Below are 55,595 nucleotides of genomic sequence, written 5' to 3'. Positions count from 1 at the left end.
GCGGCGATCCATTCCGGCGACGCGCAGGTGACGACCCGGAACGGCGCCAGACGTCGGGCGATGAGGCTCGAATCGACCGGTTCCGAGACCCGGATCGCCACGTCGAACCCCTCTTCGACCAGATCGACGAAGCGATCGTCGAGACGCAGGTCGACGGTGATCTCCGGATGCTTGGCCATGAACTCGGTGATCGCCCCGCCGAGCTCCGAATCGCCGAAGAAGCGCGGACCGGAGATCCGCAGATGACCGCGCGGCTCGCCGTGACTGTCGCGCACCGAAGCGGTCAGGTCGTCGAGCCGCTGCAGGAGATCGACCGCCTCGCGGTGATAGGCGATGCCCACCTCGGTCGGCGCCAATTGCCGCGTGGTGCGATTGAGCAACCGCACGCCCAGCTCGTCCTCGAGATCGCGCACGTATTTCGACAACAGCGCCTTCGACTTCCCGGCCTTGCGCGCCGCCGCCGAGAACCCGCCGGCATCGACCACCTGCACGAAGGCCTGCATCCGCGTCAGAGAATCCATCGTCTCACCTCGTCGAACGATCGCAGTCGAACCTAGCGCACCGTTCGACCCGCGGCCACGCTCACCCCGATCGATCGCCGTGATTTCGCGACCGCAGGGTGGGCCGGGATCGTCCTGGCCACGCGCCGGCGAACGATCGATTCTCGTCGCTCGACCGTGTCGCGCCGCGCTCGACACCCCGTTCTCCGGCCGTGTTCGCGCCATGGCGGGAGGCGCTGTTCCGCCCGCCCTCGGCAAGCCTCCGAAACCCCGTCTCAAGCCTCTGACGGCCCGAGGAAATTTCGCGATTCGTCGCACCCCGTTCCGTCATGATTTTTTCACTTGTGTCACGGGGCGAATGACCCTATATCGCGCTTGCCCAAATTCGCACGTGCCTGTGGCCGCGTGCCGGTCGGTGGACCACCCGAGACAAGAGGCTCGGACCCGCCGGGGCAACCGGCAGCCGGAGATCTGAACCGGCGCACCTCGTGTCTCACACGGGGGACGTGGCTTGAAGCAACGACGTAGAGGGCTTTTTTGGTCTCTGTCGGCTCGTCCAAAGGCCGACGACACTAAAGAGGCAACTACTTCTTTGCCGGCGTGCGGACGGGACCTCCCATCCAAGCCATGGCAGCAACTTCCGTGATCGCGGACGTGTTCGCACGTTTTCGGTTCCGGAAAGGGTCCGCGCCCTCGTTCGCGGGTTCGGGTCGGTGATGAGCCGGCTCATCGGGTGCTTCGCACCGTCGTTCGACCGTCTCCAAAGCGGCCGCGACGCGTGACGCTGCTCCCCGAACACCTTCGCTCGTCCCCTCGGGGCCGGCGCGGAGGAAACGCCCGGGGGAGGCTCGCGCCCGACCGGGGATGACCGAACGCCGGCGGCTTCGTCGGCACCATGCGCCTTCTGGCTCCCGGGGAGGGACCGACCATGACCGACCGTATCCGCGAATTCCTCCGCACCCGCCGTCCCGACGGTCCCTGCCTGGTGGTCGACCTCGACGTCGTGCGCGAGAAGTACATGTCCTTCGCCAAGGCCATGCCCGACACCCGCGTCTTCTACGCGGTGAAGGCCAACCCGGCGCCGGAGGTGCTCGCCCTCCTCGCCGAGCTCGGCTCGTGCTTCGACACCGCCTCGGTGCAGGAGGTCGAGATGGCGCTCGCCGCCGGCGCCTCGCCGGAGCGCATCTCCTTCGGCAACACCATCAAGAAGGAGCGCGACGTCGCCCGCGCCTTCGAGCTCGGTGTGCGCCTCTACGCCGTCGACTGCGAGGCCGAGGTCGAGAAGGTCGCCCGCGCCGCTCCCGGCTCGAGCGTCTTCTGCCGCATCCTCTCCGACGGCGCCGGCGCCGAATGGCCGCTCAGCCGCAAGTTCGGCTGCGAGCCGGCGATGGCGCCGCGCGTGCTCGAGCACGCCCATCGCCTCGGCCTCGACGCCTACGGCGTGTCCTTCCACGTCGGTTCGCAGCAGCGCGACACCGGCGCCTGGGACGAGGCCGTGGCCTCCGCCGCCTGGATCTTCCGTGAGATGAGCGAGCGCGGCATCACGCTGCGCATGGTCAACCTCGGCGGTGGTTTCCCGACGAAGTATCTCAAGGAAGTGCCGGCGGTGCAGGCCTACGCCCAGGCCATCTCCGACGCCATCCTCACCCACTTCGGCAACCACACCCCCGAGACGATCATCGAGCCCGGTCGCGGCATGGTCGGCTCCGCCGGTGTGATCAAGTCGGAGGTCGTGCTCGTTTCCAAGAAGAGCGACGACGACGACGTCCGTTGGGTCTATCTCGACATCGGTAAGTTCGGTGGTCTCGCCGAGACCATGGACGAGGCGATCCGTTATCCGATCACCACCGATCGCGATCACGACGAGAAGGGCGCCTGCGTCCTCGCCGGCCCGACCTGCGACAGTGCCGACGTGCTCTACGAGAAGACCCCGTATTTCCTGCCGATCTCCCTCGAGATCGGCGACGAGGTCCTGATCGAAGGCACCGGCGCCTATACGACCACCTACTCGGCGGTCGCCTTCAACGGCTTCGCGCCCTTGAAGAGCTACGTCATCTGATACGAAGATCGAAACTTCCTTTCGATCTTCGTATTCCGCCCGTCGGAAATGCCCTGACCTCACGAAGGCATTTTCCGACGGAGTGGATCCGGCATCGCGAAGCGATCTGCCGGATCTCGTGAGATGATCTCCGCCGGCCCCCGCCGGGGCCGGCACTCCTCACGAAAACCGCTCCCGACCGGCCGGGTCTCCCGGCACGAGGGTCGTCGTCCGCTCCGCTCCAGGATCACGACCATGACCGTCGCCCATCTCGTCCCCCTCGCCTCCCCCGGCTTCCTCGTCCGCGACGAAGCGATCTCCGACGCCGCCGCGCGAGAGCACCTGCTCGACGACGCTTTCGGCGCCGCGCGCTTCGCCAAGACCAGCGAGCGCCTGCGCGAGGGGCGTCTGCCGGCCGAAGGCCTCGCCCTGGCGGCCGAGGACGACGCCGGTCGCCTCATCGGCACCGTGCGCCTGTGGCACGTCGACCTCGGTTCGGCCGGCGCCGGGCTGATGCTCGGGCCGATCGCGGTCGCGGCCGAAGCGCGCACTCTCGGTCTCGGCTCGGCGCTGATGCGGGTGGCGATCGATCGCGCCCGCCGGCTCGGCCATCGCGCCATCGTGCTGGTCGGCGATGCGCCCTACTACGAGCGCTTCGGCTTCTCGCCCGCGCTCACCACCGGTCTCGATCTGCCCGGCCCGGTCGATCGCGCCCGCTTCCTGGGGCTCGAACTCGAGCCCGGCGCTCTCGCCGACGCCCGCGGCATGGTCGCGGCGACCGGCATCGTCGAGGCGCTCGCCGAGGCGGCGTGATCCCGTCGACCCGAATGCCTCGGGGCGCCGCCGAGCGCGGCGAGGTACTCCGCTCCCCGCGCACCTTTCCCGCCCTTGGCAATTCTCTTGCATCGTCCCCGCCATCGTCACCCGCGGCCGGTCCCTCCGGCCGCGGCGTGTCGCATTTCGACGGCGAGGAGACGACGATGGGTGAGGAAACCGCCACACGCGACCGGGCGCGCGAAGCGCTCGCCACTCTCGAAGGCGCCCGCGCCGCCCGCACCGCGCCCGAGACCTCCGAGGCCGCCGTGCTCGCCGCCCTGGCGCTCGCTCCCGACGACCTCGCGGTGCGCATGGCCGCCTACAAGTTCTATTTCTACGGTGCCCGCCTCGCCGAGGCGCTGCCTCACGCCGGCTGGACCATCGCCCACGCCGCCCGCGCCCTCGCCCTGCCCGAGGACTGGCGCCGGGTCGAGCCGGGATCGGCCGCCTTCGACACGCTCGACGAAGGACCCCGCCTCTTCCTCCAGTCGTTGCTCGCCTGGGGTTATTGCAAGGCGCGCCTCGGCGATCTCCCGGCGGGTATCGAGGCGATGACGAAGGTCGCCGCACTCGATCCGCGCGACCGCTTCGGCGCCGCCCGCCTCGCCGATGTCGTCCGCCGCGAGGGCCGCGACGACGAGGATGGGTGACGTCTCCGCCGCCTCCCCTCACCGCCCCCATCACCGTCGAAACCGCCCGTCACACGACATCGGTCAAGTCGTTCCGTCCCGTCCGGTGGCATTCTGAGGAAAACATAGACGGGCGATCGAACTTCCGTGACCGACCTCTCCTCCTCTCCCCCCGCCCCCCGTCCGCGTGGCGACACGCTGCCGGGCAATCCGATGATGTGGCTGCTGATCGCCGCCGAGCTTCTGGTCTTCGGCGCCGCGCTCCTCGGCTACGCCGGCGCCCGCGCCCTCGATCCCGCCGGCTTCGCCGCCGCCCAGGACGGGCTCGACCGCCTCGCCGGCACGATCAACACCGCGGTGCTGCTGACCTCCGGCCTCTTCGCCGCCCTCGCCACCGAGGCGCGTCGGCGCGGTGAACGGGGGTGGACCCGCATCCTCCTCACCGTCGCCGCGTTGATCGGCTCGATCTTCCTGGTGGTGAAGGCTCACGAATACGCCGCCGAGATCGCCGCCGGCAACGGCCTCGACACCTCGACCTTCCACACCCTCTACTTCCTGATCACCGGCTTCCACGCCGTCCACGTGGTCTTCGGCATCGTCATCCTCGGCATCGTCATGATCTTCGACGACCTCGAGCACGTCGAGACCGGCACCGCCTTCTGGCACATGGTCGATCTGGTCTGGGTGGTGGTCTTCCCCACCCTCTACCTGTTGCGCTGAGGAGGGGCTCCATGCATCCCGAGACGCGCCATCTCGTTCTCACCTGGGCCGTTCTCATGGGGCTGACCACGGCGCTCGGCTTCGCCGGCGACGTTCTCCATGCCTCGCGCCTCGGCGTCGCCTTCCTCGCCGTCATCGGCGTCGTCACGCTGGTCAAGGCGCGCCTCGTCCTCGCCCGCTACCTGAGGCTGGAACTGGCGCCGGGCTTCCTCTCCGGCTTCACCGGCTCCCTCGCCGTCACCGTGGCGGTGATCGTCCTCTCCTTCGCCGTCATCCACCAGCCGCTCGTCGCCAAGCCCTTCGCCGGCGCTCCGATCGAGCGGCCGACGGCGAAGCCCTGACGTCGATTCACCGCGGCTCGAGCGTCCAGGACACCGGGCGCCGCGCGCCCTTGACGGTCATCAGCCCTCGCGCCCGGTCGCCGATCAGCGTGCCGCGATAGCGCTGGACACAGGTCGTTCGCGCTTCGCACAGCCGCCGGAAGAAGATCGACCGACCGAGGACACGGCCATCGACGATCGGATCCTTCGCCCGCCCCGGCATGGTCGGATCGGAGAAGCCGGAGAAGCGCCGACCGTTCACCGTGAGATCGACGACGGCGACCGTGGCTCCGGTCCGCAGCTCGTAGCGCCCACTGGCGAAACGCCCGCTCGCGAGGCGGCCACGGCCGGCGACACCGGGTTGCCCGGTGCCCGCTTTCTGCACCACGCAGCGGATGGTGATCGGCGCACGGACGCAGCCGAAGGCGTTGTAGGCGACGGTCGCCCCGCCGACGAAGGGTCCGCCCGCCGGTCGGCCGCAGGCATCCTCCGCCGGATAGGCGCAACCCTGCAGCGTCGTGCGGGTCAGCTGCGACATCCAGGGGCCGTCGACCTGCCGCCAATAGGATTCGTAGTCGCCGCGCGGCAGCCGCGTCGGTGTGGTCGGCCCGGTCGCCTGTGCCGCCGCCGGCGTCACCGAACCGGCGACGACGAGAAGCCCGCCCAGGATCGCACCGAGTGTCCTCATTCTCGCCTCCCGGCCTTCTCCCGTGTCGATCATGATCGAATATTAGCCATCCCGTCGAGGAATGCCACGCCGACCGCGACGGTTCCGCGACGGTTTCGCGACACCGATTCCCGTTGACCTGCGGTCCCGGCTCTGATTTGTGATCACCTTCGCGCGCGCGTGCGTACCTCCATGCGCGCCCCTCGGCTTTCCCGGGCGTTTCGACGCCGCCTCTCGGAGTGACGAAGAATGACGACTTGGCCGATCTACGGCGAGATCACCGGCCCCATCGTGATGATCGGCTTCGGCTCGATCGGCCGCGGCACGCTGCCCCTGATCGAACGTCATTTCACCTTCGACAAGTCGCGCCTCGTGGTCATCGACCCCTCGGACGCCGACCGCGAGCTCGTCGACGAGCGCGGCTACGCCTTCGTCCATCAGGCGGTGACCAAGGAGAACTACCGCACCCTCCTCACCCCCTTCCTCACCCGAGGTGGCGGCCGGCCCTTCATCGTCAACCTCTCGGTCGACACCTCGTCGCTCGACCTGATGAAGTTCGCCCGCGAGCTCGGCGCCCTCTACATCGACACCGTCGTCGAGCCCTGGCTCGGCTTCTACTTCGACAAGTCGGCCGGCCCGGAGGCGCGCTCCAACTACGCCCTGCGCGAGACCGTGCGCGCCGAGGCCCGCGCCCATCCCGGCGGCCCGACCGCCGTCTCCTGCTGCGGCGCCAACCCGGGCATGGTCTCCTGGTTCGTCAAGGCCGCCCTCCTCGACATCGCCCGCGACACCGGCGTGAAGGTCGACAAGCCGACCACCCGCGAGGGCTGGGCGAAGCTGATGCAGAGCCTCGGCGTCAAGGGCGTCCACATCGCCGAGCGCGACACCCAGCGTTCGAAGAATCCGAAGCCGATGAACGTCTTCGTCAACACCTGGTCGGTCGAGGGCTTCGTCTCGGAAGGCCTGCAGCCGGCCGAACTCGGCTGGGGCACCGCCGAGACCTGGATGCCGGACAACGGCCGCACCCACGCCACCGGTTGCAAGGCGGCGATCTATCTGCTGCAGCCCGGCGCCAACACGCGCGTCCGCACCTGGTGCCCGACGCCCGGCGCCCAGTACGGCTTCCTCGTCACCCACAACGAGTCGATCTCCATCGCCGACTACTTCACCGTCGGCGACAAGGAGAAACCCGCCTTCCGGCCGACCTGCCACTACGCCTACCACCCGGCCAACGACGCGGTGTTGTCGCTGCACGAGATGTTCGGAGCGGCCGGCGCCAAGCAGCCGGTCAACCACATCCTCGACGAACACGAGATCGTCGACGGCATCGACGAACTCGGCGTCCTCCTCTACGGCCACGCCAAGAACGCCTACTGGTACGGCTCGCAGCTCTCGATCGAGGAGACCCGCGTGCTCGCCCCCGACCAGAACGCCACCGGCCTGCAGGTGTCCTCCGCCGTGCTCGCCGGCATGGTCTGGGCGCTCGAGAACCCGGAGGCCGGCATCGTCGAGGCCGACGAGATGGACCACGAACGCTGCCTCGAGGTGCAGACCCCTTACCTCGGTCCGGTCTGCGGCTACTACACCGACTGGACCCCGCTGAAGGACCGTCCCGGCCTCTTCCCCGAGGACATCGACACGGCGAACCCCTGGTCGTTCCGCAACGTCCTGGTCCGCTGACGCTCGCAACCGAAACGATCGCGAAGTGATACCACACGCCCGGATGGCCGGAGAGCCCCCTCTCCGGCCGTTTTCGTGGGCGGTTCACCGATCCATGAGCCACCCACGTGGGTTTTCTCACGGTGGGTCAACGTTTTGTTCACCGGACCAGCCGAACGTCGAGGAATCCCCTCACGAGGTTCCCGCCCGATGAAGAACTGGTCCGTCTCGCTCAAGCTCACGCTGCTCTTCGTAGCGGCCATCCTGGTCTCCGTCGTCATCGGCGTCTTCAGTCTGTGGGCCGGTCATACGCAGGATCACCTCGACGACACCATGCGTCGGGCCTACCTCGGTCAGACCCACGTCGAGAAGATCAACGGCCTCGTCTACGCCGTGGTGATGGACAGCCGCGGCGTCTACATGTCCGAGGACCCGGCCAAGCTGAAGAAGTTCGCCGACGGCATAGCGGCCTCGCTGACCAAGATGACGAACACCGTCTCCGAGTGGGAGAAGGACGTCGCCCCCTCGCTGCGCGGCAAATTCGACGAGATGAAGGGCCGCGTCGCCCAATTCCGCGACTTCCGCACCGAGATGGCTCGCCGCGGCATCGCCGAGGGCAACGCCATCGCCCGCGAACTCGGCGACAACGACGCCAACCGCGCCGTTCGCTCCGCCCTCAACAAGGACCTCGAAGCGCTCGCCGTCGGATTGAAGGACCAAGCGGACCAGTCCTCCGGAGAGTTGGAGCATCTCGCCGATCTGATCACCGTCGTCGATGCGGTGCTGATCGCGCTCGTCTTCGTCATCGGCGGCCTCGGCATGTGGGTCGCCCGCACCGGCATTTCGCGCCCGATCCACCACCTCATCGAGACCATGGCGGCGATCTCCGGCGGCCGCACCGACGTCGACGTGCCTCACCGTGATCGCGGCGACGAGATCGGCCGGATCGCCGGCGCCGTCGCCGACTTCCGCGACGCCGTCGCCCGTTCCGAGACGATGAGGTCGTCCCTGTCGCAGGAGGGCCTCGCCCGCGCCGAGCGCCAGACCCGCATCGACGCCGCCGTCGCCGGCTTCGATCGCGAGATCAAGGCGCTCTCCGACGATCTGGGCAAGGCCGCCGCCACTCTGTCGGACGCCGCCCGCGGCCAGATCCGCGACGCCGGCGCCGCGTCCGACCGTACCCGCTCGGTCGCCGACGCCTCGGCCCGCGCCACCACCAACGTCCAGTCCGTCGCCGCCGCCGCCGAGGAACTCTCCGCCTCGGTCGTCGAGATCAACGCCCGCGTCGGCGACGCCACCGCCACCGCCCAGGCCGCCGTCGCCACGGCGTCGCGCTCGTCGGCCTCCGTCCAGGGTCTCGCCGGATCCGCCCAGAAGATCGGTGAAGTCGTCGACCTCATCCGCTCGATCGCCGAGCAGACCAATCTCCTCGCTCTCAACGCCACCATCGAGGCGGCGCGCGCCGGCGAGGCCGGCCGCGGCTTCGCCGTCGTGGCGAGCGAAGTCAAGGCGCTCGCCGACCAGACCGCCAAGGCGACCGAAGAGATCTCCCAGCAGATCGTCCAGATCCAGACCACCGCCCGCGCCTCGGTCTCGGCCATCGAGGAGATCGGCGCGACCATCCGCACCATCGACGAGATCACCGGCACCGTCGCCGCCGCGGTCGAGGAGCAGAGCGCATCGACCAGCGAGATCGCCCGCAACGTTTCGCACGCCGCCCACGCCACCGGCGAGGTCGACCGCGACATCGGCGAAATCGACCATGTGGTCACCGCCACGGTGAAGAGCGCCGACGGCCTCCTGAGCCTCGCGGAGAACCTCACCGCGCGCACCGACGACCTCGGCCGGCGGGTCGAGCGGTTCCTCGCCGCCCTGCGGGCGGCGTGATCCCGGGCGAACGGCGCGAGAACCTGTCATCGTATACCAATTCGACAGGGTTCCCGATGCAGAATGAGGACGTCCGGGTTCATCGGGGTCGTATATGCGTGTTGTCGGGTCCTATCTGGGAGCGGCGTTGGTTTCGGCGTTGATCGCCGTCGGCCTGCTGTTCTGGGGTCATGTCGACCCCGCGGCGCCGCGCGGGCCGCTCCAGGTCCCCGGCATGCTGCTCGCATGGTCCCCGGATTTCGCCATCCAGACCCGCCGTGTCGGCAACTTCATCGCCACCGCCGGCCCGGAGGTGACGATGCCGCTGCGCCTGCTCGCGGCCACCATCATCTTCCTGGTGCTGAACTTCGCCGCCCTGGTTCTCTACGAGACCACCGACGACGCCTGGCGCGGCGTCCGCCTGTGGGAGATGCCGAAGCCGCTCTGGGCGACGCTGATCTTCACCGTCATGACGTCGGCGCTCTACATGGCGGCGGTCCTGTGGGACGTCGCGCTGCTGCCCCGTCTCGCCCTTCCGCCCGAGGGTTTCACCATGGCGGCCCTCGCCGGCGGTCTCGTCTTCGGCCTCGGCCGGCCCCGCCGAGAGGCGAGCGAAGACTGACCCTCGCGCCCCGATGTTCGACGACGGTCGCGTCGAGACCCCATCATCCCCGGATGTCGATGACGCCGGCTTCACCGTTCTCCGCGCCGAAGACGACGCGCACCCCGGCGCCGTCCCAGGCGAGCGCCGACAACGGCGCCGCGCCGGGCTTCCGCAGCAGCACCTCGGCGGCGTCGCCGAAGCGCACCGCCAGCACCATGCCGTCGTCGTAGCCGAGGGCGACGACGTCCTCGGTCGGGTGGCAGGCGACCTGGGTGACGATGCGGTCGCGCGGCCCGAGCTGGAGCGGGTTCTTGCCCATCGGCCCGTCCTTGGTGAAGAACGGCCAGAGGATCGCCGCATTGGCACCGGACGTGGCGAGGAACCGCCCCTTCGCCGACCACGAGACCGACTTCACCTTGGTCGGATAGCCGGTCATCCGCATGTGCTTCATGTCCTCGATGCGCCAGCCGTGCAGCGCCGGCTCCTGCATCGTGGTGACCAGGAACCGCCCGTCCGGCGACACCACCACCCCGGTGTGCGCCCCTTTCCACGGCATGTCGACCGGAGCGCCCTTGGCGCTCACCCAGTGCAGCATCGCCTTGTCGATGGTCGCGGTGGCGAGCCGCAGCCCCTTGGGCAGGAAGGCGAGGCCACCGACCGCCTTCTCGTGCGGGAACTCCACCACCTCGCCGTTCGCCAGCCGGACCCAGGCCATGCGCCCGGCCGCGGTGGCGATCGCCCCCTGCGGGCCCTCCGCCAACTGGTCGAGCCATTTGCCCGGCTTCTCGAACAACGTCTCGGTTTCACCGCGCCCACCGGTGCGCACGACGCGGCCGTCGTCGCCCGAGGAGATGAGCGTTCGGCCGTCGGCGGAGAAACGCGCGGCGAGAAGACCGCCGTCGTGAGCTTCCACCGTGAGGCCGAGTTCGCCGTCACGGATCACCACCCGCCCGTCGCCGAGCGCGAAGACGGCGGCCTCGCCGAGGAAGCCGCAGGCGACGACATGGGCGTCGAGTTCGAAGGGTTCGACCGTCGCCATGGATCAGGCCCGGCAGGCTTCGAAGCCGGCCTTCAGCGCCTCGAAATCGAGGTCGCGGCCGATGAAGACGAGGCGGCTCTCGCGCTTCTCGTCCGCCTTCCAATCGCGCTGGTGATCGCCCTCGACGATCATGTGGACGCCCTGCACGACGTAGCGCTCCGGATCGTCCTTGAAGGCGATGATCCCCTTCATGCGACGGATCTGTGGCCCCTGTTCCTGGGTGGCGCGATTGATCCAGTCGAAGAAGGCCTGCGGATCCATGTCGCCGGCGGTGAGCGAGATCGACTTCACCGTTTCGTCGTGGTGGTGATGGTCGGCGACGAGGAACTCCGGCTCGACCGCGAGGATGCGGGTGAGATCGAAGGCGCCGCGATCGAGCACTTGCGCCAGATCGACGGCGCAGCGCTCGGTCTCGATGACGTGGGCGTAGGGGTTGATCGCCGCGATCTCGGCCTTCACCGCCGCCAGTTCCTCGGCCGAGACGAGATCGACCTTGTTGAGCAGGATCACGTCGGCGAAGGCGACCTGATCCTCGGCCTCGGGGCTGTCGCCGATACGGGCCATGAGGTTCTTGGCGTCGGCGACGGTGACGATGGCGTCGAGCCGGGTCTTGGAGCGCACGTCGTCGTCCATGAAGAAGGTCTGGGCGACGGGCGCCGGGTCGGCGAGGCCGGTGGTCTCGATCAGCACCGCGTCGAAGCGCCCCTTGCGCTTCATCAGGCCTTCGATGATGCGGATCAGATCGCCGCGCACGGTGCAGCAGATGCAGCCGTTGTTCATCTCGAAGATCTCTTCGTCGGTGTCGACGACGAGATCGTTGTCGATGCCCACTTCGCCGAACTCGTTGACGATCACGGCGTATTTCTTGCCGTGGTCCTCGGTGAGGATGCGGTTGAGCAGCGTCGTCTTGCCCGCACCGAGATAGCCGGTGAGCACGGTGACGGGGATCGGCTGGGAAACGTTCGTCATGTCTTTCCTCGGACGACGAACGCCCCGGCGGGTCGCCGGAGCGCTCGGAAGACGCAGGGAACCGCAGGGCGACGGCTCAAGAGCCGATCATCGCCCGGGTGATGAGCGTCACGTTGTGGCGGACCATATCGACATATGTGGGGGCCGGTCCACCCTTCGGCGAGAGGGCGTCGGCGAAGAGTTCGCCGCCCGGCTTCACCCCGGTCTCCTTGGCGACCCGGTCGATCAGCCGCCGGTCGGTCATGTTCTCGATGAAGACCGCGGAAATCTTCTCCTTGCGGATCTGCCGGATCAACTTCGCCACCGCCTTCGCGGTGACCTCCGCCTCGGTCGAGATCCCCTGCGGCGCCAGGAATTCGATGCCGTAGGCAGCCGAGAAATAGCCGAAGGCGTCGTGGCTGGTGATCACGCGGCGCTTGTCCGCCGGGATCCGGCCGATCGCCGCCGCCACTTCGCCGTCGAGCGCCGCCAGTTCGCCGTCGTAGGCGGCGGCGTTGGCGGCGTAGACCTCGCGCCCGGCCGGATCGGCGGCGACGAGCGCGTCACGGATCGCCGCGACGTAGAGCCGGGCATTGGCGACCGCCTGCCAGGCGTGCGGGTCGAGCGCCCCGTGGTCGTGATCGTGGTGACCGTGACCGGCCTCCGCCTCGTGATCGCCGTCCATCTCGCGCGGCGTGATACCCGAGGTCGCGGTGACGATCACCGCCGATGTCCCCGACGCGTCGACGAGCCGCCGCGCCCAACCTTCGAAACCGAGACCGTTGAGCACCATCAGCTTCGCCGCACCGACGGCGCGCAGATCCGCCGGGGTCGGTTCGTAGACGTGGGCGTCGCCATTCGGACCGACCAGCGTGGTGAGCGCCACCCGATCGCCGCCGACCCGCGAAACGAAGTCGCCGAGGATCGAGAACGACGCGACGACCGGCAGTTTCTCGGCCTCGGCTCGGGCCGGCGCGAGGGGCAGGGCCGCGGCGGCGGCGAGGAAAATCGCGAGCACGACGCGACGGGAGACGATCGGCATGGTGAACCCTCCTCGATGATACTCTCGGATCAAGCTTCGAGATGCGGCCGCATCAGCCGCCCGACCAACAACCCTCGCCGCCCGAAGGCGAGCGACAGAACGTAGACGAGACCCGCCGTCAGGATGATCGCGGGACCGGCAGGCAGGCCGAAATGATAGGAGGCGAGCAGCCCGACGATCGCGGCGAGGGCGCCGCCACCGGCCGCCACGCCGATCATCGCCGAGAGATCGTCGACCCACAGCCGCGCGCTCGCCGCCGGCAGCATCATCAGGCCGACCGCCATCAGCGTGCCGAGCGCATGGAAGGCGCCGACGAGGTTCATCACCACGAGGCCCATGAAGACCAGATGCACCGGCGCACCGGCACGGGCGACCGAGGCGAGGAAGACCGGATCGACCGATTCGGCCACCAGCGGCCGAAAGATCACCGCGAAGCCGAAGAGCGTCGCCGTGGCGATCCCGGCGATGAGGAACAGCGCCTGATCGTCGAGCGCCAGCACCGTGCCGAAGAGCACGTGCAACAGGTCGACGTTCGACCCCTTCATCGACACGATGGTGACGCCGAGCGCCAGCGAGACGAGATAGAAGGCGGCGAGCGCCACGTCCTCGCCGAGCACCGAAGCGCGCGCCACCGCCCCCGCCCCCACCGCCACCGCGATGCCGGCGACGAGACCGCCGATGGTCATCGCCGGCAGCGACAGGCCGGCGGCGAGATAGCCGATCGCCGCGCCGGGCAGGATGGCGTGGGACATGGCGTCGCCGGTCAGCGACATGCGCCGGAGCATCAGGAAGACGCCGACCGGCGCCGCCGCGATCGCCAGCGCCACCGCCCCGACCAGCGCCCGGCGCATGAATTCGAACTCGGCGAAGGGTTGGATCAGCGCGGCGTGGAGGAGGTCGACCATCGAGGATGTCCGGAAGGGGGCGTCAGGCGGCGGGGCGGTGGCAGATGTGGGCGTGGTCGTCGAAGGACTCGATCATCCGCCGCGCCCGCGCCAGGTTCTCCTCGGCGATCACCTCGCCGACCGGCCCGAAGCCGACCTTTTCGCGGGCGATCAGCAGCGCGTCGCGCGCCAGACGCAGGGCGATGTCGTGATCGTGCAGCACCATCACCACGGTGCGCCCCTCCGCGTGCCAGCGCCGAACGAGGTCGATCAGATCCTCGGTGGTGCGCCGGTCGACGGCGTTGAACGGTTCGTCGAGCAGGATGACGGTCGCGTCCTGGACGACGAGGCGGGCGAACATCGCCCGCTGCATCTGCCCACCCGACAAGGTGCCGATCGCCCGCCGCTCGAACCCTTCGAGCCCAACCGCCGCCAGCGCCGCACCGACCTTGCGTCTCTCTTCGTTGCCGATGCCGCCGAAGGCGCCGATGCGGCGCCACAGGCCGAGGGCGACGAAATCGAAGATCGAGATCGGGAAGGAGCGATCGATCTCGGCGAGCTGCGGCAGATGGGCGATGTCGCGCGCCGCGAAGCCGTGGAGGCGGATCCGGCCGCCGAGCGGCGCGAGGAGCCCGCCGATGCCCTTGAGCAGCGTCGACTTGCCGGCCCCGTTCGGCCCCAACACCACCGTGGTCACCCCTCGGGCGAAGCCGCCGGTCAGATGATGCACCGCCGGGTGACGGTCGTAGCCGAGGGTCAGGTCGGCGAATTCGATGGCGATCGGATCCTGCATGTCCATGGCGTCCCTCATCCGGCGATCGGCGCCAGCGCCCAGGCGACCGCCGCCCAGATCGCCATCGACAGCGCCGCCGCGATCCCCAGCCGCCCGGCGAGGGACACGCCGATCAGCGAGAATGCCGGAGCCATCGACGCCGCGCCGTGCCGATGCGTCTCGTGCATCGCCTCATGTCCGGGATGGTCGTGCGCGTGCGCCGTCCCGTGGGCACGGTCGTGACCATGGGAATGGTCGTGATCGTGCGCGTGGACCACCTCCGCCGGCGCGATCGCCGCGGCAGGACCGTCGGGCGCGCCGGAACGCGTGGAGGGGGTCGGATCGTGCATAACGGATGTTATAACGTAACACTCCATCATCGACAAGCTCCGCTCACTCCCGACCGGCGGCTCCGAAGAAGACACGGCGGCTGCCGACGACCGACGCCCTTCGTGTAGAGTGCTTCCAGAATCGCCCGGGGATCTCCGACCGAAATGACCGCGCCGCCGAACTCGCAGCCGACCGCCCGCCCAGCCGACCATCCGCCGATCGAGACCGGCCGCGTCGGCGTCCTTCTCGTCAATCTCGGCACGCCCGACGCCACCGACTACTGGTCGATGCGCCGCTATCTGAAGGAGTTCCTCTCCGATCGCCGGGTGATCGAGGTGCCCAGGGCGATCTGGTGGCCGATCCTCAATCTGATCATCCTGACCAGGCGCCCGGCCGCCAAGGGCCGCGACTACGACAAGATCTGGAACCGCGAAAAGAACGAGGGCCCGCTGCGGACCATCACCCGGTCGCAGGCCGACCTCCTCGGCGAGCGCCTCTCCGACGCCGGCGACCGTCTGGTGGTCGATTGGGCCATGCGCTACGGCAACCCGTCGATCGCCTCGCGCCTCGAGGCGCTGACGAAGCGCGGCTGCGAGCGCATCCTGGTGGTTCCGCTCTATCCGCAATACGCCGCCGCCACCACCGCCACCGTCGCCGACGCCGCCTTCGACGCGGCGAAGACCATGCGCTTCCAGCCGGCGCTGCGCATCGCCCCACCGTGGCACGACGATCCGGTCTACATCTCGGCGATCGCGTCGAGCCTGCAGGCCGAGATCGCTCGCCTCGAGCACCAGCCGGAGGTGATCCTCGCCTCCTTCCACGGCATCCCGCAGCGCTACTTCGACGCCGGCGACCCCTATTACTGTCACTGCGCCAAGACCATGCGCCTGCTGCGCGAGGCCACCGGCCTCGGCGAGGACCGATTGCGCACGACCTTCCAGTCGCGATTCGGCAAAGAAGAGTGGCTGAAGCCCTATACCGACGAGACGGTCGCCGCCCTCGCCCGCTCCGGCGTCGAGCGGCTGATGGTGATCACCCCCGGTTTCACCAGCGACTGCCTCGAAACGTTGGAGGAGATCGGTCACGAGAACCGCGCCATCTTCCTCGACAACGGCGGCGAGAGCTTCCATCTCGTCCCCTGTCTCAACGACACGCCCCGTGGCCTCGACGTGATCGAGACCGTGGTCCGTCGCGAACTCGCCGGCTGGATCTGATCCGCGATCACCCCGTCGCGGTTCGGACATGAAGAAGCTACACTCTGCCGCTCGCTCCGGGGACAGGTCGACCGGACGAGGTGGCGCAAGGATCACGCCGCGGCGAAGGAGGCGGACATGACAGGTATCTCGCTCTCGGGTTTCGACATCGTCGTCATCGTCTTCCTGGCACTGCTGGTGCTGGTGTTCTTCGCCGGCGTGAAGACGGTTCCGCAAGGCTACAATTGGACCGTGGAACGCTTCGGCCGCTACACCCGTACCCTGACCCCGGGCCTCAACGTCATCACCCCCTTCATCGAGACCATCGGCGCCAAGCTGTCGGTGATGGAGCAGGTGCTCGACGTTCCGACCCAGGAGGTCATCACCAAGGACAACGCCACCGTCGCCGTCGACGGCATCATCTTCTATCAGGTGCTCGACGCCGCCCGCGCGGCCTACGAGGTGCAGAACCTCGAACTGGCGATCCTCAACCTGACCATGACCAACATCCGTACCGTCATGGGCTCGATGGACCTCGACCAGCTCCTCTCCCACCGCGACGCCATCAACACCCAACTGCTCGCCGTCGTCGACGCCGCCACCGCCGCCTGGGGTGTCAAGGCCACCCGTATCGAGATCAAGGACATCGTCCCGCCCACCGACCTCGTCGCCGCCATGGGGCGCCAGATGAAGGCCGAGCGCGACAAGCGCGCCGCCATCCTCGAATCGGAGGGCATGCGCCAGTCCGAGATCCTCAAGGCCGAAGGCCAGAAGCAGGCGCAGATCCTGGAGGCCGAGGGCCGCCGCGAGGCCGCCTTCCGCGACGCCGAGGCGCGCGAACGTCTCGCCGAGGCCGAGGCCAAGGCGACCGAACTGGTGTCGCAGGCGATCGCCGCCGGCGACGTCCAGGCGATCAACTACTTCGTCGCCCAGAAATACGTCGAGGCGCTGAAGCAACTCGCCGCCGCGCCCAATCAGAAGGTGCTGATGCTTCCCGTGGACGCCACCTCGATCCTCGGCTCGGTCGCCGGCATCGCCGAGATCGCCAAGGCGAGCTTCTCCGAGGATGCGCCGCGCCGCCGCGGCGCCGGCGTCCCCGACACCCGCGGCTGATCGGAGAGATCGACCATGCTCGAATTCCTCGAGACGCTGTTCCTGCGCTACGGCGCCTGGAGCTGGTGGGTCCTCGGTCTCGTGCTGCTCGCCCTCGAACTGGTGATGCCGGGCTTCGTGCTGGTGTGGTTCGGCGTCGCGGCGATCGTCGTCGGCCTCTTGGCCCTGGCGGTGAACTGGTCGGTGCAGACCCTCGCCCTGATCTGGGCCGCCGCTTCGATCGCGCTGCTGCTCGTCGGCCGCCGCTGGTTCGTCCGCGACGTCGGCCGCTCCTCCGAACCGCTCCTCAACGATCGCGCCGGCCGCCTCGTCGGCCGCGTCTTCACCCTCGCCGAGCCGCTCGGCGAGAACGGCGGCAATCTGCACATCGACGACGGCGTCTGGCGTATTCGAGGGCCGGTCCTGCCGGCGGGAACCAGGGTCGTGGTCCGCGGCTCCGAAGGCACCACCCTGGTGGTCGCCCCGGCCGACTGACCGACGGGCGCGGATCGGCGCCGGACCCGGGTCATGCCGATCCGCAGCAGCCCGTGCGTGGTCTCCCGAGCCACGCCGATCCCGCTACGGCCCGTGTGTGGCCTCTCAGGCCACGCCGATCCGCAACAGATCGTGCATGTGGACGATGCCGACCGGCCGCCCTTCGTCGAGCACGAAGAGCGCGGTGATCGACGACGTCGACAGGATCTCGATCGCCCGCGCGAGCAGCGTGTCGGGGCGCACCGTCTTCGGCCGAGCCGTCATGATCTCATCGACGACGCGGGTGAGCAGCGTGTCGGAGAGATGGCGACGCAGGTCGCCGTCGGTGATGATGCCGGCGAGCAGCCCCGCCGCATCGACGATGCCGACGCAGCCGAAGCTGCGGCCGGTCATGACCACCAACGCCTCCTTCATCGTCGTGCCGCTCGCCACCAGCGGGATCGTCTCGCCCGAATGCATGACGTCGCGCACCAGACGCAGGCTCGCCCCGAGCTTGCCGCCGGGGTGGAAGACGCCGAAGTCGCTCGCGGTGAAGCCACGCCCCTCGAGAAGGGCGATCGCGATCGCGTCGCCGAGCGCCAGTTGCAGCAGCGTCGAGGTGGTCGGCGCCAGCCCGTGCGGGCAGGCCTCTTCCGCCCTCGGCAGTTCCAGGACCACGTCGGCGGCCCGCCCCAGGGTCGAGCCGGCGTTCGAGGTGATGGCGATCAGCGGCACCTTGAAGCGCCCGGCATAGGCGATGATCGCCGCCAGCTCCGCCGACTCGCCCGACCACGACGCCGCCAGGATCACGTCGTCCGCGGCGATCATGCCGAGATCGCCGTGCCCGGCCTCGGCCGGATGGACGAAATAGGCCGGCGTCCCGGTCGAAGCCATGGTGGCGGCGATCTTGCGGCAGATGTGGCCGCTCTTGCCCATACCGGTGACGATCAACCGCCCCCGCGCCGACAGGATCCGCGACACCGCCTCTTCGACCGCCTCGCCGAGCCCCCCGGCGAGCGTGTCGCGCAGGAGCGTCAGACCCCGTGCTTCGATGTCGATGGTCGCGAGGGCGGAGGCGAGGAAGGGCGTCGTCATCGGTCTGGTGGAATCCGTTTCTGCCGCGGCGATCGCGGCGAAGGATTTCGCCGCCGCCGCCCGGCGGCGGCACTGTCTAGCACTTCCGCGCAACGATGGGGAGGCATCCGGGCGGGCGCCCCGCCGGCGGGATAAGGAAGCGTTAACCATGGTCGTTTACCTTTCGGCAACCCACCGTCGATCCACGCCGCGCGCGGAGTGGTCGGCCGCCGTCGAGGACCCATGCGCCCGCGCCCCTCAACCGCCCCGTCCGCCGTCGCGCCGATCTCGACGGAATCCGCCGTCGCGGATCGCGCTCGGTCGCGTCTGCGGGCGGGATTGGCCCTCGCCGTCTCGATCCTCTCCTGTGCGCCGGTCGCCGCGCAGATGCGCACCACCGACGACGCCGATCCGCGCGACCCGTTGCGCCGACAGAGCCTACGTGCTGCCACGACGCTGAAGCCGGCGACGAGCCGCACCGCCCCGAGCTCGCCGCTACGCGGCAGCCTCGGTGTGCGGCGCGACGCCGACACGGCGCCGGGCGATGCCGCGGCCGCGACGCCCGAACTCGATCCGCTCCTCCCCACCCCGACGCCGGTCGACGCCGACCCTTCGGCGCTCGAACCGATCGGGCGACCTGCGTCCACCCCGGCCACACCGACACCGGCGACCCGTCCCGACGCCCGCACCGCCGGCGCAGCAGCGGGGCGCATCGATCCGGCGACCGGCCGACCGATGGTGCCGGGCAGCGACTCCGCGACGCGACGCGGACCGGTCGAACGCACCGGGACCGTGACGAAAGGTGGACCGACCCTGGCGGAAGCCGCGGTTCAGCCGCGGTCCCGCGACGTCCTCGCCGACAAGCGCGACGAGGCGGCGATCGAGAACGACGAATATGCCCAGCTCGGCCTGAGGACCGGCGGTTTCACCTGGCTGCCGGCGATCGAGACCTCCACCGGATGGAGTTCCAACGTCGCCTCCAGGGCCGGCGGCGCCTCCGGCGTGACCTGGCGCGTCGCCCCCGAACTGATCGGCCGCTCCGACTGGTCGCGCCATTCGCTGCAGATCGAACTGCGCGGCGCCTACCTCGGCAACACCACCGATCACGACTACGACAAGCCGTCCTTCCAGGGCACCCTGCGCGGCCGCATCGACCTCGGCGACGAGACCGCCGTCGACGTCAAGGCCGGCTGGTCGCACGACCGCGATTCCAGCTCGAGCGCCGACGATCCGGCGAACACGGTCGTTCCGGCGACGACCGATTCGAAGACCGCCTCCCTCGGCATCACCCGTGATGTCGGCCTCGTCGCCCTCACCCTGCGCGGCGACATCGAGCGCTACGACTACTCCGGCGGCACCACCTCGACCGGCGCTTCGCTCGGCTCCGAGATCCAGAACAACACCCGCCACATCGCCGCCCTGCGCGCCACCTGGGGCTCGAAGGGATCGCTCCGCCCCTTCGTCGAGGTCCAGGCGTCGAACCGCGACTACGACGATGCGATCGTCGCCGGCAGCCCCGCGATTCGATCGGTGCGGCGGCGAAGGTCGGCGTCGTCGCCGACCTCGGTCCGATGCTGCGCGGCGAACTGTCGACCGGTTGGGGCGTCGAGCGTCCCGAAAAGGGCACATTGCCCGACATCTCCGGCTGGCTCCTCGACGGATCGTTGGTGTGGTCGCCGACCCGCCTGACCAGCGTCAAGCTCGACGCCAAGACGAGTTTCGAGCCGACCACTCTGGCGACCTCCCCCGGCGCCGTCTCGCGCACCGTCGGCGTCTCGGTCGACCACGCGCTCCGCCCCGATCTCGTCGCCTCCGCCGGGCTGGCGGTCGCCGACAAGCGCTATGTCGGGACGTCTCTGCGCGAGGACACCGTGACGCTCTCCTCCGGCCTCACCTACAAGATCGACCGGAACATCCAGACCTTCGTCAAGGGCGGCCTGACGCGTTACGTCTCCACCTCCGCCGGCGCCGACTACGATGTCGCGACGGTCATGGTCGGCGTCCGCCTGCAGCGCTGACGCCGATCGCCGCCGGCCCTCGGATACGAAACGGCCGGCGTCTCGCGACGCCGGCCGAAACGTCTTCTCGTCGTGAACGACCTCACAGACCCTTCAGAATCGCCTCGATCTCGGCGCGGAATTCCGCCCTGAGATCCTTGCGCTCCAGTCCGTAGGCGACATTGGCGGCGAGGAAGCCGACCTTGGAGCCGCAGTCGTAGGTCTTGCCCTCGAAGCGCACGCCCCAGAAGGCATCCTCGTCCATCAGCGCGCGCATCGAGTCGGTGAGCTGGATCTCGTTGCCGGCGCCGCGCTCCTGGGTCTCGAGCAGTTCGAAGATCCGCGGCTGCAGGATGTAGCGGCCGTTGATGAAGAGGTTCGACGGCGCGGTGCCCTTCGGCGGCTTCTCCACCATCGAGGTGATGCGGAACGCCTCGCCCTTGGCGTCGCCGACGCCGACGATGCCGTACTGATGCGCGAGTTCGGGCGGGCACTCCTCGACCGCGACGACGTTGCCGCCGGTTTCGTGGAAGACGTCGGTCATCTGCGCGAGGCAGCTCTTGGTGTGGCCCTTCATGATCATGTCGGGCAGCATCACCGCGAAGGGCTCGTCGCCGACCAGATCGCGCGCGCACCACACCGCGTGGCCGAGGCCGAGCGGCTCCTGCTGGCGAGTGAAGGAGGTCGTGCCCGGCGGCGGCCGCTGGGCGTCGAGGATGGCGAGTTCGGCCTTCTTGCCGCGCGACCTGAGCGTCGCCTCGAGCTCGTAGGCGAGGTCGAAATGGTCCTCGATCACCGCCTTGTTGCGGCCGGTGACGAAGATGAAGTGTTCGATCCCCGCCTCGCGCGCCTCGTCGACGATGTACTGGATCACCGGCTTGTCGACGACGGTCAGCATCTCCTTGGGCATCGCCTTGGTGGCGGGCAGGAAGCGGGTCCCCAGGCCCGCGACGGGGAACACGGCTTTGCGGATCTTCTTCGTCATTCCGAGGACTTTCTCGCCTGTGGACTCTCGTCGACGCATCACCGATCGTGGCGCGCCGCCTTGTGCGTAATCCATCGCCCCGAGCCCGGCAAGCGCACCGCTCACGATGCGTCACCGACGGATGCGACGGCGTGCGATTCTTCCGAAACCGCGGCGAAATCATGAGGAAGCGGCGTTAAGACGGTGTTAAGTTCGAATTAACCATGATCACCGGGAGATCAGCCGGCGTGCCGACGGCGAGCGCCGCCGCCCCACACCCGCCCCGGGAGACTTCGCGATGTCCGATCCGCGCCGTTTCGACGGAACCCTGCTCGACCTCGCGCTGCGCCGACGGGCCTTCCTGATCGGCGCCGGTTCGCTGGCGCTCGGCGCCTGTTCGTCGTCGCCGATGGCCGGCCTCGGCGTCGCCAAGGCCGAGACCGGCTCGATCGGCACACCCGCCGACGAACCGGGTCCGGTCGCCGACACCGGCTTCACCGAATGGGTCGGCCGCTTCCGTCCCCGGGCCCTGGCCAAGGGTGTCTCGGGTGCGACCTATGACAGGGTCATGGCCGCGACCGTCCCCGACACCGCCGTCTACAAGTTCGACCGCGCCCAGCCCGAGGTTCAGGAACCGATCTGGCGCTACATCGAACGCCGCACCAGCGACTACAACGTCGAGACCGGCAAGAAGCGGATCCGCGAATACGCCGCGCTGTGGGATCGCATCGAAGCGAAATACGGCGTCGACCGCTATACCCTGTGCGCCCTGTGGGGGCTCGAGAGCTCGTTCGGCGATCTCGCCGTCTCCGCCAAGTACATGCGCAAGGTCATCCCCTGCCTCTCCGCGCTCGCCTGGGGCGACGCCCGTCGCCGCAGCTATTGGGAGCAGGAACTGATCAACGCGCTGATCATCGTCGACCGCGGTTGGGCCGAGCCCGACCAGATGATCGGCTCCTGGGCCGGCGCCATGGGCCACACCCAGTGGATGCCCGAGGTCTGGCTCAACATGGGCGTCGACTTCGACGGCGACGGCCGCATCAATCCCTTCGGCAAGCCCGACGACGCGCTCGCCGGCACCGCCCGCTACCTGGTCGAGCGCGGCCGCTGGCGGCGCGGCGAAGCCTGGGGTCACGAGGTCGACTTCACCCCGAAGTTCGACCACGCACATGCCGACGGCAAGACCCAGAAGACCTTCGCCCAGTGGACGGCGCTCGGCCTGCGCCGCGCCGACGGCAAGGCCTTCTCCCACCCCGACACCGTGGCGCGCATCTACCTGCCCGCCGGCGCCAAGGGGCCGGCCTTCGCCCTGACCCGCAATTTCTACGCGGTGAAGTCCTACAACCCTTCGTCGAAATACGCTCTGGCGATCTGCCACCTCGGCGACAAGATCCGCGGCGAGGGCAAGTTCGTCAGGCCCTGGCCGGTGGACGAGCGCTCGCTGACGCTGAGCGAGACCCAGGAGGTCCAGGAGCGCCTGACCGCCCTCGGCTTCGACACCGGTGGTGCCGACGGCCGTTACGGCGACAAGACTCGCGGAGCGATCCAGGCTTGGCAGAAGTCGGTCGGCATGACGCCCGCCGACGGCTATCCCACCGACAAGGTCCTCGCCCGCCTGCGCGGCGGCTGATCCGCGCCTCGTCGAGACCGATCGACGCGACCCGCGGCGCCTGTACTCGTTTCGCCCGATTCTGCACTAGACTGTCCGTCGCGACGAATCCGGCACCGGCGGCGGTGCGCGGATCGTCACGGGACGAGGCGAGACGGCGATGCGTGGTGTCCGGACGGCACTGATCCTATTGATGGTGGCGCTGTTCGCCGCGTCGGGAAGCGCTCCGGCCGCCGCTCAGGTCGATCCGATCGGCGGCTTCTTCCGTGCCCTCTTCGGCGTTCCCCAGCAACGCCGCTTGCCGCCGGCTCCGCCGGATGTGGTCGCCCCGCCGAGGAAGCGGGTCGAGCCCAAGATCGTCGAAGTGCCGAAGAACCCGGACGCCCAGACGGTGCTGGTCATCGGCGACATCGAGGCCCAGGGCCTGGGCTACGGTCTGCAGATGGCCTTCGCCGAAGAGCCGTCGATCGTCGTCGTCGCCAAGTCGCGCAACGCTTCCGGCCTCACCCGCGACAACGACGGCGAGTGGAGCACGATGGCGACGAAGGTGTTCGCCGAGAACAAGGCCGACATGATCGTCGTCATGCTCGGCGTCAACGACTATCAGACCATCCCCGTCCCCGGCGCCAAGGGCCTCGAAGTGGCGGGCGAGGAATGGACCAGGGTCTACGGCGAGCGCCTCGACAAGCTGATCGCCGAGATCCGCGCCACCGGCAAACCGTTCTGGTGGGTCGGCCTGCCGCCGACCTCCGACCCCGATCGTCGCCCCACCGCGCGCGCCGCCTACGCCGCCTTCCTGTCGTCCCTCAACGACATGATCCGGCCGCGCGTCCAGGCGTCCGGCGGCGGCTTCGTCGACATCTGGAACGCCTTCACCGACGAAGAGGGCCACTACACCCCGACCGGTCCCGACGTCGAAGGCCAGATCAAGAAGCTGCGCACCAACGACGGCGTGCTCTTCACCCGCGCCGGCCAGAGGAAGCTCGCCTTCTTCGTCGAGCAGGAGATCCGCAAGGTGATGCGCGGCGGATCGATCCCGGCGCTGATGTCGCTGCCCGAGGAGCCGCGCATCGAACCCCGGGCGGAAGAAGCGATCGTCGCCGGTCCGCCGCCGCTGCCGCCCGCACCGTGGACGACCATCGGTCCGATCGTCCCCCTCGGCAAGGTGGCCGGCCCCGACGGCGAAGGCGGCCTCGCCGGCGGCGCCGGTCGACCGCAGGAGATCCGATACCTGCCCGGCGGCTATCCCGTCGCCGACACCCCGGCGCATCGCCGCCTCGTCGAGGGCCTGCCGATCGAAACCCCCGCCGGCCGCGTCGACGACCACTCCCGCCGCGCCCCCTGAGGCGCAGCGCGTCCCCCGCGGCCATCGACCGCCTCCCGAAACGACGACGGCGCGCCACCCGAAGATGACGCGCCATGATGTCTCATACCGGGTCCACGAAATTCGGACTCGTCCGAATTTCGTGAGTTTCGGCCTGACCGGCCGACGCCCATTTGGGCTTGCCTTCGCCCATGAAGTTCCGAACAGGTCGGAACTTCGTGGGCTCGGTATCACGCTCGCCTCGCGTCGCTCAGCGCGGCAGTTCGGTCCGGCCCATCAGGAACAGGTCGATCGAACGAGCGGCCTGACGGCCCTCGCGGATCGCCCACACCACCAGGGACTGGCCGCGGCGCATGTCGCCGGCGGCGAAGACCTTCTGCATCGAGGTGGCATAGTCGTCCTCGGTCGCCTTCACGTTGCCGCGACCGTCCTTGGCGACGCCGAGCGCATCGATCATGCCCTCGTGCACCGGCGAGACGAAACCCATGGCGAGCAGCACCAGATCGGCCTTCAGCACCTTCTCGGTGCCGGCGATCGGCTGGAACCTGGCGTCGACCTCGGCGATGTGGACTTCCGTGACACGGCCGTCGGCCCCCTCGAAGCGGGTCGCGGTGACGCCGAACAGACGCTCCGCACCCTCCTCGTGGCTCGACGAGGTCCGGAGCTTGATCGGCCAGTTCGGCCAGGTTGCGAGCTTGTCCTCCTTCTCGGGCGGACGCGGCATGATCTCGAGCTGGGTGACCGACAGCGCGCCCTGACGCACCGAGGTGCCGATGCAGTCCGAGCCGGTGTCGCCGCCGCCGATGACGACGACGTGCTTGCCGCCGGCCAGGATCGGCGCCACTTCGCCGAGCGGCTCGCCCGAGACGCGACGGTTCTGCTGCGGCAGGAACTCCATGGCGAAATGGATGCCACCGAGGTTGCGGCCCGGCGCCGGCAGATCGCGCGGCTTCTCGGCGCCACCGGTGAGCAGCACCGCATCGTAGAGATCGACCAGTTCCTGCGCCGACACGTCGAGCCCGACGGTGGTGTTGAAGTGGAACTCGACACCTTCGTCGACGAGCTGCTTCACCCGGCGCTCGACCACGCCCTTGTCGAGCTTGAAGTCGGGGATGCCGTAGCGCAGCAGGCCGCCGGCCTTGGCGTTCTTCTCGTAGACGTGGACGTCGTGACCGACGCGCGCCAGTTGCTGCGCCGCCGCGAGGCCGGCCGGGCCGGCGCCGACGACCGCCACCTTCTTGCCGGTCTTGGCCTTCGCCGGCTGCGGCACGAGCCAACCGTTGGTCCACGCCTTCTCCGAGATCGTCGCCTCGATGGTCTTGATGGTGACCGGCGCGTCGAACAGGTTGAGCGTGCACGACGCCTCGCAGGGCGCCGGGCAGATCCGACCGGTGAAGTCGGGGAAGTTGTTGGTCGAGTGCAGGTTGGCCGCCGCGGTCTCGTAGTCGCCGTCGTAGACCAGATCGTTCCAGTCGGGGATCTGGTTGTTGACCGGACAGCCGCGGTGGCAATAGGGCACGCCGCATTCCATGCAGCGCGCCGCCTGCCGCTCGACGTCGGCGTCGGCCAGCGGCAGGGTGAACTCCTTGTAGTGGCGGATACGATCCGCCGCCGGCTGGTACTTCAGCTCCTGGCGATCGTACTCGAGAAAGCCGGTGACCTTGCCCATCGTGTCACTCCGTTCCTTTGCTTCTCCGGCCGGGGGTCCCGAGGCGCTTCGCGCCGTTCGAGGGACCCACCGCCGGGGTCTGATCCGGGCGGAGGCGAACGGAAGTTCGCCTCCGGTGTCCATCTGAGGCGAACCGAGGTTCGCCTCCGGTCTCCATCAACTCCGTCCGATCACTCGGCTGCCTGACGCTGTTGCATCTTCTCGAGCGCCTTGCGGTACTCGACCGGCATCACCTTGACGAACTTCGGCCGGAACACCTCCCAGTGCTCCAGGATCTCCTTGGCCCGGGCCGAGCCGGTCCAGTGGAGATGGCTGGAGATGAGCTGCCACAGCCGCTCGTCGTCGTGACGGGTCATGTCGCCGGAGACGTCCACCTTGCCCTTGAAGTCGAGGTCGCCACCCTGATGGTGCAGCTTCTCGAGCAGGATGTCCTCTTCCGGAACCGGCTCGAGCTCGACCATCGACAGGTTGACCCGCTTGGCGAAGGAGCCGTCCTCGTCGAGCACATAGGCGATGCCGCCCGACATGCCGGCGCCGAAGTTGCGGCCCGTCGGACCGAGCACCACGACGATACCGCCGGTCATGTACTCGCAGCCGTGATCACCGACGCCCTCGACCACCGCGATGGCACCCGAGTTGCGCACCGCGAAGCGTTCGCCGGCGAAGCCACGGAAGTAGCACTCGCCCTCGATCGCCCCGTAGAGCACGGTGTTGCCGACGATGATCGACTTCTCCGGCACGATCCGCGACATCGGGTTCGGCTTGACGATCAGGCGACCGCCCGACAGGCCCTTGCCGACGTAGTCGTTGCCGTCGCCGACCAGTTCCAGCGTCACGCCGCGCGCCGCCCAGGCGCCGAAGGCCTGACCCGCGGTACCGGTGAGGGTCACGTGGATCGTATCCTCCGGCAGGCCGGCGTGACCGAAGCGCTTGGCGACCTCGCCCGAGAGCATGGCGCCGACCGAGCGATCGACGTTCTTGACCTCGGTGTCGATCCGGACCGGCCGCTTCGCTTCGAGCGCCGGAGCCGCTTCCGCGATCAGCTTGCGATCGAGCACGGTGTCGATCGGATGCTGCTGACGGATGGTGCGACGACGCTCGCTCTCGGCCGCCTCCGGCATGTGGAACAGCCGGGTGAAGTCGAGGCCCTTGGCCTTCCAGTGGGCGATCGACTTCCGCTTGTCGAGGAGGTCGGTGCGGCCGGTGATGTCGGTGAGCTTCTCGAAGCCCAGCGACGCCAGGATGCGGCGCACTTCTTCGGCGACGAAGAAGAAGTAGTTGATCACGTGTTCCGGTGCCCCGTGGAAGCGCTTCCTCAGCACCGGGTCCTGGGTGGCGATGCCGACCGGGCAGGTGTTGAGGTGGCACTTGCGCATCATCAGGCAGCCCGCCGCGATCAGCGGCGCGGTGGCGAAGCCGAAGCCGTCCGCACCCAGCATGGCGCCGACGACGACGTCACGTCCGGTGCGCAGACCGCCGTCGACCTGGAGCTCGACGCGCGAGCGCAGGCCGTTGATCACCAGCGTCTGCTGGGTCTCGGCGAGGCCGATCTCCCACGGCGAACCCGCGTGCTTGATCGAGGTCAGCGGCGACGCGCCGGTGCCGCCCTCGAAGCCGGAGATGGTGATGTGGTCTGCGCGCGCCTTGGCGACGCCGGCGGCGACGGTGCCGACGCCGACCTCCGAGACCAACTTCACCGACACTTCGCCGGCCGGGTTGACGTTCTTCAGGTCGAAGATCAGCTGCGCCAGATCCTCGATCGAATAGATGTCGTGGTGCGGCGGCGGCGAGATCAGCTGCACGCCGGGGGTGGCGTGGCGGACCTTGCCGATCACCGCGTCGACCTTGTGGCCGGGCAACTGACCGCCTTCGCCGGGCTTGGCACCCTGCGCCATCTTGATCTGCATCTGGTCGGAGTTGACCAGATACTCGGTGGTGACGCCGAAGCGGCCGGAAGCGACCTGCTTGATCGCCGAGCGCATCGAATCGCCGTTGGCCAGCGGCTTGAAGCGATCCGCCTCCTCGCCACCCTCACCGGTGTTCGACCGGCCGCCGATGCGGTTCATGGCGATGGCGAGCGTGGTGTGGGCCTCGCGGCTGATCGAGCCGTAGGACATCGCGCCGGTGGCGAAACGCTTGACGATCTCCACCGCCGGCTCGACCTCGTCGAGCGGGATCGCGGTCCGGCCGATCTCCTCGGCCGACTTGATGCGGAAGAGGCCGCGGATGGTGGTCAGCCGCTCGTTCTGCTCGTCGATCGGCTTGGAGAACTCCGCCTGGAACTTCTCGAAGGAGTTCGAGCGCACCGCGTGCTGCAGGCCGGCGATGGTGCCGGCGGTCCACACGTGGGCCTCGCCGCGGACGCGCTGGGCGTATTCGCCGCCCACCTCGAGCATGTCGGTCAGCACCGGATCGCCGCCGAAGGCCTTGGCGTGACGCTCGACCGTCTCCTTGGCGACCTCGGTCAGACCGACACCCTCGATCTTGGTCGCGGTGCCGAAGAAGAACTCCTTGACGAAGGCCGCCTTGAGGCCGACCGCGTCGAAGATCTGGGCGCCGCAATAGGACTGATAGGTCGAGATGCCCATCTTGGACATGACCTTGAGCAGACCCTTACCGATCGACTTGATGTAGCGATAGACGATCTCGTGCTCGTCGACGTCGTCCGGGAACTGGCCCTTCATCGCGATCAGCGTGTCGAAGGCGAGGTAGGGGTTGATCGCCTCGGCGCCGTAGCCGGCGAGACAGGCGAAGTGGTGGATCTCGCGCGGCTCACCGGATTCGACCACCAGGCCGGCGCGGGTACGCAGGCCCTTGCGGATCAGATGGTGGTGCACGGCGGCGGTGGCGAGCAGCGCCGGAATGGCGATGCGCTGCCGGCCGGTCATGCGGTCGGAGAGCACGATGATGTTGTAGACCTGACCGGCAGCCGACATCCTGACCGCGGCTTCCGCCTGGATGCAGATCGCCTCGAGCGCCGGACGCATGCCGGCGGCGCCGTTGGCGGCCGGGTAGGTGATGTCGATGGTGATCGACTTGAAGCCCGAATCCTCGTTGTCGCCGATCGTGCGGATCTTCTCCAGATCCTCGTTGGTGAGGATCGGCTGACGCACCTCGAGCCGCTTCTGAGCCTTCTCGCCTTCGAGGTCGAAGAGGTTCGGACGCGGACCGATGAACGACACCAGGCTCATGACGAGTTCTTCGCGGATCGGGTCGATCGGCGGGTTCGTCACCTGGGCGAAGTTCTGCTTGAAGTAGGTGTAGAGCAGCTTCGACTTGTCCGACAGCGCCGAGATCGGCGTGTCGGTACCCATCGAGCCGACCGCTTCCTGGCCGGTGACGGCCATCGGCGGCAAGAGGACCTTGAGGTCCTCCTGGGTGTAGCCGAAGGCCTGCTGCAGATCGAGCAGGCTCTCCAGCGTCTGCGGCGCGCGCGGCTCCACCGCCGGCAGGTCCTCGAGCACCAGCTGGGTCTCTTCGATCCAGGTGCCGTAGGGATGCGCGGTGGCGATGGTGCGCTTGATCTCGTCGTCGGAGATGATGCGGCCGGCCTCGAGGTCGATCAGCAGCATCTTGCCCGGCTGCAGGCGCCACTTGGAGACGATCTTCTCCTCCGGCACCGGCAGGGTGCCGGCTTCCGAGGCGAGAATGACGCGATCGTCGTCGGTGACGATGTAGCGGGCCGGACGCAGGCCGTTGCGGTCGAGGGTCGCGCCGATCTGGCGGCCATCGGTGAACGCGACCGCCGCCGGGCCGTCCCACGGCTCCATCAGCGCGGCATGGTACTCGTAGAAGGCCTTGCGCTCGTCGTCCATCACCTGGTTGCCCGACCACGCCTCGGGAACGAGGGTCATGGCCGCATGGGCGAGCGAATAGCCGCCGCGCACCAGGAACTCGAGCGCGTTGTCGAAACAGGCGGTGTCCGACTGGCCCTCGTAGGAGATCGGCCAGATCTTCTCGATGTCGTCGCCGAGCACCTTCGAGGTCGTGGTCGCCTGACGGGCGTACATCCAGTTGACGTTGCCGCGCAGCGTGTTGATCTCGCCGTTGTGGGCGACCATCCGGTAGGGATGGGCGAGCTTCCACGACGGGAAGGTGTTGGTCGAGAAGCGCTGATGCACCAGCGCCAGCGCCGACTCGAAGCGCTCGTCGGCGAGGTCGGGATAGTAGGCCGCGACCTGATAGGACAGGAACATGCCCTTGTAGACGACGGTGCGGCTCGACAGCGACACGACGTAGAAGCTGTCGAGATCACGCTTGGTCGCGCCGTTCCAGTCGGCCTCGTAGACCTCGCCGGACAGGAGCTTGCGGGCGATGTAGAGCTTGCGCTCGAAGTCCTCCTGGGTGGCGCCCGGGGCGATGCAGCCGATGAACACCTGACGCTGCACCGGTTCGGTCGCCTTGACGCCCTCGGAGAGCTTGGAGTTGTCGACCGGCACGTCGCGCCAGCCGAGCACGCTCATGCCCTCGGCTTCGATGCAGCGGTCGATGATCGCCACCGCCCGGTCGCGCTCGGCGGCGTCGCGCGGCAGGAAGATCTGGCCGATGGCGTACTTGCCGGCCTCGGGAAGCGGGAAGCCGAGCTTCGCGCATTCCTCCGAGAAGAAGCGATGCGGGATCTGCACCAGGATGCCGGCGCCGTCGCCCATCAGCGGATCGGCGCCGACGGCGCCGCGGTGCTCGAGGTTCTCGAGCACGTAGAGCGCATCCTCGACGATGCCGTGGCTCTTGCGGCCCTTGATGTCGGCGACGAAGCCGACGCCGCAGGCGTCCCGGTTCTCGGACGGGTCGAACATGCCCTGGGCCTTCGGCAGCGCCGAGGTCGTCGCGACCGTCTGCGGCGCGACCGCCGCGGTCTCGGTGGTGGCGATCACCTCACGAGCTTCGATGCTCGGGAAGCCTTCCGGCGAGATCCGTTCCATGGGACCCATCCTCGCAGTTCGCCGCGTCCCGGGCGTGGGGGGCGGCAGGTGGTCATCGGCCCATCCTCGGACGCGCGCATCCCCGGCCCACGGTCTCGGTCGAGATCGCGGAGCGGGGCGCGGATCCGGGTGGAGCCACCCGATCGAGCCACGGCGTCGCAGATCCGCTTCGCACCCCTTCCCTCCCGGAAGAGACCACCGAGCGCATACCCCGAGCCGCGCCGGCCATGTCGAAAAACCGCAGAAATCCGCCGCTTTCCGTCCATTTCCGAAAAATAGGTCAGTCTTGCTGTCCTATTTCTTCCGAGCGGAAGATCGCAGAAATCCGCCGTTCCCGCAAGCGGCAGTTCGCCACGATCTGCTCGAGATTCGCCCACACTTCGGCCGATCGCCGGGCGATCGCATCCGTTCATCGGTGAAATCACGCATGCGAATTGGACCCGACGCTCGGTCGGCGGGATCCTCTCGCCGATCGATCCCGATCGCCGTGGGAGACCCGCCGCCATGCCTCTCGTCCAAGTCTCGCTCGCCGCCGACGCCTGGGTCGGCCACGACGCCGAAATCCTCGACGCCGTCTACCGCGCCATGCGGGAAACGTTCGCCGTGCCGGAGAACGACCGCTTCTGCCTCCTCACCCGTCACGGGCCGGACGAGATCGTCTACGACCGAACCTATCCGGGCGTCGCCCGCTCCGACGCCACGGTCTTCGTCCGCATCACCTGTAACGATACCCGCTCCAAGGACCAGAAGCGCGCCCTCTACGCCGCCATCGCCCGCGAATTGGCCGTAGCGCCCGGCGTCGGCCCGGACGACGTGTTCGTGAACCTCGTCGAGGTGAAGGCCGAGAACTGGTCCTTCGGCGGCGGGCTGATGCAATACGGCTGACCGGCGGATCACGCCGACCGATACGCCACCCTGTCCCGCTCGCCGGTCGCTTGCGCCGGCGCTCGGGCGGTGCGAGGGTCGCGCCATGATCTTCTCGTCAGACAACTGGTTCGGCGCCTCGCCGAAAGTCCTCGCCGCCCTGGCGGAAGCCGGCGCCGTCGGCCCGCAGCCCGCCTACGGCGACGACGAGTTCACGCGCCGGCTCGAAGCCCGCTTCGCCGCGGCCTTCGAGCGCGACGTCGACGTCTTCCTCGTCGCCACCGGCACCGCCGCCAACGCGCTGTCGGTCGCCACCTTCGCGCCGCCCTGGGGCCAACTCGTCATCCACGAGGAGGGCCACCTCGCCGTCGACGAATGTGGCGCGCCCGAGTTCTTCGCCGGCACCCGAACGGTGACCCTCCCCGGCCGCCACGGCAAGATCGACGCGCGCGACCTCGGCCACCGCCTCGCCGCCTGGCCGATCGGCGTCCACCACGGCAAGCCCGCGGTGCTCTCCATCGCCCAGGCCAACGAGAGCGGCCGCATCTACACCCCCGCCGAGGTGGCCGCCCTCGCCGACGTCGCCCACCGCCACGGCCTCGCCCTCCACATGGACGGGGCGCGGCTGGCCAACGCCGTCGCCCGGCTCGGCTGCAGCCTCGCCGAAGTCACCTGGAAGGCCGGCGTCGACGTCCTCTCCTTCGGCGCCACCAAGGGCGGCTGCCTGATGGCCGAGGCGATCGTCTCGTTCGATTCGGAGAAACGCGAGGAACTGGCCTTCCGCCGCAAGCGCGCCGGCCAGCTGATCTCCAAGCACCGCCTCGTCGCCGCGCAGTTCGACGCCTGGCTCGACGATGGCCACTGGCTGGAACTCGCGGCCCACGCCAACGCCATGACGGACCGTCTCGCCGCCGGCATCGCTCGCTCGAACTCCGCCCGCCTCGCCTGGGAACCCCAGGCCAACGAGGTCTTCGTCGCCATGGCCCCGGCGACCGCCGAGCACCTCACCGCCGCCGGCGCCCGCTTCCACCCGTGGTCGACCGCCGGCCTCGCCCCCGAGGACCGCCTCGCCGAAGGTGAAGCTCTCTACCGGCTGGTGACGAGCTTCGCCACCACGACCGACGACGTCGACGCCTTCCTGGCGGAACTGGCGAAGCCGTGACGCGCCTCACCGAGCGGCGGAGCCGACCCGCGCCGCCCGCGCTCAGTCCAGCTCGAAATCGGCGGCGATGCGCAGATCGCGCAGCGGCCGCACCGCGGCGATCGACTGCGCATAGGTCGGATCGGCCTTGTAGGCGGCGAGCGCCGCCTCGTCGGCGAATTCCCCGTAGACGACGAAATCGACCTCGCCCGACAACGCGTCGCACTTGAGATTGCGCCGGATCGCCAACCGCTGCGCATGCGGATTGCGCTCCAGGAGCCGCAATCCGGCCTCGACGCGATCGGCGTCGGCGGCGTCACGGACCGAAAAGAAGACGACGTGGCGGATCACGGGCTGCCCCTGCGTTCGCTGGCGGACCGACGACGCACCCGCGTCGCGGCGAAAGCACCCTTAGCCGTTTCGCAGCGCAGCGTGAACCTTTCCCGTGTCCCGTCCCGTCGCGATCGAGGCGCGGGCCACACCCCCAATCCGCCCCACCCCCGAAACGCGACCGCCCCGCCCACCTTGCGGTGGACGAGGCGGCGAAGGTCCACAAGAAGACCGCCCCGCCCACCTTGCGGTGGACGAGGCGGCGAAGGTCCACAAGAAGACCGCCCCGCCCACCTTGCGGTGGACGGGGCGGCTCCGGGGCGTCCGATCGGGGGGCGATCGGGCTCACCACGGCCGAACTACGGGGGGGAGGGAAGGGGTCGGCCGTGGATTTCCATGATTCGTGCCTCAGGCGGCTTCGACCGTCGGCGCGGCCGCGGTGGTGGGCGCTTCGATCGTCTTGGCCTGAGCCGCGGCGGCGATCGGGATGCGGCGCGGCTTCATCGCCTCCGGCACCTCACGGGCCAGATCGATATGGAGCAGGCCGTTCTCCAGCTTGGCGCCCTGGACCACCACGTGGTCGGCGAGCTGGAAGCGGCGCTCGAAGCTGCGCGACGCGATGCCGCGATAGAGAAGCTCCTTGTTCTCTTCCGATGTCGCCTTCTCGCCCTTCACCACGAGCACGCCTTCCTTCACTTCGAGCGCGAGATCCGGTTCGCCGAAGCCGGCGACGGCCATGGTGATGCGATAGGCGTTCTCGCCGGTCCGCTCGATGTTGTAGGGCGGATAGCTCGGCTGCGAAGTCTCGCCGGCGCCCATGGCGTCCATCAACGAGAAGAGGCGGTCGAAACCGACGGTGGAACGATAGAGCGGAGAGAAGTCGATACGCATGTGATGTCCTCCGAAGCGCTGAGCGACACATGTCGACGAGATCGCACCCGCTTTCCGACTTCTTCGACGCCCGCCGAGGCACATCGCAGTAATCGCCGGGGGATGCGATTTCATCATGGATCCTGTCGGCATCCACGAGACGAGACATGGGAGTGCTCGCGACGTCTTTCAAGAGGGGTGCACATCGAATTCGTGAGGAGGTCGCGGTCGCCGTGAAACGAGCCTCGGTTGTCCCTCGCCGCGGGCCGGGGTATCTCGATGGGGAGGATCGGTTCGCCTCGCGGAAACGCGATTCTCGCGCCTCGCCGCCATCGCCCGGGAGTGCCGGATGGACGTCGTCGACCACCTGATCGAGTCCCCCGACGCCCCGGTGCCGCCCGGCGCCCGTGTCGGCGTCCTCGCCGCCGCCGACGGCGTGCGCATCCGTTGGGCGACCTTCGAGGCCTTCCGCCCGCGCGGCACCGTCATCCTGCTCCAGGGTCGCGCCGAATACGTCGAATGCTGGTTCGAGACGATCCGCGACCTGCAGGCCCGCGGCCTCTCGGTGGCGACCTTCGACTGGCGCGGCCAGGGTGGCTCGCAGCGGCTGGCGCGCCACCCGCGCAAGGGTCACGTCACCGACATGGCCGCCTACGACTTCGACCTCGACGCCGTCCTTCGCCTCGTCGCCCCGAACCACCCGAAGCCCTGGTACGTCCTCGCTCATTCGACCGGCGGCCTCGTCGCCGTGGCGAACGGCGACCGCCTCGCCCGCGACGTCCGCCGCATGGTGCTGACCGCCCCGTTCCTCGGCCTCGGCACCGTCGGCCCCGCCGAACCCGTCGCCCGCGTCCTCACCAAGACCCTGCGCGCCCTCGGCATGGGCTCCGACTGGGTGCCCGGCGGCGGCGCCACGCCGATCCACACGACGCCGTTCGATCAGAACGTGCTCACCTCCGACCCGGTCCGCCACGCCCGCGGCGCCGAGATGTCGTGGCGCCATCCCGAGATCGCCGTCGGCTCGCCCACCGTCGGCTGGCTCGCCGCCGCTTTCGAGGTGATGGACCGCGTCCTCGCCCCCACCGCGCTCGCCGCCTGGCGCCTGCCCACCCTGATCTTCGCCTGCGGCGACGACCGGGTGGTGTCGAACCGGGCGATCGAGACCTTCGCCACCCGCACCGTCGCCACCGAACATCTGGTGATCCCCGGTGCCCGCCACGAACTCCTCAAGGAGCGCGACCGCTATCGCGAGCAGTTCTGGGCCGGTTTCGACGCCTTCGTCCCCGGCTCGGACGCGCCGCCGGTGGAGATGCCGCGATCGGCGGAGCCCCCGCCCCCGCCGGCCGACGTCGTCGCGCCCGCGACCCGGCCGGACGCCCCGGCCGACGTCGCCTCCGAAGGCGATGCATCCGCCGCCTCGCCCGCGGACGCCCAAGCCGCCGTCGCCGCCCTCGCCGCGGTTGCTGCCGCCGCGAGCGGCACCCTGGCGGCGACCACCGAACCGCCCGCCCCAGAGACCGACGAAGCTCCGGCCGACGAAGCCCCCGCTTCGACCACCCCCGAGGTGATCGCCCTGCCACCGCCCGCAGCGGAGACCGCATCGGCCCGGACGTCCGAGGCGGACGCGGCGGCAGAGACGGAGGGAACGAATGGAACCGAGCCCGCGGCGACGGAGACGGCTCAGCAACCGCCGTCCGAAATGTCGCCCTCCCCGGCCGTCGCCGCGCCGGCCGCGAGCACGGAAGAGCCGTCCGCGGCGGTCGAATCCGACGCACCGTCGCCGGCCGAACCCGTCGACGCGGAGACGCCGCCCGCCTCAGCCGGCGTCGGCGAGGAGCCGCAGCACCTCGTCGTGGAGCCGCCGACCGCCGGAAGCGACGATGCGGCCGCCGTCGACGGGACTGCCGCCGTCCCAGGCAGTGACGACGCCGCCGGCGCCCTCGATCACCGGGATCAGGGCGACGATGTCGTAGGGCTGGAGCCCGGCCTCGACGACCACGTCGACGAAGCCGGCCGCGACCATGCAGTAGGCGTAGCAGTCGACCCCGTAGCGCGCCAACCGGACCCGTGATTCGACCCGGTCGTAGGCGGTCCGCTCCTCGCCCTTCAGCATCGCCGGCGTCGTGGTGAACAGCACCGCGTCCTCGATCCGCGCGCAGGGCCGCGTCGCCAGTTCGCGCACCCCGTCGGGGCCGCGATACCACGCGCGCTCGCCGTCGCCGGTGAAGCGCTCGCGGGTGAAGGGCTGGTGCATGGTGCCGAGCACCGGCCGGCCGTGATGCTTGAGGCCGATCAGCGTGCCCCACACCGGCAGACCGGAGATGAAGGCGCGCGTCCCGTCGATCGGATCGAGCACCCAGACATGTTCGGCGTCGTCCCGTTCGCGCCCGTATTCCTCGCCGAGGATGCCGTGGTCGGGATAGCGCTCGCCGATCAACCGGCGCATCGCCTCCTCCGCCGCCCGGTCGGCGACGGTGACGGGATCGAAAGCCGCTCCGGCGAGCTTGTTCTCGACCTCCAGCCGCGAGCGGAAATAGGGCAGGATCGCCCGCCCCGAAACGTCGGCGAGGTCGTCGAGGAAGCGGGCGAGGTCATCGGCGGGGTCGGGAACACTCATCGGTCGCACCTCGGGATCGGCGGTCTGGGTCGGCGGCGGGTGTCGACGGTCTTGCGCCGCCCGGCGCATCGATGCAAGCCCACACCGCCGATCGACCCGTGATCGAGGCGACCGGTCGCAGGCGCGGCCGCGCCCGGGCTCTCTCTTGCCGCCGAATCCGGCCCCTCCGATGATGCTGCGATGCACCGCTTGACTTTTGTGCGATGCAATATCATATTTGCTGCATCGCGGTGATGCTTCTCGTCGCCGCGTGGCCCTTCTGGGCGTTTCCTCCCTGAAATACCCACTTCGGGCCGCTGCCTTCCCGGGCGCGGCCCGTTCTTTTTTCACACGGCGTCGCGAAATAGGGCCGCATGGCACGCGTCCGTCGAACCGGCCTCACTCCGCCGCCGAACGCAGATCATCGAAGATCGCCCCGAAACTCGTCACCAACTGTTCGACGAAGCGGCCGAAATCGCGCGACAGTGCCGCGAAACCGGTGGTGCGGGTGATCGTCGCCTCGTTCATGTAGAGGGCGCGCGAGATCTCGATCTGCAAGGCGTGCAGGCCACGGTCGGGCCGGCCATAGGTCTCGGTGACGTAACCGCCCGCGTAGGGCTTGTTCAGCGCGACGCGATAGCCCGCCTCGCGCAGCAATGCCGCCGCCATCTCGGTCAGGGCCGGATGACAGCTGCGGCCGTGACGGTCGCCGAGCACCATGTCGATGCGCCCCTCCGATCCGCCGAGGCGCTGTGTCGACGGCATCGAGTGACAATCGATCATCACCGCATGGCCGAACTGTGCGTGGAGCCGGCTCAGCGACCGCCTGAGCGTCGCGTGATAGGGCTCGTAGGCCTGGGCGATGCGCTCCATCGCCTCGTCGATCGGGATCGGCCCACGATAGATGTCGTCCTTGTCGGTGACGATGCGCGGGATGGTGCCGAGGCCGCCGGCGACGCGGGTGGAGCGCGTGTTGGCGCCGGCCGGCAGCACGCCCGTGAACATCCGCGGATCGAGTTCCAGCCGTTCCCGGTTGGCGTCGAGCCAGGCGCGCGGGAACCGCGCCGCCAGCACCGGCAGCCGCCCACCCGCCGCCGCCAGACACAATTCGTCGACGAAGGCGTCTTCCGAACGGCGGATCGTCACCCGGTCCAATCGGGTCGTGGCGAGAAAATCACGGGGATAATCGCGGCCCGAATGGGGGCTGGTGAGGAGACACGGGGCGGTGACGCGCTCCGGCCAGACGAGGTCGAAGGGCTCCACCCCCTCGAATCCCTCGACGATGCGCATGTCGTCCGCCGTTCCCCGCAAACCCGTCTCCTTCGGCGATTTCCGACCCTTCGCGCCCACACCGACGGCGCGGGCCGCCCCATGTTGCCCTCCGCGCGTCGTCCCTGTCCACCGTGCGGGTCGATCGACCTCTGCGAAGGCCATGTGGCGGAAACCGGATTTCACCGTAAATTTACCGCGATCGGTCTCAATGGAGAGATACGAGAGACCACCCGGAAAGAGAATCGAATGGACCCGATGGCGCGTATCATCCTCGCCGAAGACGACAACGACATGCGTCGCTTCCTGGCCAAGGCGTTGGCGAACGCCGGTTACGACGTCGTTTCCTACGACAACGGCAAGAGCGCCTACGAGCGGCTGCGCGAGGAACCCTTCACCCTGCTCCTCACCGACATCGTCATGCCGGAGATGGACGGTATCGAACTCGCCCGTCGCGCCACCCAGCTCGACCCCGACCTCAAGGTGATGTTCATCACCGGCTTCGCCGCGGTGGCGCTCAACCCCGACAGCCAGGCACCCAAGGACGCCAAGGTCCTCTCCAAGCCCTTCCACCTGCGCGATCTGGTGCGCGAGGTCGAGAAGCTGCTCGCCGCCTGAAACGGCGGAATTCCGGCACTTCCCTCGAGCGCGGGGAGAAACTTCTTCCCCGCGCGACATCCGGGCTTGCGTGACCGGATCGACCTCGTTATAGAGCGACCTCGCCGCCCGATCCCGTTCCGGGTGGCACCGATCGGTTCGGGCGTGTAGCTCAGCGGGAGAGCACTACGTTGACATCGTAGGGGTCACAGGTTCGATCCCTGTCACGCCCACCATCCCCTTCCGAACCGCCGCGAAGACCCGGAAGTGCCACCTCGCGTGGCCGGTGACGGGTCGTGCCGTCTCCATCTTGCCGACGGTCGTCGCCACACCCATCTGGGGAGTGCGGGTCCTATCGAGTGGGAGGCTCGCCGGGTCCGGAAGGTCGTCATGAACAGCACCAGCTTCGACAAGCGAATCTTCACGCCGTCCCTGTTGCTGCGCGATCTCGGATTCCTTCTCGGCCGGCTCCCCGCCCTGGTGCGCGCCGCCCGCAATCCCGAGATCGGATCGGCCTTCGCCGAGAAGATCATGATCGTCGTCACCGCGATCAACGGCTGCGTCTATTGCAGCTGGTTCCACGCCGGACGCGCCGTCGCCTCCGGTCTGAGCGACGACGAGATCCGCGACATGTTCGAGTTGCAGTTCGCGGCCTCCGCCTCCGAACGCGAACGGCCGGCGCTCCTCTACGCCCAGCACTACGCCGAGACCGACCGTCGGCCGGAACCGCAGATGACGGCGCGATTGAAAGCCGCCTACGGCGACAGGACCGCCGCCGACATCGAACTGCTGATCCGCATGATCTTCTTCGGCAATCTGCTCGGCAACACCTTCGACGCCTTCCCCGCCCGCCTCGCCGGGCGCCCGGCGGCGAACGGCAGCGCGCTGTTCGAGGCCCTGTTCTACCTCGCCACCGCGTGGTTCATGCTGCCGACGAAGTGGTTGGCCCGCGGCCACCACCCGAAGGCGGCGGCCACGGTCGCGCCGCCGCACGACGGCGGGTCGACGTCACGCGCCCGCTGACGCCGGCCGGTGTGACCGCCCGGCATCGCGCGCGTCACATCACCAGATTCGGCAACCACAGCACCACGCCGGGGAAGAGCGCCAGGAAGGCGATCACCGCGACGATCGCCGCGACGAAGGGCACGGCTTCGACCGTGTACTCCTCGATCGGCGTGTCGAGGATCGAGCACACCGTGTACATCGCCACCCCGACCGGCGGCGTCATCGACCCCAGCGTCACGATCGACATCATCAGGATGCCGAAATGCACCGGGTCGACGCCGAGCTTGGTGACGATCGGCACGAAGATCGGGGTGAGCAGCAGCACCAGCACCGTGCTCTCGACGAAACAGCCGGCGATGAGCAGGAACACCAGGATCAGCACCACCACGGCGAGCGGGTTGCTGGTCAGTCCCAGCATCCATTCGGCCACCACCTGCGGCGCCTGTTCGAAGATCAGCGCATAGCCGACCATGCCCGACATCAGGATGATCAGCATGATGACGCCGACGTCGAGCACGCCCTCGGCCAGCGCCTCGAGCGCCGTCGCCAGCGTCAGCTCCTTGTGCAGGAAGACACCGACCACCACCGCGTAGACGACGGCGAAGGCACCGATTTCCGACGGCGTGAAGATGCCGCCGCGGATGCCGACGAGAAGCGCCAGCGGGAAGAGCAGCGCCCATTTGGCGTCGACCACCGCCCGCCAGATCTCGCGGCCCGTCGGCTTCGACACCCGCGCCTCGCGATAGTCGCGCTTGCGGGCGACGACGTAGACGACGCCCATCAGCGCCGCCATCATCAGCAGCCCCGGGATGACCCCGGCGAGGAACAGCCGGCCGATCGAGACGTTGCCGACGAAGCCGTAGAGGATGAGGCCGAGGCTCGGCGGGATCGTCGCCGTGATCAGCGAGCCGACCGCGATCGAGGCGCAGGTGAAGCCGCGGGCATAACCCGAGCGGATCATGTTCGGCCCGAGGATCCGCGCCTCCATCGCCGCATCGGCCACCGCCGAGCCGGAGACCCCGCCCATCAGGGTGGAGAGCAGGATGCAGACCTGGGCGAGACCGCCCGACATCCACGACACCAGCACGTTCGAACAGGCGATCAGCCGGTGGGTGATGCCGGTCTTGTTCATCATGTGACCGGCGAGCACGAAGAACGGCACGGCGAGCAGCGGAAAGCTCTGCGACGCGGTCGCGATCTGCTGCACACCGATGCTCACCGGAATGGTGCCGGAGAGCACGAAGAACGAGAACCCGGAGATGCCGATGGCGAAGGCGACCGGCATGCCGACGAACATCAGGACGAAGAAGAGCCCCCAGAGAATCAGCATGTTCGCCTCACCCGAGCTGGCTTTGGGAGCGATCGACGGTGCGATCGGCATAGAAGACGAGACCGCCCGACCTCAGCGCCCCGACGACATGGCCGACGAGCGTGATCGCCAGCATCGCCGCCCCCACCGGCACCGCCACCGTCACCCAGGCGTAGGAGATGCCGCTGTCGCCGTAGACCCGCTGCCAGTTCATCATCGTCAGCTTGTATCCGGAGACCGCCAGCGCCCCGAGAAAGGCGAGCACGACGATCGCCAGCACCAACTCGACCCGATGGCGGGCGGCACGCGGCAGATTGCGGACGAAGAAGTCGACGCCGATGTGGGTCTTCAGTCGCAGCGCCCGGTTGGCGCCGAGGAAGCAGACCCAGATGAACAGGAGCTGGGCGACGTCGACCGACCATACCAGCGGATAGCCGAAGGTGCGCCCGACGGCGGCGGCGAAGACGAGCACGACGATCGCCGCGAGCAGAGCCTTGGCGGCGAAGAGCTCCAGACGAGCCACGAGAGCGGACATGAGGGAACCCCGATACGGGTGATCGGCCGGACGGCCCTCGCCGCCGGCCGCGAGAATCGCCCGTGCCGCGGCGTTGGCGGCGCCGGCACGGGCGAACGCGAGTTCGGCGGGCGACCCGGCGGGGTCACCCGCTCGGGTCTCACTTCAGGAGCTTGTCGACTTCCTTGCGCAGCTCGGAGTAGCCGAGCTTGTCGTAGACCGGCTTGGTGGCCTCGATGAAGGGCGTCTTGTCCACTTCCGCGACCGTCATGCCGTTCTTGCGCATGGTGTCTTCGAAGCCGACGAGGGAGTCCTCGGTCATCTTCGAGGCGTAGTCGCCGGCGGCGAGCGATTCCTCGCGCAGGATCTTCTGCAGGTCCGGCGAGAGGCCGTCGAACCACGCGGCGGAGGTGACGATGCCGGTGATCAGATTGATGTGGCCGGTCTTGGTCGTGTACTTCGCCACCTCGTAGAGCTTGGAGCCGACCGAGGCCGGATCCTGCGCCTCGACCGCGTCGATCACCTTCTGCTGCATGGCCGGATAGACCTCGCCCCACGCCATCGGCGTCGGTGTGGCCCCCATCGCCCGGATCGTCTCCATCCACACCGGCGCACCCGGCGTACGCATGCGGACGCCGGCGAGGTCGGCCGGCTTGGCGACCGGCTTGTTGGTGATCAGGTGACGCTCACCCTGCCACCAGTTGAACGACAGCACCTGATGGCCGGACGTGGCCTTCAGCTTGGCGACCCAGGTCTCGAACAGCGGCGAGGTCACGACCTTGCGCACGCCCTGGAAGCCCTCGGCCAGATAGGGGGCGCCGAGAATGCCGAATTCCTTGACGAAGACGGCCATGCGGCCGCCGTCGACGACCACCGCGACATTGGCGCCGGCGCGCGCCTGCTCGAGGACGTCCTCGTCCTTGCCGAGCTGCGAGCCGGGGAAGATACGGATGGTCAATTGACCCTTGGAGCGCTCCGCGACACGGTCACGCATGCGCTCGAGGCCCTTGTAGATCGGATCGCTCTGGGCCAGAGCGGTATTGATGTTGAGCTGCGTCTGGGCGACGGCGGCGCCGGCGAGGCACGTCGTCACCGCCACCGCGGTCACGAAACCCGAAATCGCCGAACCGACGGACCAGTATGACAAGCGCGTCATCGTCTTCATCCTCCCTGGGCTCTTCCGCTTGATCTCTTGCGGTATGGCACCATACCGGTATGGTATTCCTGAACGTGAGGATTTTGCAAGCCGCCATGTCGACCGATCTCGCGATCAATCTCGCCGCCCCCATCGTGCCGCAGATCATCCACGAGCTTCGCCGTGCCATCGTCGAGATGCGGCTGAAGCCGGGTGAAGCGCTGTCGGAGAAGGAGATCGCACTGCGCTACGGGGTCAGCCGGCAGCCGGTGCGCGAGGCCTTCATCAAGCTGGCCGAAGCCGGTCTCCTCCAGGTGTTGCCGAGCCGCGGCACCTTCGTCGTCAAGATCTCGGTGCGCGACGTGCTCAACGCCCGCTTCATCCGCGAGGCGGTGGAGAGCGCCCTGGTGCGCACCGCCGCCGCCCTGATCACCGAGGAGGATCTCGAGCGCCTCGACGGGCTCATCGCCCGCCAGGCGGAAGCGGCGGAGTCCGCCGATCCCGGGCACTTCTACGACCTCGACGAGGAGTTCCATCGCGCCATCGTCGAGTGCTGCGACTGCGAGCCGGCGCTGCGCGTCATCGAAGGCGCCCGCGCCCAGATGGATCGCGTCCGCTACCTCAGCCTGCCCGAGGCGACGCCGATCTCGGTGCTCGTCGCCCAGCACCGCGCCATCGTCGAGGCGCTCCGTTCGCGTTCTCCCGACGCTGCCGAAGCCGCCATGCGCCGCCACATGCGCGAGATCCTCAGCGCCCTGCCGCGCCTGACCGAGCAGTTCCCCGACATGTTCGAATCGACCGAACCGCCGGCCCACGCCCGCCTGCTCGATCCGAAATGACGCCTTGCGCCGGGGGCTTCCGGCCGGCGATCGACCCGGCGCTTCTCATCGACGGCGCCCCCTCGACATGCCGCCGAGCGCCCTCGGGGAGGGCCGGATCGGGCTTTTCGGCCCGTTCCGCGCGACGATCGGTCCTCCCCGGGGGGCGATCGGATTGATACCCGTCAATGCCGCCGCGCCCACCCGATGGAATGAAGAGAGCGGATCGGCGCCTCTCGCCGATGAAGACGTGGGCCGGCGCGCCGCGCCGACCGGGAACCGGGACGGATCATGGCCGCGAGGCACCTGACGACGATGGCACACTTGCGCGAAAGCCGGCTCGCCGGCTTCCTCGCGATGCTGCTCCTCGTTTTCCAGGTGGTGCTCTCCGCCGACCATCTCGGTGCGGCGGCGGCGAGTTCCTTCGGACCGCGCGACGACGGCACGGCGGTCGGCCTCCTGTCGCTGTGCCGCGGCGACGGCAGCATCCTCTATACCGACGGCGACGCCGACCGCTCCGCCCCGCCGCAGACCCCGCCCTGCATCCTCTGCGTCACCGCCACCCTCGCCGCCCACGCCGTCGCGGTCGCTCCGCCGGCGCTGCCGGCGCCGGAACCGACGGTCTTCGTCGACCTCACCGTGGTCGTCGCCGACGAGATCCGCGCGCCTGCCATCCAGCGCAACGGCTCGGCCCGCGGACCTCCGCTTCCCTTCGTCGTCTGACCCGATCGTCCGGCCGCTCGCGATGCGATGCGCCGTGCCGGATGTTTCTCACGACAACCAAGGGAATTCCGATATGACCGAACGCACCATCGATCGCCGCCGCGTGCTCGCCGCCGCCGCCGTCTCGACCCTGTTCGCCGCCGCCCCGGCGCGCGCCGAAACCATGCCGATGTCGCCCATGGAGTGGACCGACAAGAACGGCCTGATCAAGGATCTGCCCAAGGACGCGGATCCGACCAAGGACGACACCACCAAGTTCCCGCGTTGCCGCTACTGCGGCATGGTGCGGGCGAAGTTCTCGGCCACCCGCCATCTGATCCACTACGACAACGACGCCGTCGACGGCACCTGCTCGCTGCACTGCGCCGCCGTCGGCCTCGCTCTCAACATGGATCTCGGCCCCAAGGCGATCTATGCCGGCGACGCCGGCGCCGACGGCGAGATCAAGCCGCTGGTCCTCGTCGACAAGGCCTTCTACGTCATCGACCCGTCGAAGCCGGGCACCATGACCCGCGTGTCGAACGCGGCCTATGCCGACAAGGCCAAAGCCGAAGCCGCCGCCAAGGCGGACGCCTCCGCCAAGGCCGGCGCCGAAGTGGTCGGTTTCGACGCCGCCCTGCGCAAGGCCTATCTGGTGATGGCCGACGACACGATCATGCTGCGCAAGCGCCGCGGCGAGATGCGCAAGAAGATGGGCTCGGCCCACTGATCGATCCGGTCCGGCGGCGGGATGCCGCCGCCGGATCCCCCACGGTTCAACCGAGGTTCGCCCATGTCCTTCTCTCCGAAGACCTCGGCCGGCTTTCACCGCCGCGCCTTCCTCGGCGCCCTCGGCGGCTTCGCCTGCGTCGCGGTGACCGGCGCCTCGGCCGAAGAAGCCCGCGCCGCGAAGGTCGAGCTGCCGAAGCCCGGCGAGCGTGACGTCTGCCCGGTCTGCGGCATGTTCGTCGCCAAGTACCCCTACTGGATCGCCACCATCCGCTTCCGCGACGGCCACCTCGAACATTTCGACGGCGCCAAGGACCTGTGGAAGTACCTGCTCGACATGCCGCGCTGGGCCCGAGGCCGCACCCGCGAACAGGTCGAAACGATCGGCGTGACGAGTTACTACGACGGCGAAATGATCGACGCCACCGCCGCGGTCTATGTCGTCGGCTCCGACGTCTACGGGCCCATGGGCCACGAACTCGTCCCCCACCCGGTGGAGGCCGACGCCAAGGAGTTCATCGTCGACCACAAGGGCAAGCGCAGCCTGCGGGTGGACGGGATCACCCTCGCTCTCTTGGCGAACCTCGACGACGGGAAGTTCGAATGACCGCGACCTCCCCGAGCGCGCGGCGCGAACCGGCGCGTGGTTCGACCCGGGCCGCCGTGCTCTTCGCCGTCCTCGCCGGTGCCTTCCTCTCGGCGCTCGCCCATGCCGGCCTCTCCGGCGGCGCGGCGGCGGTTCGTCGGACCGAGACGCGGGCGCTGGTCGCCGAGCTCGGCCTCACCGACCTCGCCCTCTTCACCGAGGCCCGCTACACTCGCAACCCGTCCCTCGCCGACCTCCAGTCCGCCTTCCAGGACGGCCCCCTCACCTTCGAGCACTTCCCCTCGGGCTCGCTCGTCGCCCCGCCGCACGACCTCGGTCGCGGCCGGATCGAAACCCCCGCGGAGTGACCATGCGCGCCGCCTTCGAACGCCGCCGACATCTCCTCGACTTCGCCGTCGCCTCGCTCCTGCGCCGTCCGGCCAAGAACGTCGGCCTGATCGTCGTCTACGCCCTGGTGGTCTTCCTCCTCGCCTCGGTGATGCTCTTCGGCACCGCCGTGCGCCGCGAGGCCGCCGCCGTCCTCGACGCCGCCCCCGAGATCGCCGCCCAGGCGATGACGATGGGCCGCCACGACATGTCGACCGCCGCCGACGTCGCCGCCCTGAAGGGCCTGCGCGGCGTCCGCCGGGTCGAACCGCGTCTCTGGGGCTATCTCTGGGACAGCGCCGGCGCCGCCAACTACACGCTGAAGGTGCCGACCGCGGCCGAAGCCGGCCTCACCGTCGGAAAGGGCGAATCGATCGTCGGCGAAGGCGTCGCCCGCGCCCGCAAGGTCTCGCCCGGCAAGATGCTCTTCCTCGTCTCGCCGGCCGGCAAGTTCCTGCGGACGAAGGTCAAGGCGGTGCTGCCGTCGACCACGGCGCTGGTCTCCACCGACCTCGTCCTGGTCGAGGAGGGTGACTTCCGCGCCTTCTTCGAACTGCCGCCCGACGTGTGGACCGACGTCGCGCTGACGGTCACCAACCCGCGCGAAGTGACGACCATCGCCGAGAAGGCCTCGGTGAAACTCCCCGGCCACCGCTTCGTCACCCGCGCCGACATGATTCGCACCACCGAGGCGCTGTTCTCCTGGCGTGAAGGCTTGGCGCTGGCCTTGCTCGGCGGCGCTCTGGTCGCCTTCGCCATCCTCGCCTTCGACAAGGCCTCGGGCCTCTCGGCCGAGGAACGGCGCGAGATCGGCATCCTCAAGGCGATCGGCTGGGAGACCTCCGACGTCATCCTGATGAAGCTCTGGGAGGGTCTGCTGATCTCTCTCGCCGCCTTCCTTCTCGGCTTCGCCGCCGCCTACGCCCACGTCTTTCTGTGGTCGGCGTCGCTGTTCGAGCCGGTGCTGAAAGGTTGGTCGACGCTCTACCCGCGCTTCCCCCTGACCCCCGAGATCGACGCACTCGAGCTCGCCACCCTGGCGGTGCTGACCGTCGTTCCCTATGTCGCGGCGATCCAGGTGCCGATCTGGCGCACCGCCACCGCCGACCCCGACGTCGTGATGCGGTGAGGAGGCGGCCATGATCGAACTCACCGGTGTCACCAAGGTCTACGACCAGGACAAGCCCACTCGCGTCGACGCCGTCCGCGGCGTCGATCTGACCATCGACGACGGCCGCGTCACCGTCCTCGCCGGTCCATCCGGATCTGGAAAGACGACGCTCCTCACCGTCATCGGCTGCCTCGCCCGCCCGACCACCGGCCGCGTGACGATCGACGGCGACCTCGTCTCGGGCCTCCCGGAGCGCTTCCTCACCGAAGTGCGGCGCAAGACCTTCGGCTTCGTCTTCCAGCGCTTCAACCTGATCCGCGGCATGTCGGCGCTCGACAACGTCATGCTGCCGGCCTACCCGACCGGTATCGCCCATGCCGCGCTGCGTGACCGCGCCCTCGCCCTCCTCGACCACTTCGGCCTCGCCGACCGTTCTCGCGCCGTGGTCGAGACCCTGTCGGGCGGCGAATCCCAGCGCGTCGCCATCGCCCGTGCCCTGATCAACGACCCCGCCGTGGTCATCGCCGACGAACCGACCGCCAGCCTCGACGGCGCCCGGGTCGAACAGTTCCTCACCATCGCCGCGGATCTCAAGGCGCAGGGCAAGACGGTGTTGATCACCAGTCACGACCCGCGCATCACCCGCGCGGCCCTCGTCGACCGGCTGGTCGCCATGGCCGACGGGCGCATCGTCGAGGCGACGCCATGATCTTCCATCCCGCCAATCTCGCCCTCGTCGCCGCGTCGATCCTGACCGCAACGGTGATCGTCGCCGCGGCGATCTTCGCCCTGCGGCTGGTGCGGCACTGGGATCTGGCGAGCGGCGCCGAACGGCAGATCCGGCTCGAACGGGTGACCTATCTCGTCTCCACCGCCGTCGCCTTCGTTCTGGTGGTCGAGGCGGTGACGCTCGTCCTCTTCGCCTTCACCGCCGATCGCATGGCCGCCCTCTTCGTCGGCGCCATGTGCGCGGTGGGCACGCTCAACGCCTCCGTCTACGGCTTTCCGACGCTGTGGGCCAAGATCGCCGTGTTCTTCGCCGCGAGTGTCTGGCTGGTGATCGACCACGTCGACAACCGCGGCCGCGACTATCCGCTGATCCGCGTCAAATACCTCGGCATCCTGCTGCTCGCGCCGTTGATCCTCGCCGAAGCCGGCCTGCAGCTCGCCTACTTCCTCGACCTGAAGGCCGACACCATCACCTCGTGCTGCGGCCGCCTCTTCGGCGAGACCTCGACCGGCGCCGGCGGCGAGATGGCGAGCATGGACCCGACCCACGCCCTCGTCCTGCTCTTCGGCGGACTGGCGGCGATCGGCCTCGTCGGGGTGGCGGCGTTGCGCTTTCGCGTCGCCCGGATGCTGCACGGGCCGGCGAGCCTGGCGATGTTCCTCGCCGCCCTCGCGGCGATCGTCTCGGTGATCGCGCCCTACGTCTACGAGCAGCCGCACCATCACTGCCCGTTCTGCATCTTGAAGCCCGAGTACCACCACTTCGGCTTCGCGCTCTATCTGCCGCTGTTCCTCGGCACCGGCGCCGGGCTCGCGGCGGGCGTCCTCGCCCTCCTGCCGCAACGTGCCTCGCTCGCCACGGCGAAGCCGGCGATCGAACGCCGGCTGGTACACACCTCGCTCCTCGGCTTCGCGCTCTTCGGCGCCATCGCCGCCTGGGCGATCGCGACCTCCGGCCTCACCCTCTTCTCGTGAATCGGCGCGCGGCGGCCGGAGACGGCAACCGCCGCCTCCGGCCGAACCGATGACGGACCGACCGGTCGGAACTTTGTCGGTGAAGGCGCGCCCGAAGGGTGCCGGCGAACCGGGCCGACACTCCAGAACTTCGGAGGAAACCCGGCTTCACCCGCCCGACATCAGTGACCGACGCCGAGATGCTTCTCGAGCCGCGCCGGATCGGCGATGAGTTCGGCGCTCGGCGCCTCGAGCACGATGGCGCCGCGCTCCAGCACGATCGCTTCGTCGGTCACGGCCAGCACCTTGCGCGGCTGCTGCTCCACCAGGATGCAGGCGAGCCCCTCCTCCCGCACGATGCGGCGGAAGGCGGCGAGCAGTTCTTCGACGATGATCGGCGCGAGACCCTCCAGCGGCTCGTCGAGCAGGATGAGCTTGGGGTTCAGCGCCAGGGCGCGCGCCACCGCCAGCATCTGCTGTTCGCCGCCCGAGAGCTGGTTGCCCATGTTGGAGCGCCGCTCCTCGAGCCGCGGGAACATGTCGTAGATCCGCCTCAGCGTCCACGGCCCCGGACGGGCGATGGCGGTGATGTTCTCCTCGACCGTCAGCGATTTGAAGATGTTGCGTTCCTGCGGCACCCAGCCGATGCCGGCCTGCGCCCGCTTCTCCGGCGAGAAGGTGGAGACGTCGACGCCGGCGAGCCGGATGGTGCCGGCGAACCGCCGCGTCACACCGACCAGGCTGTCGATCGTCGTCGTCTTGCCCATGCCGTTGCGGCCGAGCAGCGCCAGTGCCTCGCCCTCTTTCACCACGAAGGAGAGGCGGTCGAGCACCACCGCTTCGCCGTAGCCGGCGGTGAGGCCTTCGACCTCGAGAAGGTTGCCCATCGTCTTCCGTCCTCTCGTCCCGCTCAGACTTCGCCTTCGCCGAGGTAGACCGCCTTGACGCGCGGGTCGGCCTTGATCTCCGCGACCGTCCCTTCCGTCAGCACCGCGCCGGCGACCAGCACGCTGATGCTCTCGGCGAAGCGGAAGACCAGGTCCATGTCGTGTTCGATCAGCACCACCGTGACGTCCTTCGGCAGATCGGCGACGGCGTTCAGGATCTCCTCGCGCTCGCCCTCCGGCACGCCCGCCGCCGGTTCGTCGAGCAGCAGCACCCGCGGCTTGGTGGCGAGCGCCACCGCGATCTCCAGCAGTCGCTGCTTGCCGTAGGGCAGGTAGCGCGTCTGCTCGGTCATCCGGTCGGTGAGATCGAAGCGATCGAGCACCTCGATCACCTCCTCGAGCACCGGCCCCTTGGTGCCGACCCGCCGCCACCAGTCGCCACCGCGGCCCTGCCGCTCCGAGACGGCGAGCGCCACCGTTTCGATCGCGGTGAGATCGGGGAAGAGCTGGTTGATCTGGAAGGTGCGGGTGAGGCCGAGGCCGACACGCTGCTCCACCCCGAGCGAACCGATGTCGCGGCCGTCGAGCAGGATCTCGCCCGAGGTCGGCGCCAGCACGCCGGTCAGGAGGTTGATCAACGTCGTCTTGCCGGCGCCGTTCGGTCCGATCAGGGCGTGCCGCGCCCCTTTCGGCAATTGCAGCGACACGTCGTTGGTGGCGATGAGGCCGCCGAAGGACTTCATCAGCCCGCGGGTTTCGAGGGCGAGGGTCATCGCGCCGCCTCCTTGTTCGCGATCCACGGCAGGGCGCGGCCGACGATCTTGCGTCCGACCGTCTCCAGCCGATCGCGACCGGCGAGCACCAGGATGACCAGACCCATACCGATCCAGAACTGCCAGTACTGCGGCGTGATCGTCGAGATCGCGTCCTGGGCGAAACGGAACACGATGGCGCCGAGGATGCCGCCGTAGAGCCGACCCGACCCGCCGATGACCAGCACCAGCATGACGTCGGCCGAGCGGTGGAACTCGAGCACGTCGAGCGAGGCGAATCCCGAAGTCTGGGCGAGCAGCGCCCCGGCGATGCCGGCGATCACCGCGGCGAGCGTATAGGCGGCGATCAGCCGGCGGTTCACCGGAATGCCGATCGCCCGCGCCCTGAGCGGATTGTCGCGGATCGCCCGCAGCGCATGACCGAAGGGCGAGTGGACCAGGATGCGCAGGCCGAGCACCACCACGAACAGCACACTCAGCGCATAGACGTAGGCCGTCGTGCCGTAGAGATCGAAGGAGAAGCGGCCGAGCACCGGTCCGACCATCATGCCCTGCAGGCCGTCGGCGCCGCCGGTCAGCCAGTCGAGCTTGTTGGCGGTCTCGTGCAGCAGCGAGGCGACGCCGAGCGTGATCATCAACCGCGTCAGGTCCGACCCGCGCAGCACCAGGAACGAGGTGAAGAAGCCGAGGATGCCGGCCGTCACCCCCGCTGCCGCGAGCCCGGTCAAGGGATCGCCCCAGCCGCTGCGCGCCATGATGCCGACGGTGTAGGCGCCGAGGCCGAAGAAGGCGGCATGGCCGAGCGACACGATGCCGGCATAGCCGAGGATGATGTCGAGCGACACGGCGAAGAGCGCCAGGATGGCGATCTCGGCGAACAGCAGATGGTTCGACCGGAAGAAGAAGGCGAGGCCGAAGGCCACGACCCAGAAGCCGATCTCGAGCCACGACCAACGTGCCTCTCCGGCCAGGAAGCGACCCGCCCGTGCGACCGGCGGAAGCGACGAAGTGATGTCGGTCATTCGATCCTCCTCACCGGCCCGGGCGGGCGAAGAGCCCGTTCGGCCTGACGATCAGCACCGCGATCATCACGGCATAGATGACGAAGGAGCCGAGCTCCGGCACGTAGTACTTGCTGCCGACGTCGGCGATGCCGAGCATCAGCGCCGCCAGGAACGGGCCGACGATCGACGATGTGCCGCCGACCGTGACGACGATGAGGAAGAAGACCATGTACTTGACCGGGAAGGAGGGATCGAGGCCGAGGATCTCCGCGCCGAGCGCCCCGCCGAGACCGGCGAGACCCGAGCCCACCGCGAAGGTTGCGGCGAAGATCGTCTGGACCCGGATACCGAGGCCGCGCGCCACCCGCTGATCGTCGACCGCGGCGCGCAGGCGGCTGCCGAACCGGGTCTTCGACAGGGTCAGCTGCAGCGCGACCGCCAGGATGCCGCAGATCACCACCAGGAACAGGCGGTAGCGGCCGATGCCGATCCCGGCGAAGTCGAACCGCCCCTTGAGCGCCTCCGGCAGGATGACGTTCTGCGGGCTCGACCCCATGAACCAATCCATTCCGGCCATCGCCATGAAGACGAGGCCGATCGAGAACATCACCTGGTCGAGGTGGCTACGGCCGTAGAGATGGACGTAGAGCGTGCGCTCCAGCACCAGCCCGATCGCCGCGGCGATCAGGAAGGCGAGCGGCAGCGTCGCCAGGAACGGCACGCCGAAACGCTGCATGGCGATGACGGTGACGTAACCGCCGACCATGGCGAAGGCGCCGTGGGCGAGGTTGACGAAGTTCATCAGGCCGAGCGTCACGGCGAGCCCGCAAGCCAGCACGAAGAGCAACATGCCCGTCGATATGCCGTCGAAGAGAATGGTCAGCATACGGGTGTCCTGCGGTATTCGGTCGATGTCGCGCGCGGGGAGCATGTCCCCCCGCGCCGGAGGCGCTGACCCCTTCTCCCCTCGCGGGAGAAGGGGGCGCGAAGCGCCGGATGAGGGGGCGCGGCGGTCCTTTTCGGCGCAGAGGGAGGAGAGGCACAGACCCCTCATCCGCCCTACGGGCACCTTCTCCCGCAAGGGGAGAAGGGAACCGAGCTGCGCTCGGCCGCTCGGGGACCTCGACGCAACGGCGTCGCGATCCACCTCCCGGCCTCACTTCTTCATCTTGGCGGCCTTGACCGGGTCCTTGACCTTCTCGAAGGCTTCGCTCTCGATGTTCCACAGATGGCCGTCGACCTTCTCGACCTTGCGGACGTAGATGTTCTGGATCACGTCGCGGGTCTCCGGATCGATCGACATCGGTCCGCGCGGGCTGACCCAGGCGAGGCCCTTCATCGCCTCGACCAGTTTGGTGCCGTCGGCATCGCCCTTGGTCTTCTCCAGCGCCTTGTAGATCGCCGCCATGCCGTCGTAGCCGCCGACCGCCATGAAGTTCGGCCGCTGCCCCGGGTTCGCCTTCACGTAGGCGTCGACGAAGGCCTTGTTCTCCGGTGAGGGATGGGCGGCGGAATAGTGATGGGTGGAGATCAGGCCGATCACCACGTCGCCCATGCCGTCGAGCTGGTCGTCGTCCGGCAGGTCGCCGGTGCCGAACAGCTTGACGCCCGACTTGTCGAGACCGCGCTCGACGAACTGCTTGATCACCAGGGCGCCGAAGCCCGAGGGCACGAAGACGAAGAGCGCATCCGGCTTCTCGTCGGCGACACGCTGGAGGAACGGCGCGAAGTCGGGGTTCTTCAGCGGCACGCGCAGCGCCGCGGCGACGGTGCCGCCGTTGGCGGTGAACTGCGCACCGAAGGCCTTCTCCGCGTCGATGCCGGGGCCGTAGTCGGAGACCAGGGTGATCACCTTCTTCCAGCCGTTCTTGGTGGCCAGATCCGCCGCCGGCACGGTCGCCTGCGGCAGCGTGAAGGAGGTGCGGACGATGTAGGGCGAGGCCTCGGTGATGGTGGCGGTGGCCGCCGCCATGACGACCTGCGGCACCTTGGCCTGGGTCGAGATCGGCGCGGTGGCGAGCGCCAGCGGCGTCAGGCCGAAGCCGGCGAGCACCGAGACCTTGTCGTTGACGATCAGCTCCTGCGCGAGACGCTTGGTGACGTCGGCGACGCCGGTGTCGTCCTTGACGATCACTTCGACCGTCTTGCCGCCGGCCTTGGTGCCGTTCATCGCCTGATAGAGCGCGACCGCCTGGCTGATCTGGCGGCCGGTCGAGGCCGACGGACCGGTCATCGGCAGGATCAGGCCGACCTTCACCACGTCTTCGGCATACGCCGCGAACGGAGTGATGAGGGCCAGAGCCGCGACGGAAATACCGGTGAGCGCGCCGCGGCGCGTGGTCTTCGAAAACGTCATGATCGTCTCCCTGGAGTTCGTTTCGGGCCCCTGGCTCGGGATCCTTCGTATCGTGCCGGCCGGAGGCGAACCACCGACCGGATCTTCGTCGAGAACGGTCACCGCCGCATCGTAGCCTGTCGGCACGACGCGGCGGCGAAAATCTCGCCTCACGCCCGCGTCTCGAGCAACATCAGCCCGGCGGCCGTGTTGGAGATCGGGATGTGATAGTTGCGATGGACTTCCGCGACCTTGTCGCCGAGAGCGCCGCGCATCGCCATCCACAGGATGAACTCCGCGCCCTGCGCGCCCGCCTCGCGCACCAGATCGTGGATCGACAACTTCGCCAGTTCCTCCGGCTCGTCGACGATCTTGTCCATGCACATCAGGTCGAATTCCTTGTTGATGAACCCGGCGCGGGTGCCGTCGAGCTGATGCGACAGCCCACCGGTGCCGAGGATCACCACCTTCTCGTTGCCCGGGAAGGAAGAGATCGCCCGCCCGATCGCCTTGCCGAACTCGAAGCAGCGCTTCGGCGAGGCGAGCGGATGCTGCACCGTGTTGATGCAGATCGGGATGGTCTTGATCGGGTTCTCGGTGCGGTCGCCCCAGAACAGCTGCACCGGCACGGTGAAGCCGTGGTCGACCGCCATCTCCTGGCACGAGCAGACGTCGAAGCCGTCGCCGACGACACCCTCGATGATGTGCCAGGAGAGCTCCGGATGGCCCTCGAAAGAGCCGATGGTCGGGATGCCCCAGCCCTCGTCCTGGTTCTCGTAGGAAGGCGCCGCGCCGATCGAGAAGGTCGGCATCTTGTCGAGGAAGAAGTTGAGCCCGTGGTCGTTGTAGAACACCACCGCGACGTCCGGCTTCTTCTCCTTCAGCCAGCCGTGGACCGGCGGATAGCCGTCGAAGAACGGCTTCCAGTAGGGGTCGTCGAACATCTTCTTGGCGTAGGCGTTGCCGACCGCGGGGATGTGCGACGAGGTCAAGCCTCCGATGATCTCGGCCATGGTCACTCTCCCTGCTTACGGAGGAATTCCTTGAATTCCTCGACGGTCATACCGGTCTGCTGGGCGCCGACGTCCTGGACGGAGAGACCGAAGATGCCGGCGAACTTGGCGAGATAGTAGATGTTGCCGCCGGCATCGATGAGCTGCAGCACGTTGCGGGCGCGGATCGCCGCCTTCTGCTGCTCGTTCAGGCCGTAGCTCTCCATGTAGGCCTCTTCGTCCTTGCGGAAGGCCTCGCGGTTGACGGCGCTGTTGAACGAGAAGCACATCTTGTTGAGGGCATAGCCCTTCATAGCCATCCGGCCGTCGAACATGACGGTGCCGGGAATCTCTTCCTGGATCGTATGTGTGGACATACACTTCCTCCCGGTTGGTCCTTGGGCCGCGCCGTCATCGCGACCAGTAGAGACGCATCGGATTGTCGACGAGGAGCGCCCTCTGCTCCTCCTGCGACGTCGCGATGCGCGGGATCATGTCCACCAACCAACCGTCGTCCGGCATGTGGGTGGTCATGTTGGGATGGGGCCAGTCGGTCCCCCACAGAACCCGATCGGGGAAGCGCTTCACCAGCTCCCGGCCGAAGGGGACGAAATCGTCGTAGGCAGGCGGCCCGACGACCGACAGCCGCTCGGGACACGTGACCTTCGACCAGATCCTGTCGTTCGCCGCCATCAGGTCGACGAAACGGCGGAAATCGGGATGGTCGACACCCCTGGTCAGATCCGGCCGGCCCATGTGATCGACGACGATCACCGTCGGCAGGCTGTTCAGGAACGGGATGAGAT

At 68.7% G+C, this 55,595-nt stretch carries 52 protein-coding genes, 1 tRNA gene and 2 pseudogenes (2 of these 55 cut by a window edge); 28 read left to right on the top strand and 27 right to left on the bottom strand.

Annotation, left to right across the window (positions count from 1 at the left end; genetic code table 11):
* Positions 1 to 521: the 5' portion of a LysR family transcriptional regulator gene (locus V7Q42_RS03010; RefSeq protein WP_333822380.1), read on the bottom strand. It extends 388 nt beyond the left edge of the window; 521 of the gene's 909 nt are visible here — the first part of the coding sequence; its start codon is at positions 519 to 521; its stop codon lies beyond the left edge, outside the window.
* Positions 522 to 1,428: 907 nt separating this feature from the next.
* On the opposite strand from V7Q42_RS03010, the gene V7Q42_RS03005 reads away from it, so the two are divergent.
* From V7Q42_RS03005 to V7Q42_RS02985, 5 genes are all read left to right on the top strand, one after another.
* The gene (locus V7Q42_RS03005; RefSeq protein ID WP_333822379.1) at positions 1,429 to 2,559 is read left to right on the top strand and encodes a type III PLP-dependent enzyme; all 1,131 of its coding nucleotides are present in this window, start codon (positions 1,429 to 1,431) and stop codon (positions 2,557 to 2,559) included.
* A gap of 234 nt (positions 2,560 to 2,793) precedes the next feature.
* The gene (locus V7Q42_RS03000; RefSeq protein WP_333822377.1) at positions 2,794 to 3,351 is read left to right on the top strand and encodes a GNAT family N-acetyltransferase; all 558 of its coding nucleotides are present in this window, start codon (positions 2,794 to 2,796) and stop codon (positions 3,349 to 3,351) included.
* 167 nt (positions 3,352 to 3,518) lie between these two features.
* Positions 3,519 to 4,004, top strand: coding sequence for a hypothetical protein (locus V7Q42_RS02995; protein ID WP_333822376.1), 486 nt, complete (start codon positions 3,519 to 3,521; stop codon positions 4,002 to 4,004).
* 126 nt (positions 4,005 to 4,130) lie between these two features.
* On the top strand, positions 4,131 to 4,703 hold the full coding sequence (locus tag V7Q42_RS02990; protein ID WP_333822374.1) for a cytochrome c oxidase subunit 3 family protein: 573 nt from the start codon (positions 4,131 to 4,133) through the stop codon (positions 4,701 to 4,703).
* Positions 4,704 to 4,714: 11 nt separating this feature from the next.
* Positions 4,715 to 5,044, top strand: coding sequence for a hypothetical protein (locus V7Q42_RS02985; RefSeq protein WP_333822372.1), 330 nt, complete (start codon positions 4,715 to 4,717; stop codon positions 5,042 to 5,044).
* Between the two features lie 7 nt (positions 5,045 to 5,051).
* On the opposite strand, the gene V7Q42_RS02980 is transcribed toward V7Q42_RS02985, so the two are convergent.
* On the bottom strand, positions 5,052 to 5,711 hold the full coding sequence (locus V7Q42_RS02980) for a hypothetical protein (protein WP_333822371.1): 660 nt from the start codon (positions 5,709 to 5,711) through the stop codon (positions 5,052 to 5,054).
* A gap of 228 nt (positions 5,712 to 5,939) precedes the next feature.
* Between V7Q42_RS02980 and V7Q42_RS02975 the strand changes: the two genes are divergently transcribed.
* From V7Q42_RS02975 to V7Q42_RS02965, 3 genes are all read left to right on the top strand, one after another.
* Positions 5,940 to 7,370: a homospermidine synthase gene (locus V7Q42_RS02975; protein ID WP_333822370.1), complete on the top strand. Its 1,431-nt coding sequence runs from the start codon at positions 5,940 to 5,942 to the stop codon at positions 7,368 to 7,370.
* Between the two features lie 189 nt (positions 7,371 to 7,559).
* A complete protein-coding gene (locus V7Q42_RS02970) occupies positions 7,560 to 9,236 on the top strand; it encodes a methyl-accepting chemotaxis protein (protein WP_333822369.1) in 1,677 nt (558 codons plus the stop codon).
* A 94-nt stretch (positions 9,237 to 9,330) separates the two neighbouring features.
* Positions 9,331 to 9,837, top strand: a complete 507-nt coding sequence (locus tag V7Q42_RS02965; RefSeq protein WP_333822368.1) for a hypothetical protein — start codon at positions 9,331 to 9,333, stop codon at positions 9,835 to 9,837.
* A 43-nt stretch (positions 9,838 to 9,880) separates the two neighbouring features.
* On the opposite strand, the gene V7Q42_RS02960 is transcribed toward V7Q42_RS02965, so the two are convergent.
* From V7Q42_RS02960 to V7Q42_RS02935, 6 genes are all read right to left on the bottom strand, one after another.
* Positions 9,881 to 10,858 (bottom strand): WD40 repeat domain-containing protein, encoded by a 978-nt coding sequence (locus V7Q42_RS02960; RefSeq protein ID WP_333822367.1) that lies wholly within the window; start codon positions 10,856 to 10,858, stop codon positions 9,881 to 9,883.
* Between the two features lie 3 nt (positions 10,859 to 10,861).
* Positions 10,862 to 11,827: a CobW family GTP-binding protein gene (locus tag V7Q42_RS02955; protein WP_333822366.1), complete on the bottom strand. Its 966-nt coding sequence runs from the start codon at positions 11,825 to 11,827 to the stop codon at positions 10,862 to 10,864.
* A 76-nt stretch (positions 11,828 to 11,903) separates the two neighbouring features.
* Positions 11,904 to 12,848, bottom strand: coding sequence for a metal ABC transporter substrate-binding protein (locus V7Q42_RS02950; protein WP_333822364.1), 945 nt, complete (start codon positions 12,846 to 12,848; stop codon positions 11,904 to 11,906).
* Positions 12,849 to 12,877: 29 nt separating this feature from the next.
* A complete protein-coding gene (locus V7Q42_RS02945) occupies positions 12,878 to 13,753 on the bottom strand; it encodes a metal ABC transporter permease (RefSeq protein WP_333822362.1) in 876 nt (291 codons plus the stop codon).
* 22 nt (positions 13,754 to 13,775) lie between these two features.
* Entirely contained in the window at positions 13,776 to 14,531 is a 756-nt protein-coding gene (locus V7Q42_RS02940; RefSeq protein ID WP_442958157.1) for a metal ABC transporter ATP-binding protein, read from the bottom strand.
* A gap of 8 nt (positions 14,532 to 14,539) precedes the next feature.
* Complete coding sequence (locus tag V7Q42_RS02935; RefSeq protein WP_333822360.1) at positions 14,540 to 14,692, bottom strand: hypothetical protein; 153 nt, start codon at positions 14,690 to 14,692, stop codon at positions 14,540 to 14,542.
* A 306-nt stretch (positions 14,693 to 14,998) separates the two neighbouring features.
* Here V7Q42_RS02935 and hemH point away from each other — a divergent pair, with 306 nt between their 5' ends.
* The 3 genes from hemH (at position 14,999) to V7Q42_RS02920 (ending at position 17,614) form a co-directional block, all read left to right on the top strand.
* On the top strand, positions 14,999 to 16,048 hold the full coding sequence (gene hemH, locus V7Q42_RS02930) for a ferrochelatase (protein ID WP_333822359.1): 1,050 nt from the start codon (positions 14,999 to 15,001) through the stop codon (positions 16,046 to 16,048).
* A 117-nt stretch (positions 16,049 to 16,165) separates the two neighbouring features.
* Positions 16,166 to 17,140 (top strand): SPFH domain-containing protein, encoded by a 975-nt coding sequence (locus V7Q42_RS02925; protein WP_333822358.1) that lies wholly within the window; start codon positions 16,166 to 16,168, stop codon positions 17,138 to 17,140.
* Positions 17,141 to 17,155: 15 nt separating this feature from the next.
* Positions 17,156 to 17,614 carry an NfeD family protein gene (locus V7Q42_RS02920; protein WP_333822357.1) on the top strand — a complete coding sequence of 153 codons (459 nt, stop codon included), beginning with the start codon at positions 17,156 to 17,158 and terminating at the stop codon, positions 17,612 to 17,614.
* 105 nt (positions 17,615 to 17,719) lie between these two features.
* Here V7Q42_RS02920 and V7Q42_RS02915 read toward each other — a convergent pair whose 3' ends face one another.
* The gene (locus V7Q42_RS02915) at positions 17,720 to 18,688 is read right to left on the bottom strand and encodes a KpsF/GutQ family sugar-phosphate isomerase (RefSeq protein ID WP_333822356.1); all 969 of its coding nucleotides are present in this window, start codon (positions 18,686 to 18,688) and stop codon (positions 17,720 to 17,722) included.
* Between the two features lie 222 nt (positions 18,689 to 18,910).
* Between V7Q42_RS02915 and V7Q42_RS02910 the strand changes: the two are divergent.
* Positions 18,911 to 20,685 (top strand): annotated as a pseudogene (locus tag V7Q42_RS02910) (outer membrane beta-barrel protein).
* A gap of 82 nt (positions 20,686 to 20,767) precedes the next feature.
* Here V7Q42_RS02910 and galU read toward each other — a convergent pair.
* On the bottom strand, positions 20,768 to 21,649 hold the full coding sequence (gene galU, locus V7Q42_RS02900) for a UTP--glucose-1-phosphate uridylyltransferase GalU (protein ID WP_333822355.1): 882 nt from the start codon (positions 21,647 to 21,649) through the stop codon (positions 20,768 to 20,770).
* 277 nt (positions 21,650 to 21,926) lie between these two features.
* On the opposite strand from galU, the gene V7Q42_RS02895 reads away from it, so the two are divergent.
* Complete coding sequence (locus tag V7Q42_RS02895; RefSeq protein ID WP_333822354.1) at positions 21,927 to 23,258, top strand: lytic murein transglycosylase; 1,332 nt, start codon at positions 21,927 to 21,929, stop codon at positions 23,256 to 23,258.
* Positions 23,259 to 23,397: 139 nt separating this feature from the next.
* Positions 23,398 to 24,582, top strand: coding sequence for an SGNH/GDSL hydrolase family protein (locus tag V7Q42_RS02890; protein WP_333822353.1), 1,185 nt, complete (start codon positions 23,398 to 23,400; stop codon positions 24,580 to 24,582).
* 229 nt (positions 24,583 to 24,811) lie between these two features.
* On the opposite strand, the gene V7Q42_RS02885 is transcribed toward V7Q42_RS02890, so the two are convergent.
* A complete protein-coding gene (locus V7Q42_RS02885) occupies positions 24,812 to 26,230 on the bottom strand; it encodes a glutamate synthase subunit beta (protein ID WP_333822351.1) in 1,419 nt (472 codons plus the stop codon).
* Between the two features lie 170 nt (positions 26,231 to 26,400).
* Positions 26,401 to 31,152 (bottom strand): glutamate synthase large subunit, encoded by a 4,752-nt coding sequence (gene gltB / locus V7Q42_RS02880; protein WP_333822350.1) that lies wholly within the window; start codon positions 31,150 to 31,152, stop codon positions 26,401 to 26,403.
* Between the two features lie 504 nt (positions 31,153 to 31,656).
* Between gltB and V7Q42_RS02875 the strand changes: the two genes are divergently transcribed.
* Entirely contained in the window at positions 31,657 to 32,037 is a 381-nt protein-coding gene (locus V7Q42_RS02875; RefSeq protein WP_333822348.1) for a tautomerase family protein, read from the top strand.
* Between the two features lie 85 nt (positions 32,038 to 32,122).
* Complete coding sequence (locus tag V7Q42_RS02870; RefSeq protein WP_333822347.1) at positions 32,123 to 33,178, top strand: threonine aldolase family protein; 1,056 nt, start codon at positions 32,123 to 32,125, stop codon at positions 33,176 to 33,178.
* A 42-nt stretch (positions 33,179 to 33,220) separates the two neighbouring features.
* On the opposite strand, the gene V7Q42_RS02865 is transcribed toward V7Q42_RS02870, so the two are convergent.
* Positions 33,221 to 33,508, bottom strand: coding sequence for a Dabb family protein (locus V7Q42_RS02865; RefSeq protein WP_333822345.1), 288 nt, complete (start codon positions 33,506 to 33,508; stop codon positions 33,221 to 33,223).
* 387 nt (positions 33,509 to 33,895) lie between these two features.
* Positions 33,896 to 34,378: an Hsp20 family protein gene (locus tag V7Q42_RS02860; protein WP_333822344.1), complete on the bottom strand. Its 483-nt coding sequence runs from the start codon at positions 34,376 to 34,378 to the stop codon at positions 33,896 to 33,898.
* A 328-nt stretch (positions 34,379 to 34,706) separates the two neighbouring features.
* Between V7Q42_RS02860 and V7Q42_RS02855 the strand changes: the two are divergent.
* Positions 34,707 to 35,585, top strand: a pseudogene (locus V7Q42_RS02855) (alpha/beta fold hydrolase); the annotation flags it as partial.
* A gap of 588 nt (positions 35,586 to 36,173) precedes the next feature.
* On the opposite strand, the gene hisN reads toward V7Q42_RS02855, so the two are convergent.
* Together hisN and V7Q42_RS02845 are read right to left on the bottom strand one after the other, a co-directional pair.
* On the bottom strand, positions 36,174 to 36,974 hold the full coding sequence (gene hisN / locus V7Q42_RS02850; RefSeq protein ID WP_333822343.1) for a histidinol-phosphatase: 801 nt from the start codon (positions 36,972 to 36,974) through the stop codon (positions 36,174 to 36,176).
* 378 nt (positions 36,975 to 37,352) lie between these two features.
* Positions 37,353 to 38,243 carry an N-formylglutamate amidohydrolase gene (locus V7Q42_RS02845; protein ID WP_333822341.1) on the bottom strand — a complete coding sequence of 297 codons (891 nt, stop codon included), beginning with the start codon at positions 38,241 to 38,243 and terminating at the stop codon, positions 37,353 to 37,355.
* A gap of 237 nt (positions 38,244 to 38,480) precedes the next feature.
* Here V7Q42_RS02845 and cpdR point away from each other — a divergent pair, with 237 nt between their 5' ends.
* From cpdR to V7Q42_RS02830, 3 genes are all read left to right on the top strand, one after another.
* Positions 38,481 to 38,840, top strand: coding sequence for a cell cycle two-component system response regulator CpdR (cpdR, locus tag V7Q42_RS02840; protein WP_333822340.1), 360 nt, complete (start codon positions 38,481 to 38,483; stop codon positions 38,838 to 38,840).
* 140 nt (positions 38,841 to 38,980) lie between these two features.
* A tRNA-Val gene (locus tag V7Q42_RS02835) sits at positions 38,981 to 39,055 on the top strand.
* 154 nt (positions 39,056 to 39,209) lie between these two features.
* Positions 39,210 to 39,842: a carboxymuconolactone decarboxylase family protein gene (locus tag V7Q42_RS02830; protein ID WP_333822338.1), complete on the top strand. Its 633-nt coding sequence runs from the start codon at positions 39,210 to 39,212 to the stop codon at positions 39,840 to 39,842.
* Between the two features lie 34 nt (positions 39,843 to 39,876).
* Here V7Q42_RS02830 and V7Q42_RS02825 read toward each other — a convergent pair whose 3' ends face one another.
* The 3 genes from V7Q42_RS02825 to V7Q42_RS02815 all read right to left on the bottom strand — a co-directional run bounded on the left by V7Q42_RS02825 (position 39,877) and on the right by V7Q42_RS02815 (position 42,803).
* Entirely contained in the window at positions 39,877 to 41,154 is a 1,278-nt protein-coding gene (locus V7Q42_RS02825) for a TRAP transporter large permease (RefSeq protein ID WP_333822337.1), read from the bottom strand.
* Between the two features lie 7 nt (positions 41,155 to 41,161).
* Positions 41,162 to 41,668 carry a TRAP transporter small permease gene (locus tag V7Q42_RS02820; protein ID WP_333822334.1) on the bottom strand — a complete coding sequence of 169 codons (507 nt, stop codon included), beginning with the start codon at positions 41,666 to 41,668 and terminating at the stop codon, positions 41,162 to 41,164.
* Between the two features lie 139 nt (positions 41,669 to 41,807).
* The gene (locus tag V7Q42_RS02815; protein WP_333822333.1) at positions 41,808 to 42,803 is read right to left on the bottom strand and encodes a C4-dicarboxylate TRAP transporter substrate-binding protein; all 996 of its coding nucleotides are present in this window, start codon (positions 42,801 to 42,803) and stop codon (positions 41,808 to 41,810) included.
* 95 nt (positions 42,804 to 42,898) lie between these two features.
* Between V7Q42_RS02815 and V7Q42_RS02810 the strand changes: the two genes are divergently transcribed.
* The 8 genes from V7Q42_RS02810 (at position 42,899) to V7Q42_RS02775 (ending at position 48,819) form a co-directional block, all read left to right on the top strand.
* Complete coding sequence (locus V7Q42_RS02810; protein ID WP_333822332.1) at positions 42,899 to 43,621, top strand: GntR family transcriptional regulator; 723 nt, start codon at positions 42,899 to 42,901, stop codon at positions 43,619 to 43,621.
* Between the two features lie 294 nt (positions 43,622 to 43,915).
* Positions 43,916 to 44,323, top strand: coding sequence for a hypothetical protein (locus tag V7Q42_RS02805; protein ID WP_333822331.1), 408 nt, complete (start codon positions 43,916 to 43,918; stop codon positions 44,321 to 44,323).
* A 73-nt stretch (positions 44,324 to 44,396) separates the two neighbouring features.
* Complete coding sequence (locus V7Q42_RS02800) at positions 44,397 to 45,032, top strand: nitrous oxide reductase accessory protein NosL (RefSeq protein WP_333822329.1); 636 nt, start codon at positions 44,397 to 44,399, stop codon at positions 45,030 to 45,032.
* Positions 45,033 to 45,095: 63 nt separating this feature from the next.
* Positions 45,096 to 45,638: a nitrous oxide reductase accessory protein NosL gene (locus V7Q42_RS02795; protein WP_333822328.1), complete on the top strand. Its 543-nt coding sequence runs from the start codon at positions 45,096 to 45,098 to the stop codon at positions 45,636 to 45,638.
* Positions 45,635 to 45,985: a hypothetical protein gene (locus tag V7Q42_RS02790; protein ID WP_333822326.1), complete on the top strand. Its 351-nt coding sequence runs from the start codon at positions 45,635 to 45,637 to the stop codon at positions 45,983 to 45,985. The genes V7Q42_RS02795 and V7Q42_RS02790 overlap by 4 nt, the downstream gene beginning before the upstream one ends.
* Positions 45,986 to 45,987: 2 nt before the next feature.
* Complete coding sequence (locus V7Q42_RS02785) at positions 45,988 to 47,133, top strand: ABC transporter permease (protein ID WP_333822324.1); 1,146 nt, start codon at positions 45,988 to 45,990, stop codon at positions 47,131 to 47,133.
* 10 nt (positions 47,134 to 47,143) lie between these two features.
* Positions 47,144 to 47,824, top strand: coding sequence for an ABC transporter ATP-binding protein (locus V7Q42_RS02780; RefSeq protein ID WP_333822322.1), 681 nt, complete (start codon positions 47,144 to 47,146; stop codon positions 47,822 to 47,824).
* Positions 47,821 to 48,819 (top strand): hypothetical protein, encoded by a 999-nt coding sequence (locus V7Q42_RS02775; RefSeq protein ID WP_333822320.1) that lies wholly within the window; start codon positions 47,821 to 47,823, stop codon positions 48,817 to 48,819. Before V7Q42_RS02780 ends, V7Q42_RS02775 begins: the two co-directional genes overlap by 4 nt.
* 161 nt (positions 48,820 to 48,980) lie before the next feature.
* On the opposite strand, the gene V7Q42_RS02770 is transcribed toward V7Q42_RS02775, so the two are convergent.
* The 8 genes from V7Q42_RS02770 to V7Q42_RS02735 form a co-directional block, all read right to left on the bottom strand.
* Complete coding sequence (locus V7Q42_RS02770) at positions 48,981 to 49,685, bottom strand: ABC transporter ATP-binding protein (RefSeq protein WP_333822319.1); 705 nt, start codon at positions 49,683 to 49,685, stop codon at positions 48,981 to 48,983.
* Between the two features lie 23 nt (positions 49,686 to 49,708).
* A complete protein-coding gene (locus V7Q42_RS02765) occupies positions 49,709 to 50,458 on the bottom strand; it encodes an ABC transporter ATP-binding protein (protein WP_333822317.1) in 750 nt (249 codons plus the stop codon).
* Positions 50,455 to 51,480 carry a branched-chain amino acid ABC transporter permease gene (locus tag V7Q42_RS02760; protein WP_333822315.1) on the bottom strand — a complete coding sequence of 342 codons (1,026 nt, stop codon included), beginning with the start codon at positions 51,478 to 51,480 and terminating at the stop codon, positions 50,455 to 50,457. The genes V7Q42_RS02765 and V7Q42_RS02760 overlap by 4 nt, the downstream gene beginning before the upstream one ends.
* 10 nt (positions 51,481 to 51,490) lie before the next feature.
* Complete coding sequence (locus tag V7Q42_RS02755) at positions 51,491 to 52,348, bottom strand: branched-chain amino acid ABC transporter permease (protein ID WP_333822314.1); 858 nt, start codon at positions 52,346 to 52,348, stop codon at positions 51,491 to 51,493.
* Between the two features lie 270 nt (positions 52,349 to 52,618).
* Positions 52,619 to 53,818 (bottom strand): ABC transporter substrate-binding protein, encoded by a 1,200-nt coding sequence (locus V7Q42_RS02750; RefSeq protein WP_333822313.1) that lies wholly within the window; start codon positions 53,816 to 53,818, stop codon positions 52,619 to 52,621.
* 149 nt (positions 53,819 to 53,967) lie between these two features.
* Positions 53,968 to 54,810: a class III extradiol dioxygenase family protein gene (locus V7Q42_RS02745; protein ID WP_333822312.1), complete on the bottom strand. Its 843-nt coding sequence runs from the start codon at positions 54,808 to 54,810 to the stop codon at positions 53,968 to 53,970.
* A gap of 2 nt (positions 54,811 to 54,812) precedes the next feature.
* On the bottom strand, positions 54,813 to 55,166 hold the full coding sequence (locus V7Q42_RS02740; RefSeq protein WP_333822311.1) for a protocatechuate 4,5-dioxygenase subunit alpha: 354 nt from the start codon (positions 55,164 to 55,166) through the stop codon (positions 54,813 to 54,815).
* Positions 55,167 to 55,200: 34 nt separating this feature from the next.
* Positions 55,201 to 55,595, bottom strand: the end of a protein-coding gene (locus tag V7Q42_RS02735) for an amidohydrolase family protein (protein WP_333822310.1). 481 nt of this gene lie beyond the right edge of the window; only the last 395 of its 876 coding nucleotides appear in the window; its start codon lies off the right edge, out of view; the stop codon is at positions 55,201 to 55,203.

Origin of the sequence: Pinisolibacter sp. (assembly GCF_036782435.1) — a bacterium.
Lineage (GTDB): Bacteria > Pseudomonadota > Alphaproteobacteria > Rhizobiales > Ancalomicrobiaceae > CALBKH01.
Note: the sequence above shows the minus strand (reverse complement) of the source record. Positions and strands in the feature narration are given on the sequence as shown.

What these genes read in the sequence shown, in the direction of transcription:
- V7Q42_RS02885 (WP_333822351.1), bottom strand. Translation starts at nt 26,230, where the DNA reads ATGGGCAAGGTCACCGGCTTTCTCGAGTACGATCGCCAGGAGCTGAAG.
- V7Q42_RS02985 (WP_333822372.1), top strand. Translation starts at nt 4,715, where the DNA reads ATGCATCCCGAGACGCGCCATCTCGTTCTCACCTGGGCCGTTCTCATG.
- V7Q42_RS02945 (WP_333822362.1), bottom strand. Translation starts at nt 13,753, where the DNA reads ATGGTCGACCTCCTCCACGCCGCGCTGATCCAACCCTTCGCCGAGTTC.
- V7Q42_RS02860 (WP_333822344.1), bottom strand. Translation starts at nt 34,378, where the DNA reads ATGCGTATCGACTTCTCTCCGCTCTATCGTTCCACCGTCGGTTTCGAC.
- V7Q42_RS02780 (WP_333822322.1), top strand. Translation starts at nt 47,144, where the DNA reads ATGATCGAACTCACCGGTGTCACCAAGGTCTACGACCAGGACAAGCCC.
- V7Q42_RS02920 (WP_333822357.1), top strand. Translation starts at nt 17,156, where the DNA reads ATGCTCGAATTCCTCGAGACGCTGTTCCTGCGCTACGGCGCCTGGAGC.
- V7Q42_RS03005 (WP_333822379.1), top strand. Translation starts at nt 1,429, where the DNA reads ATGACCGACCGTATCCGCGAATTCCTCCGCACCCGCCGTCCCGACGGT.
- V7Q42_RS02775 (WP_333822320.1), top strand. Translation starts at nt 47,821, where the DNA reads ATGATCTTCCATCCCGCCAATCTCGCCCTCGTCGCCGCGTCGATCCTG.
- V7Q42_RS02895 (WP_333822354.1), top strand. Translation starts at nt 21,927, where the DNA reads ATGTCCGATCCGCGCCGTTTCGACGGAACCCTGCTCGACCTCGCGCTG.
- V7Q42_RS02845 (WP_333822341.1), bottom strand. Translation starts at nt 38,243, where the DNA reads ATGCGCATCGTCGAGGGATTCGAGGGGGTGGAGCCCTTCGACCTCGTC.
- V7Q42_RS02975 (WP_333822370.1), top strand. Translation starts at nt 5,940, where the DNA reads ATGACGACTTGGCCGATCTACGGCGAGATCACCGGCCCCATCGTGATG.
- V7Q42_RS02750 (WP_333822313.1), bottom strand. Translation starts at nt 53,818, where the DNA reads ATGACGTTTTCGAAGACCACGCGCCGCGGCGCGCTCACCGGTATTTCC.
- V7Q42_RS02980 (WP_333822371.1), bottom strand. Translation starts at nt 5,711, where the DNA reads ATGAGGACACTCGGTGCGATCCTGGGCGGGCTTCTCGTCGTCGCCGGT.
- V7Q42_RS02800 (WP_333822329.1), top strand. Translation starts at nt 44,397, where the DNA reads ATGACCGAACGCACCATCGATCGCCGCCGCGTGCTCGCCGCCGCCGCC.
- V7Q42_RS02790 (WP_333822326.1), top strand. Translation starts at nt 45,635, where the DNA reads ATGACCGCGACCTCCCCGAGCGCGCGGCGCGAACCGGCGCGTGGTTCG.
- hisN (WP_333822343.1), bottom strand. Translation starts at nt 36,974, where the DNA reads ATGAGTGTTCCCGACCCCGCCGATGACCTCGCCCGCTTCCTCGACGAC.
- V7Q42_RS02925 (WP_333822358.1), top strand. Translation starts at nt 16,166, where the DNA reads ATGACAGGTATCTCGCTCTCGGGTTTCGACATCGTCGTCATCGTCTTC.
- V7Q42_RS02950 (WP_333822364.1), bottom strand. Translation starts at nt 12,848, where the DNA reads ATGCCGATCGTCTCCCGTCGCGTCGTGCTCGCGATTTTCCTCGCCGCC.
- hemH (WP_333822359.1), top strand. Translation starts at nt 14,999, where the DNA reads ATGACCGCGCCGCCGAACTCGCAGCCGACCGCCCGCCCAGCCGACCAT.
- V7Q42_RS02935 (WP_333822360.1), bottom strand. Translation starts at nt 14,692, where the DNA reads ATGCACGAGACGCATCGGCACGGCGCGGCGTCGATGGCTCCGGCATTC.
- V7Q42_RS02960 (WP_333822367.1), bottom strand. Translation starts at nt 10,858, where the DNA reads ATGGCGACGGTCGAACCCTTCGAACTCGACGCCCATGTCGTCGCCTGC.
- V7Q42_RS02875 (WP_333822348.1), top strand. Translation starts at nt 31,657, where the DNA reads ATGCCTCTCGTCCAAGTCTCGCTCGCCGCCGACGCCTGGGTCGGCCAC.
- V7Q42_RS02965 (WP_333822368.1), top strand. Translation starts at nt 9,331, where the DNA reads ATGCGTGTTGTCGGGTCCTATCTGGGAGCGGCGTTGGTTTCGGCGTTG.
- V7Q42_RS02955 (WP_333822366.1), bottom strand. Translation starts at nt 11,827, where the DNA reads ATGACGAACGTTTCCCAGCCGATCCCCGTCACCGTGCTCACCGGCTAT.
- V7Q42_RS02870 (WP_333822347.1), top strand. Translation starts at nt 32,123, where the DNA reads ATGATCTTCTCGTCAGACAACTGGTTCGGCGCCTCGCCGAAAGTCCTC.
- V7Q42_RS02810 (WP_333822332.1), top strand. Translation starts at nt 42,899, where the DNA reads ATGTCGACCGATCTCGCGATCAATCTCGCCGCCCCCATCGTGCCGCAG.
- V7Q42_RS02745 (WP_333822312.1), bottom strand. Translation starts at nt 54,810, where the DNA reads ATGGCCGAGATCATCGGAGGCTTGACCTCGTCGCACATCCCCGCGGTC.
- V7Q42_RS02805 (WP_333822331.1), top strand. Translation starts at nt 43,916, where the DNA reads ATGGCACACTTGCGCGAAAGCCGGCTCGCCGGCTTCCTCGCGATGCTG.
- V7Q42_RS02970 (WP_333822369.1), top strand. Translation starts at nt 7,560, where the DNA reads ATGAAGAACTGGTCCGTCTCGCTCAAGCTCACGCTGCTCTTCGTAGCG.
- V7Q42_RS02825 (WP_333822337.1), bottom strand. Translation starts at nt 41,154, where the DNA reads ATGCTGATTCTCTGGGGGCTCTTCTTCGTCCTGATGTTCGTCGGCATG.
- V7Q42_RS02785 (WP_333822324.1), top strand. Translation starts at nt 45,988, where the DNA reads ATGCGCGCCGCCTTCGAACGCCGCCGACATCTCCTCGACTTCGCCGTC.
- V7Q42_RS02740 (WP_333822311.1), bottom strand. Translation starts at nt 55,166, where the DNA reads ATGTCCACACATACGATCCAGGAAGAGATTCCCGGCACCGTCATGTTC.
- V7Q42_RS02770 (WP_333822319.1), bottom strand. Translation starts at nt 49,685, where the DNA reads ATGGGCAACCTTCTCGAGGTCGAAGGCCTCACCGCCGGCTACGGCGAA.
- gltB (WP_333822350.1), bottom strand. Translation starts at nt 31,152, where the DNA reads ATGGAACGGATCTCGCCGGAAGGCTTCCCGAGCATCGAAGCTCGTGAG.
- V7Q42_RS02940 (WP_442958157.1), bottom strand. Translation starts at nt 14,531, where the DNA reads ATGGACATGCAGGATCCGATCGCCATCGAATTCGCCGACCTGACCCTC.
- V7Q42_RS02890 (WP_333822353.1), top strand. Translation starts at nt 23,398, where the DNA reads ATGCGTGGTGTCCGGACGGCACTGATCCTATTGATGGTGGCGCTGTTC.
- V7Q42_RS02820 (WP_333822334.1), bottom strand. Translation starts at nt 41,668, where the DNA reads ATGTCCGCTCTCGTGGCTCGTCTGGAGCTCTTCGCCGCCAAGGCTCTG.
- V7Q42_RS02830 (WP_333822338.1), top strand. Translation starts at nt 39,210, where the DNA reads ATGAACAGCACCAGCTTCGACAAGCGAATCTTCACGCCGTCCCTGTTG.
- V7Q42_RS02815 (WP_333822333.1), bottom strand. Translation starts at nt 42,803, where the DNA reads ATGACGCGCTTGTCATACTGGTCCGTCGGTTCGGCGATTTCGGGTTTC.
- V7Q42_RS02915 (WP_333822356.1), bottom strand. Translation starts at nt 18,688, where the DNA reads ATGACGACGCCCTTCCTCGCCTCCGCCCTCGCGACCATCGACATCGAA.
- V7Q42_RS02995 (WP_333822376.1), top strand. Translation starts at nt 3,519, where the DNA reads ATGGGTGAGGAAACCGCCACACGCGACCGGGCGCGCGAAGCGCTCGCC.
- cpdR (WP_333822340.1), top strand. Translation starts at nt 38,481, where the DNA reads ATGGCGCGTATCATCCTCGCCGAAGACGACAACGACATGCGTCGCTTC.
- V7Q42_RS02760 (WP_333822315.1), bottom strand. Translation starts at nt 51,480, where the DNA reads ATGACCGACATCACTTCGTCGCTTCCGCCGGTCGCACGGGCGGGTCGC.
- V7Q42_RS02755 (WP_333822314.1), bottom strand. Translation starts at nt 52,348, where the DNA reads ATGCTGACCATTCTCTTCGACGGCATATCGACGGGCATGTTGCTCTTC.
- V7Q42_RS03000 (WP_333822377.1), top strand. Translation starts at nt 2,794, where the DNA reads ATGACCGTCGCCCATCTCGTCCCCCTCGCCTCCCCCGGCTTCCTCGTC.
- galU (WP_333822355.1), bottom strand. Translation starts at nt 21,649, where the DNA reads ATGACGAAGAAGATCCGCAAAGCCGTGTTCCCCGTCGCGGGCCTGGGG.
- V7Q42_RS02795 (WP_333822328.1), top strand. Translation starts at nt 45,096, where the DNA reads ATGTCCTTCTCTCCGAAGACCTCGGCCGGCTTTCACCGCCGCGCCTTC.
- V7Q42_RS02765 (WP_333822317.1), bottom strand. Translation starts at nt 50,458, where the DNA reads ATGACCCTCGCCCTCGAAACCCGCGGGCTGATGAAGTCCTTCGGCGGC.